This window comes from Mesorhizobium sp. B3-1-9 (assembly GCF_006439595.1).
Classification (GTDB): Bacteria; Pseudomonadota; Alphaproteobacteria; order Rhizobiales; family Rhizobiaceae; genus Mesorhizobium.
On sequence record NZ_VFTJ01000003.1, the window covers coordinates 272,239 to 329,909 of the forward strand.

General features: G+C 64.6%; 47 protein-coding genes and 1 pseudogene (1 of these 48 running past the window's edge). 28 read left to right on the forward strand and 20 right to left on the reverse strand.

What is annotated here, in order from left to right:
• Positions 1-34: 34 nt before the first annotated feature.
• The gene (locus FJW07_RS07585) at positions 35-793 is read left to right on the forward strand and encodes a hypothetical protein (protein ID WP_140855519.1); all 759 of its coding nucleotides are present in this window, start codon (positions 35-37) and stop codon (positions 791-793) included.
• Between the two features lie 46 nt (positions 794-839).
• Here FJW07_RS07585 and mutL read toward each other — a convergent pair whose 3' ends face one another.
• Together mutL and FJW07_RS07595 are read right to left on the reverse strand one after the other, a co-directional pair.
• The gene (gene mutL / locus FJW07_RS07590) at positions 840-2,714 is read right to left on the reverse strand and encodes a DNA mismatch repair endonuclease MutL (protein WP_140855521.1); all 1,875 of its coding nucleotides are present in this window, start codon (positions 2,712-2,714) and stop codon (positions 840-842) included.
• Between the two features lie 61 nt (positions 2,715-2,775).
• Positions 2,776-3,738: a helix-turn-helix domain-containing protein gene (locus FJW07_RS07595; protein ID WP_140855523.1), complete on the reverse strand. Its 963-nt coding sequence runs from the start codon at positions 3,736-3,738 to the stop codon at positions 2,776-2,778.
• Positions 3,739-3,846: 108 nt separating this feature from the next.
• Here FJW07_RS07595 and FJW07_RS07600 point away from each other — a divergent pair, with 108 nt between their 5' ends.
• Complete coding sequence (locus FJW07_RS07600) at positions 3,847-4,155, forward strand: antibiotic biosynthesis monooxygenase (protein ID WP_140641219.1); 309 nt, start codon at positions 3,847-3,849, stop codon at positions 4,153-4,155.
• 52 nt (positions 4,156-4,207) lie between these two features.
• Here the strand turns inward: FJW07_RS07600 and FJW07_RS07605 are convergent, their stop codons facing one another.
• Positions 4,208-5,110 carry a LysR substrate-binding domain-containing protein gene (locus FJW07_RS07605; RefSeq protein WP_140641221.1) on the reverse strand — a complete coding sequence of 301 codons (903 nt, stop codon included), beginning with the start codon at positions 5,108-5,110 and terminating at the stop codon, positions 4,208-4,210.
• 89 nt (positions 5,111-5,199) lie between these two features.
• On the opposite strand from FJW07_RS07605, the gene FJW07_RS07610 reads away from it, so the two are divergent.
• The 4 genes from FJW07_RS07610 (at position 5,200) to FJW07_RS07625 (ending at position 9,672) form a co-directional block, all read left to right on the forward strand.
• A complete protein-coding gene (locus FJW07_RS07610; RefSeq protein ID WP_140855525.1) occupies positions 5,200-6,750 on the forward strand; it encodes a trimethylamine methyltransferase family protein in 1,551 nt (516 codons plus the stop codon).
• A 64-nt stretch (positions 6,751-6,814) separates the two neighbouring features.
• Positions 6,815-8,464, forward strand: a complete 1,650-nt coding sequence (locus tag FJW07_RS07615) for an ABC transporter substrate-binding protein (RefSeq protein WP_140783488.1) — start codon at positions 6,815-6,817, stop codon at positions 8,462-8,464.
• A gap of 94 nt (positions 8,465-8,558) precedes the next feature.
• Positions 8,559-9,032, forward strand: coding sequence for a DUF3828 domain-containing protein (locus FJW07_RS07620; protein ID WP_140855527.1), 474 nt, complete (start codon positions 8,559-8,561; stop codon positions 9,030-9,032).
• A gap of 4 nt (positions 9,033-9,036) precedes the next feature.
• A complete protein-coding gene (locus tag FJW07_RS07625) occupies positions 9,037-9,672 on the forward strand; it encodes a hypothetical protein (RefSeq protein WP_140855529.1) in 636 nt (211 codons plus the stop codon).
• 92 nt (positions 9,673-9,764) lie between these two features.
• Here FJW07_RS07625 and queF read toward each other — a convergent pair whose 3' ends face one another.
• Entirely contained in the window at positions 9,765-10,226 is a 462-nt protein-coding gene (queF, locus tag FJW07_RS07630; RefSeq protein ID WP_127303474.1) for a preQ(1) synthase, read from the reverse strand.
• A gap of 119 nt (positions 10,227-10,345) precedes the next feature.
• Here queF and FJW07_RS07635 point away from each other — a divergent pair, with 119 nt between their 5' ends.
• Positions 10,346-12,391, forward strand: coding sequence for an NADH:flavin oxidoreductase (locus FJW07_RS07635; protein ID WP_140855531.1), 2,046 nt, complete (start codon positions 10,346-10,348; stop codon positions 12,389-12,391).
• A 127-nt stretch (positions 12,392-12,518) separates the two neighbouring features.
• Here the strand turns inward: FJW07_RS07635 and FJW07_RS07640 are convergent, their stop codons facing one another.
• Entirely contained in the window at positions 12,519-12,926 is a 408-nt protein-coding gene (locus FJW07_RS07640; protein ID WP_140855533.1) for a hypothetical protein, read from the reverse strand.
• 139 nt (positions 12,927-13,065) lie between these two features.
• Between FJW07_RS07640 and FJW07_RS07645 the strand changes: the two genes are divergently transcribed.
• On the forward strand, positions 13,066-13,503 hold the full coding sequence (locus FJW07_RS07645) for a MarR family winged helix-turn-helix transcriptional regulator (protein WP_140641236.1): 438 nt from the start codon (positions 13,066-13,068) through the stop codon (positions 13,501-13,503).
• Here the strand turns inward: FJW07_RS07645 and FJW07_RS07650 are convergent.
• Together FJW07_RS07650 and FJW07_RS07655 are read right to left on the reverse strand one after the other, a co-directional pair.
• A complete protein-coding gene (locus FJW07_RS07650) occupies positions 13,494-14,228 on the reverse strand; it encodes a polysaccharide deacetylase family protein (RefSeq protein ID WP_140855535.1) in 735 nt (244 codons plus the stop codon). The genes FJW07_RS07645 and FJW07_RS07650 overlap by 10 nt on opposite strands.
• 249 nt (positions 14,229-14,477) lie before the next feature.
• Positions 14,478-16,547 (reverse strand): EAL domain-containing protein, encoded by a 2,070-nt coding sequence (locus tag FJW07_RS07655; RefSeq protein ID WP_140855537.1) that lies wholly within the window; start codon positions 16,545-16,547, stop codon positions 14,478-14,480.
• Positions 16,548-16,846: 299 nt separating this feature from the next.
• On the opposite strand from FJW07_RS07655, the gene FJW07_RS07660 reads away from it, so the two are divergent.
• The 3 genes from FJW07_RS07660 to tdh are packed head-to-tail and all read left to right on the forward strand — an operon-like array spanning position 16,847 to position 19,586.
• Entirely contained in the window at positions 16,847-18,034 is a 1,188-nt protein-coding gene (locus FJW07_RS07660) for a glycine C-acetyltransferase (RefSeq protein WP_140855539.1), read from the forward strand.
• 28 nt (positions 18,035-18,062) lie between these two features.
• Positions 18,063-18,506: an SRPBCC family protein gene (locus tag FJW07_RS07665; protein ID WP_140855541.1), complete on the forward strand. Its 444-nt coding sequence runs from the start codon at positions 18,063-18,065 to the stop codon at positions 18,504-18,506.
• A 45-nt stretch (positions 18,507-18,551) separates the two neighbouring features.
• A complete protein-coding gene (gene tdh, locus FJW07_RS07670) occupies positions 18,552-19,586 on the forward strand; it encodes an L-threonine 3-dehydrogenase (RefSeq protein WP_140704136.1) in 1,035 nt (344 codons plus the stop codon).
• A 202-nt stretch (positions 19,587-19,788) separates the two neighbouring features.
• Here the strand turns inward: tdh and FJW07_RS07680 are convergent, their stop codons facing one another.
• On the reverse strand, positions 19,789-20,238 hold the full coding sequence (locus FJW07_RS07680) for a MarR family transcriptional regulator (RefSeq protein ID WP_140855542.1): 450 nt from the start codon (positions 20,236-20,238) through the stop codon (positions 19,789-19,791).
• A 131-nt stretch (positions 20,239-20,369) separates the two neighbouring features.
• On the opposite strand from FJW07_RS07680, the gene hmgA reads away from it, so the two are divergent.
• The 4 genes and pseudogenes from hmgA to FJW07_RS07700 all read left to right on the forward strand — a co-directional run.
• Positions 20,370-21,683 carry a homogentisate 1,2-dioxygenase gene (gene hmgA, locus FJW07_RS07685; RefSeq protein WP_140855544.1) on the forward strand — a complete coding sequence of 438 codons (1,314 nt, stop codon included), beginning with the start codon at positions 20,370-20,372 and terminating at the stop codon, positions 21,681-21,683.
• Positions 21,680-22,579, forward strand: coding sequence for an MBL fold metallo-hydrolase (locus FJW07_RS07690; protein ID WP_140656397.1), 900 nt, complete (start codon positions 21,680-21,682; stop codon positions 22,577-22,579). Before hmgA ends, FJW07_RS07690 begins: the two co-directional genes overlap by 4 nt.
• Positions 22,576-23,589, forward strand: coding sequence for a fumarylacetoacetate hydrolase family protein (locus FJW07_RS07695; RefSeq protein ID WP_140855546.1), 1,014 nt, complete (start codon positions 22,576-22,578; stop codon positions 23,587-23,589). Before FJW07_RS07690 ends, FJW07_RS07695 begins: the two co-directional genes overlap by 4 nt.
• Before the next feature lie 108 nt (positions 23,590-23,697).
• Positions 23,698-23,793: pseudogene (locus FJW07_RS07700) on the forward strand (BrnA antitoxin family protein); the annotation flags it as partial.
• Positions 23,794-23,821: 28 nt separating this feature from the next.
• Here the strand turns inward: FJW07_RS07700 and hppD are convergent.
• Complete coding sequence (gene hppD / locus FJW07_RS07705; protein WP_140855548.1) at positions 23,822-24,937, reverse strand: 4-hydroxyphenylpyruvate dioxygenase; 1,116 nt, start codon at positions 24,935-24,937, stop codon at positions 23,822-23,824.
• Positions 24,938-25,075: 138 nt separating this feature from the next.
• On the opposite strand from hppD, the gene FJW07_RS07710 reads away from it, so the two are divergent.
• Positions 25,076-25,543 carry an Lrp/AsnC family transcriptional regulator gene (locus FJW07_RS07710; protein WP_140656389.1) on the forward strand — a complete coding sequence of 156 codons (468 nt, stop codon included), beginning with the start codon at positions 25,076-25,078 and terminating at the stop codon, positions 25,541-25,543.
• Positions 25,544-25,587: 44 nt separating this feature from the next.
• Here the strand turns inward: FJW07_RS07710 and FJW07_RS07715 are convergent, their stop codons facing one another.
• A complete protein-coding gene (locus tag FJW07_RS07715) occupies positions 25,588-25,926 on the reverse strand; it encodes a TIGR01244 family sulfur transferase (protein ID WP_140704126.1) in 339 nt (112 codons plus the stop codon).
• A gap of 286 nt (positions 25,927-26,212) precedes the next feature.
• Between FJW07_RS07715 and FJW07_RS07720 the strand changes: the two genes are divergently transcribed.
• A complete protein-coding gene (locus FJW07_RS07720) occupies positions 26,213-26,557 on the forward strand; it encodes a RidA family protein (RefSeq protein ID WP_112098006.1) in 345 nt (114 codons plus the stop codon).
• A gap of 264 nt (positions 26,558-26,821) precedes the next feature.
• On the opposite strand, the gene hutC is transcribed toward FJW07_RS07720, so the two are convergent.
• Positions 26,822-27,568, reverse strand: a complete 747-nt coding sequence (gene hutC / locus FJW07_RS07725; protein ID WP_140641260.1) for a histidine utilization repressor — start codon at positions 27,566-27,568, stop codon at positions 26,822-26,824.
• A 14-nt stretch (positions 27,569-27,582) separates the two neighbouring features.
• Complete coding sequence (locus FJW07_RS07730; RefSeq protein ID WP_140855550.1) at positions 27,583-28,938, reverse strand: formimidoylglutamate deiminase; 1,356 nt, start codon at positions 28,936-28,938, stop codon at positions 27,583-27,585.
• A 97-nt stretch (positions 28,939-29,035) separates the two neighbouring features.
• Here FJW07_RS07730 and hutI point away from each other — a divergent pair, with 97 nt between their 5' ends.
• The 8 genes from hutI (at position 29,036) to FJW07_RS07770 (ending at position 46,885) form a co-directional block, all read left to right on the forward strand.
• Positions 29,036-30,265 carry an imidazolonepropionase gene (gene hutI, locus FJW07_RS07735; protein WP_181182589.1) on the forward strand — a complete coding sequence of 410 codons (1,230 nt, stop codon included), beginning with the start codon at positions 29,036-29,038 and terminating at the stop codon, positions 30,263-30,265.
• Complete coding sequence (gene hutH, locus FJW07_RS07740; protein ID WP_140855554.1) at positions 30,262-31,803, forward strand: histidine ammonia-lyase; 1,542 nt, start codon at positions 30,262-30,264, stop codon at positions 31,801-31,803. Before hutI ends, hutH begins: the two co-directional genes overlap by 4 nt.
• Positions 31,803-32,621: an N-formylglutamate deformylase gene (hutG, locus tag FJW07_RS07745; protein ID WP_140855556.1), complete on the forward strand. Its 819-nt coding sequence runs from the start codon at positions 31,803-31,805 to the stop codon at positions 32,619-32,621. The genes hutH and hutG overlap by 1 nt, the downstream gene beginning before the upstream one ends.
• 25 nt (positions 32,622-32,646) lie before the next feature.
• Positions 32,647-34,320 carry a urocanate hydratase gene (gene hutU / locus FJW07_RS07750; RefSeq protein ID WP_181182591.1) on the forward strand — a complete coding sequence of 558 codons (1,674 nt, stop codon included), beginning with the start codon at positions 32,647-32,649 and terminating at the stop codon, positions 34,318-34,320.
• 115 nt (positions 34,321-34,435) lie between these two features.
• Positions 34,436-35,023: a HutD family protein gene (locus tag FJW07_RS07755; protein ID WP_140855558.1), complete on the forward strand. Its 588-nt coding sequence runs from the start codon at positions 34,436-34,438 to the stop codon at positions 35,021-35,023.
• Positions 35,024-35,292: 269 nt separating this feature from the next.
• Positions 35,293-43,875 (forward strand): glucoamylase family protein, encoded by an 8,583-nt coding sequence (locus FJW07_RS07760; protein ID WP_140855560.1) that lies wholly within the window; start codon positions 35,293-35,295, stop codon positions 43,873-43,875.
• Positions 43,876-44,250: 375 nt separating this feature from the next.
• Positions 44,251-46,020, forward strand: a complete 1,770-nt coding sequence (locus tag FJW07_RS07765) for a glucan ABC transporter ATP-binding protein/ permease (protein ID WP_140641275.1) — start codon at positions 44,251-44,253, stop codon at positions 46,018-46,020.
• Between the two features lie 106 nt (positions 46,021-46,126).
• The gene (locus tag FJW07_RS07770; protein WP_140656364.1) at positions 46,127-46,885 is read left to right on the forward strand and encodes a heme ABC transporter permease; all 759 of its coding nucleotides are present in this window, start codon (positions 46,127-46,129) and stop codon (positions 46,883-46,885) included.
• 27 nt (positions 46,886-46,912) lie between these two features.
• On the opposite strand, the gene FJW07_RS07775 is transcribed toward FJW07_RS07770, so the two are convergent.
• The gene (locus tag FJW07_RS07775; protein ID WP_140855562.1) at positions 46,913-47,971 is read right to left on the reverse strand and encodes a D-TA family PLP-dependent enzyme; all 1,059 of its coding nucleotides are present in this window, start codon (positions 47,969-47,971) and stop codon (positions 46,913-46,915) included.
• Between the two features lie 202 nt (positions 47,972-48,173).
• Between FJW07_RS07775 and FJW07_RS07780 the strand changes: the two genes are divergently transcribed.
• Positions 48,174-48,860: a D-lyxose/D-mannose family sugar isomerase gene (locus FJW07_RS07780; RefSeq protein ID WP_140656358.1), complete on the forward strand. Its 687-nt coding sequence runs from the start codon at positions 48,174-48,176 to the stop codon at positions 48,858-48,860.
• A 15-nt stretch (positions 48,861-48,875) separates the two neighbouring features.
• On the opposite strand, the gene FJW07_RS07785 is transcribed toward FJW07_RS07780, so the two are convergent.
• The 6 genes from FJW07_RS07785 to FJW07_RS07810 are packed head-to-tail and all read right to left on the reverse strand — an operon-like array spanning position 48,876 to position 54,835.
• Positions 48,876-49,754 carry an RDD family protein gene (locus tag FJW07_RS07785; RefSeq protein WP_140855564.1) on the reverse strand — a complete coding sequence of 293 codons (879 nt, stop codon included), beginning with the start codon at positions 49,752-49,754 and terminating at the stop codon, positions 48,876-48,878.
• Positions 49,741-50,757 (reverse strand): stage II sporulation protein M, encoded by a 1,017-nt coding sequence (locus tag FJW07_RS07790; protein WP_140855566.1) that lies wholly within the window; start codon positions 50,755-50,757, stop codon positions 49,741-49,743. The genes FJW07_RS07785 and FJW07_RS07790 overlap by 14 nt, the downstream gene beginning before the upstream one ends.
• A complete protein-coding gene (locus tag FJW07_RS07795; RefSeq protein WP_140855568.1) occupies positions 50,754-52,058 on the reverse strand; it encodes a DUF58 domain-containing protein in 1,305 nt (434 codons plus the stop codon). Before FJW07_RS07795 ends, FJW07_RS07790 begins: the two co-directional genes overlap by 4 nt.
• A complete protein-coding gene (locus FJW07_RS07800; RefSeq protein WP_140855570.1) occupies positions 52,055-53,011 on the reverse strand; it encodes a MoxR family ATPase in 957 nt (318 codons plus the stop codon). Before FJW07_RS07800 ends, FJW07_RS07795 begins: the two co-directional genes overlap by 4 nt.
• Complete coding sequence (locus FJW07_RS07805; protein ID WP_140855572.1) at positions 52,998-54,212, reverse strand: DUF4350 domain-containing protein; 1,215 nt, start codon at positions 54,210-54,212, stop codon at positions 52,998-53,000. The genes FJW07_RS07800 and FJW07_RS07805 overlap by 14 nt, the downstream gene beginning before the upstream one ends.
• Positions 54,209-54,835, reverse strand: coding sequence for a DUF4129 domain-containing protein (locus tag FJW07_RS07810; protein ID WP_246680703.1), 627 nt, complete (start codon positions 54,833-54,835; stop codon positions 54,209-54,211). Before FJW07_RS07810 ends, FJW07_RS07805 begins: the two co-directional genes overlap by 4 nt.
• Positions 54,836-54,984: 149 nt before the next feature.
• On the opposite strand from FJW07_RS07810, the gene FJW07_RS07815 reads away from it, so the two are divergent.
• Both FJW07_RS07815 and FJW07_RS07820 read left to right on the forward strand, forming a co-directional pair.
• Positions 54,985-55,767: a hypothetical protein gene (locus FJW07_RS07815; protein ID WP_140641295.1), complete on the forward strand. Its 783-nt coding sequence runs from the start codon at positions 54,985-54,987 to the stop codon at positions 55,765-55,767.
• A gap of 35 nt (positions 55,768-55,802) precedes the next feature.
• Positions 55,803-56,699 (forward strand): hypothetical protein, encoded by an 897-nt coding sequence (locus tag FJW07_RS07820; RefSeq protein ID WP_140855576.1) that lies wholly within the window; start codon positions 55,803-55,805, stop codon positions 56,697-56,699.
• 24 nt (positions 56,700-56,723) lie between these two features.
• Here FJW07_RS07820 and FJW07_RS07825 read toward each other — a convergent pair whose 3' ends face one another.
• A protein-coding gene (locus FJW07_RS07825) for a tetratricopeptide repeat protein (protein WP_140855577.1) crosses the window boundary here: on the reverse strand, positions 56,724-57,671 show its 3' portion. It continues 750 nt past the right edge of the window; only the last 948 of its 1,698 coding nucleotides appear in the window; its start codon lies beyond the right edge, outside the window; its stop codon occupies positions 56,724-56,726.

Consider the following 57,671-nt stretch of genomic DNA (forward strand, 5'->3'; position numbering starts at 1 on the left):
GCTATCCTGATCCGACTTGATGAGGGGGACCGGGATGGGAAGAGGGCTTGTAGCCGCGTTTTTCTGTTTGCTCATGCTGAACGGGAAAGCCGACGCGGGCTGGTACCAGGTGGAAAACTACGAAGGCTCCATCGGGCCGAACCCGGTCCATTTCTCCCTGCAGCGCTATGCCAGCTTCGGCAGCGGCATCACCGTCGAGGGAAGCTATTTCTACGACGCCAGGCAAAGTCCCATTGCAATCTACGGCAAGGCGGACGGCCAAAGGCTCACGCTGTGCGAAATCGCGGACGACAAGGAATTCGAGCGCGTGTTGGTGATGGGGTCGAAGACACCTGTCGACACCACGGAATGTCCTTTCTCTCTCGAGATCGGTGACAGCGGCGCGGCGGGAAGCTGGAGCAAAGGCGTGGACAAGTTTCCCGTTACGCTCAGAAAGGTCGCGAGTCTCGACGATACAGGCGACCTGAAGATCGACGGGACCGTCGAAATTCCCTTTTGGGCTGAAACGAACCGCGACAGATTTGCGGGGATTTACACGAAGTCCGACGCCGGCATCTGCATGACGAAAATGCTGGTGATCGATAAGAAGAAAAAGAAGGCCGTTCAGGAGATCGGCTTCGACGACGAGGACTGCAACGCCGGTATGTCGACGACGCCCATTTACATGAACGTGCAAAAATGGGTGGAGGGCGGCAAGGTCATCATTTCAGTGGATTTTGGAGGCGGGAAATTCGCAAGCGCGAACGACTATGTCCTCAACCTCAAGACAAGAAAATACCATCTGAAGAAATGATGCTCAGGCACATCTCACCAACCTTGGCAATGCGCAACAGCCAAGATCACCGCCGCCCGAACAGCCTTTCTATGTCGGCCAGCTTGAGCTCGATATAGGTCGGGCGGCCATGGTTGCAGGTGCCAGACCCGGGCGTCGCCTCCATCTGGCGCAGCAGCGCATTCATCTCCTCGGCCTTGAGCAGCCGGCCCGAGCGCACCGAGCCGTGGCAGGCCATGGTCGCGGCGATCTTGTCCAGCCGTTCCTTCAGCGTCTCGACGGTGTCGTTGTCGGCGATCTCGTCGGCAAGGTCGCGCACCAGCTGCTGCACATTGGTCTCGCCCAGCATCGACGGCGTCTCGCGCACCGCCACCGCGCCGGGGCCGAAGCGCTCGAGACCGAGGCCGAATTTGGCGAGCGTGTCGGAATGCATCGCCAGCCGCTCGGCGTCTTCTTCCGGCAGGTCGACGATTTCGGGCAAAAGCAACATCTGCGACGGCACCGCGCGCGCATGCAGCGCATTCTTCAGCGCCTCGTAGACCAGCCGCTCATGCGCGGCATGCTGGTCGACGATGACGAGCGAATCCCGCGTCTGGGCGACGATGTAGTTCTCATGCACCTGCGCGCGCGCCGCGCCCAATACCATGCCGAGCAGCGCCTCGGTCGGCTCAGCGACGCCGGCCCGAGCGTCGGCACTGGCGAGCGGGCCGGTGTCGAAGGCGGCCTGCTCGTTCTCGGCAAAGCCATTGGACCGCGGCCTTGGTTCAGCGTAGCCCATGTCGAGTGGCCGCTGCGCCGAGCGCAACGGATCGAAGCCTCCGGAGCCGGAAGCGTGATAAGCGGCCTCGTAGCTGCGATGGCCGTTGGCCGGGCCGGCATGCGAGTAGGGCGCCGCCCCCGGCCGGAATGCCGCCATCATGCCGGCGGCACCCGTCGTCGCCGCGCGGATGCCAGCGCCGGCCAGCGCCTCGCGGATGGCGCCGACGATCAGCCCGCGCACCAGCCCGGGATCGCGGAACCGCACATCGGCCTTGGCCGGATGCACGTTGACGTCCACGGTCGATGGATCAAGCGACAGGAAGAGCACCGTCACCGCATGCCGGTCGCGCGGCAGAACGTCGGCGAAGGCACCCCGGATCGCGCCGGCGATCAGCTTGTCGCGCACCGGCCGTCCGTTGACATAGGCATATTGCTGCAGCGCGTTCGCTCGCGTGTAGGACGGGATCGAGACGTGGCCGGCGAGGTGGACACCCTCCCGCGCGGCATCGATGGCAATGGCATTGTCTGGAAAATCCTTGCCCATCACCTGCGCGACGCGGGCAAGGCGGCCTTCCGGCGTGTCGTCCGTAGCCGGCAGTTCCAGCGTCGAGCGGTCGGGACCGGCAAGCGTGAAGCGCACGGCCGGGAAAGCGATCGCGATGCGCTTCACCACGTCGCCGGTGGCCGAGCTTTCGGCGCGCTCGCCCTTCATGAATTTGAGCCTGGCCGGCGTGGCGAAGAAGAGGTCGCGCACCTCGACCGTGGTGCCGCGATTGGCCGCCGCCGGCTTCACCGGTAAGACGCGCCCGCCGTCGATGCCGATCTCGGCCGCGCTGTCGCCGCTTGCCGTGCGCGAGCGGATCGACAGCCGCGCGACGGAACCGATCGAGGGCAGCGCCTCGCCGCGGAAGCCGAGCGAGCGGATGTCGTGGATGTCGTCGGAGAGCTTCGAGGTGCAGTGCCGCGCGATCGCCAGCGCCAGCTCCTTTTCGGGAATGCCCGAGCCGTCATCGGTGACGCGGATGAGGTTCAGACCGCCGCCCGCCGTGACGATCTCCACGCGCGAGGCGCCGGCATCGAGGGCATTCTCGACCAGCTCCTTCACCACGCTCGCCGGACGCTCGATGACCTCGCCGGCGGCGATCTGGTTGATCATCGTTTCGGAAAGCTGGCGGATGGGCATGCGATCATTATAGGCGGATTCGCGGCCGGTGGGGGAGGGACAGAATGACGGCGGCGGTGGATCAGCTGGCGGCGCGGATCTCGCGCACCCCCTTGCGCAGCCGTCGCCGCAACAAGTTGCGCAACGTCACCCCATCGCCGTAGCCGACCTTGGCCGCGATCTCCTCTACGCTGTCCGATGTGGTTTTCAAGAGATGCACCGCCTGTTCGACGCGCAGGTCCTGGAAGAAGGACAGCGGCGTCTTGCCCAGCACATCGTTGACGCGCCGTGACAGTGTGCGCTTGCTGGCGCCGAGCGCCGCGGCCGCCTCATCGAGGTTGAAACCGTCGGCAAGCCGTCCACGCGCCCAGCGTTCGAAGCGCTCGACCAGCGGATTCGAATGGGCAAGGTGATCTGAAATTGCGTAGGCAGATTGGAGCGGCCGGCTGTCGACGATCAGATATTTCGCGGTCAGCGCAGCGAGTTCCGGACTTGCTTGCCGGATCACCAGCAAAGCGAGATCGATATGGCCGAGCGCTGCGCCCGCGGTGACGAATTGGCCGTCATTGACCAGCATGCGCGAAGCGTCGAGCCGTACTCCGGGATAACGCTGCCTGAACATCGGCGCCAACCACCATGTCGTCGTCGATGGCCGTCCGTCGAGCAGGCCGCTTTCGGCGAGAACGAAGGTGCCGATGCACGCCGCGCCGATGCGTGTGCCGTCGCCGGCACGAGCCTGCATCGCTTCGACCGCCGCGCCGACATCGCTCCGCTTCAGGGCAGCGCCCAGTGGCTCGGGCATTTTCTGGCCGAGCGCAGGGATCAAAAGCCAGTCGGGGGCTGGTTCGCTGCCAATCGGCACGGCTGGCACTTGCATTCCCTGTGCGGTGCGCACGCTGTCGCTAACCCCCACGATGGTGGTGACGAAGCGGTTGGGCGGCGCCGGCAGCATGGCGGCGAGTTCGTTGGCCGTGCCGAAGACGTCCAGAACGCAGGCCAGCCCGGTGTCGAATGCGCCGTCGAGAACAAGTACGGAAATGTTCATGGCAAGAATGATATCAAAGAAGTCATTTCTGCCAATACTGTTTTCGCTTTAGTGCTGCGACCCTGCTCCGCGACGGTCGATCTGGCCGTGCACCGAAGGAGAGAAGAAATGATCAAGCTTGCACTGTTCGCCCGTTTCGAAGCCAAGCCCGGCAAGGAAAAGGACGTCGCCGCCTTCCTGCAGGCCGGGCTGCAGCTTGCCAACCGGGAGGCCGGGACGCCGATCTGGTTTGCCCTGCAGCTTTCGCCAAGCGTCTTCGGCGTTTTCGACGCCTTTCACGACGAAGCCGGGCGCGAGGCGCATCTCACCGGCGAGATCGCCAAGGCCTTGATGGCCAATGCCGAGACGCTGTTTGCCGGACCGCCGACCATCGACAGGATCGATGTGCTCGGGTTGAAGAACGACGGCTCGGTGTGAGCCTGTCGGCCGCACCGTGAACTGGCTATACGCCGGCTTGCGGTGCGCAGTTTCACGCCTGCGCCACCAGCCAGTCCCTGACCCTGCGCGCATTGTCGCTGAGGTCGCGGTTCTTCGGCCAGATCACGTGGAAGCCGATGCCGGTCCGCATCACATGGTCCGTCACCGGCACCAGCAGCCCCGATGCCACCAGACGCTCGACCAGATGGCGCCATCCGAGCGAGATGCCTTGCCCCTCCATCACCGCCTGGATCACCAGGGCATAATCGTTGATGCGCAAGCCGCGCTCTGCGTTGCGCAGGCTGGTTCCGGCCGAAGCAAACCATTCGTCCCAGTTCGGCGCCTCGCGATAGGGCTCCTCGAGATGGATCAGCCGGTGCGTGGCCAGTTCCTCGACCGTCCTCGGCTTGCCGAATTTGGCGAGATAGCTCGGTCCCGCGACCGGGAAGATCTCCTCGTCGGAGAGCGACAGCGAGTGATAGTCCGGCCAGTCGCGCGGCACGCCGCCGCGCACCCCGAGCGGAATGCCCTCGGCGATGATGTCGAGATCGCGGTCGGCGGTCTGGATGCGCAGGTCGACGCCCGGCAGTTCGTCGCGGAACTGCTGCAGGCGCGGCATCATCCAGAACGAGCCGAAGGCTGTCGAGGCGGCAAGCGTCACGTGCCCGCCCGTCGCCTGCAGGCGCAGGTCCTCCGCCGATTTGCGGATATGCGACAGGCCGAGCGAAACGTCGGCATGGAAGCGCTCGCCGGCCTCCGTCAGAATCACCTGGCGGTGGCGCCGTTGGAAGAGCTTGGCGCCGAGCTGCTCCTCCAGGCCGCGCACGGCATAGGAGACGGCCGCCTGGGTCATGCCGAGCTCGCGTCCGGCGGCGGTGAAGCTCGACAGCCGGCCCGCGGCTTCGAAGACGATGAGGCTGCCGGCTGAGGGCAGGAGGTGGCGCAGGCTTCGCATAAGGTGAGCTTATACAGAAGATCAGGATTTTCCAGCGTCACAGCCATATTTTGCCTCGCTAACGTGAGTGGCGGGAAGAAGGAGGCTCCATGAACGCACCGGCCGTTGAATTGACCGAACAGACCCACCGCCGCGGCGGTGGCCGTCTTGGCCGCAAGGCGCTGAGAAGCGCGCCGATCGCGTCCTTCCCGACCCTTGTCCGCAAGATCCCCGCCTATGAGATCGTGCCTGACGAGGCGGTGGAGCTGATCCACGAGGAATCGCTCAAGATCCTCGAGGAGGTGGGGTGCGAATTCCGCGACGACGGGGCGATCGAGCTCTGGAAAGCGGCCGGCGCGGACGTGCAGGAGACGCGCGTCCGCATCGACCGCGCTTTGCTGATGGAACTCGTCTCGAAGGTTCCGGCGGAATTCACGCTCAACGCGCGCAACCCCGAGCGCACCGTGCGCGTCGGCGGCAAGAACTCGATCTTCGTGCCGATGTATGGCGCGCCCTATATCCGCGACCTCGACAACAAGCGCCGTTACGGCACGCTCGCCGACCTCAACAATTTCCACAAGATGGCCTACATGGCGCCGGCGCTGCATTCGTCGAGCTCGGTCATCTGCGAGCCGATGGAAATCGCCGTGCCGAAGCGGCATCTGCACATCATCCATTCGGCCCTGAAACATTCCGACAAGCCGTTCATGGGCATCGTGACGTCGAAGGAACGCGCCGAGGACACGATGGCGATGGCTGGCATCGTCTTCGGCGAGGACTTCGTGCGCGACAACCCTGTGCTGGTGGCGATCACCAACTGCAATTCGCCGCTGGTGTGGGACGCCACCATGATCGACGCCATGCGGGTCTATGCCAGCCACAATCAGCCGCTGATCCTGGCGCCCTTCGCGCTGTGCGGCGCGTCGACCTCGGCCTCCGCCGTCGGGGCTGTGGCGCAAGTCAACGCCGAGGCGCTTGCCGGCGTGGCCCTGACCCAGCTCATCCGCCCGGGCTCGCCGCAGATCTACGGCCAGTTCATGGTCACGGTCGACATGAAGACCGGCGCTCCGATGGGCGGCACGCCGGAGGCGGCCCAGATGATGTATCTGATGGGCGCGCTGGCCAGGAAATACAAATTGCCCTGGCGCACATCCGGCTTCCATGTCGGCTCCAAGCTCAACGACGCGCAGGCCGGCTATGAGGCGAACATGCTGATGCATGCCGCGATCCTGTCCGGCGCCAATTACATCTGGCATTCCGCCGGCTGGCTGGAAGCGGGCCTCACCTGCGGCTATTCGAAATTCGCCACCGACTGCGAGCAGCTCGTCGGCTGGTATAAATATGCCGGCGGCGTGCCTTTCGACGATTTCAAGGAAGCGATGGCGGCGATCCGCGAGGTCGGTCCACAAGGGCATTTCCTCGGCACGCAGCACACGCTCGAGCATTTCGAGAGCGCCTTCTTCATGCCGAACATCATGGACTTCAATTCCTTCGAGCAATGGAACGCCGAAGGCGCGAAGGACCATGACACGCGCGGTCGCGAAAAGGCGCGCGCCATGCTCGCCGACTACCAGGAACCGAAGCTCGACGAGGGCATTGCCGAGGGTCTCGCGGATTTGATCGCGCGGCGTGAGGAAAAGCTGCCGGACAGCGTTAGTTGATGGATAGCAGCGTTAGTTGAAACCAACCGGGCGAAGACCTGAAGAAATCAATGGGAGAACGAGAATGACACTTTTCAGAAGCAATGGTGACCGGGTCCCGGCCGCTATCGAAGCGATGGCAGAGGAAGCGCGGGCGGGTCGTGTCGACCGGCGCGAATTCCTGGCTCTGGCGAGCGCCTTCGGCGCGTCGACGGCTTTCGCCTATGGCATGCTCGGCCTTGCCGCGCCGACCAAGGCACTCGCCGATGAGCCCAAGAAGGGCGGAACGTTGCATGTCGCGATGTCGGTCAAGGCGCAGAAGGACCCGCGCACCTATGACTGGACGGAGATGGCGAACATCACCCGCACCTGGCTGGAGCCGCTGGTACGCTACACGCACCAGTTCACCTTCGAGCCGGTGCTGCTCGAAAGCTGGGACGTCAATGACGACGCCACCGAATACACGCTGCATCTGCGCAAGGGCGTCACCTGGAACAATGGCGATGCCTTCAACGCCGACGATGTGGTCGCCAATCTGAACCGCTGGTGCGAGAAGGGGGCGTCCGGCAATTCCATGGCCGCCCGTGTCGGCGCGCTGATCGACGCCAAGACCGGCAAGGCCAAGGATGGCGCGATCACCAAGGTCGACGACCACACGGTCAAGCTGAAGCTCAACGAAGCCGATATCGCCATCATCCCGGGCCTCACCGACTATCCGGCCCTGGTCGTCCACCGCGACTTCGACAAGGATGGCGCCGATCCGATCAAGAAGCCGATCGGCACCGGAGCCTTCGAGCTGGTGTCTTATTCGGTGGGGTCGAAGGCGGTCGTCAAGCGCCGCGAGAACGGCAAGTGGTGGGGCGGCGAAGCACCGCTCGACGGGGTCGAGTTCATCGACTACGGCACTGACTTCAACGCCACGCTGAATGCCTTCGATTCCGGCGAGATCGATCTCGATTTCGAGACGCCGGCCGACTTCATCGACCCGCTCGACAAGATGGATCTGGTGAAATCGGAGGTGGCGACGGCAACCACGCTCGTTGCCCGCACCAACGTCACGCACAAGCCCTATGACGACAAGCGGGTGCGCAACGCGCTGCAAATGGCGGTCGACAACAACCAGGTGATGCAGCTCGGCTACAATGGGCGCGGCACGGTCGGCGAGAACCACCACGTCAGCCCGATCCATCCCGAATACTACCCGCTGCCCAAGAAGGAGCGCGACGCCGCCGGCGCCAAGAAGCTGATGGCCGACGCTGGCCAGGCCGACTTCGAGCATGAGCTGATCACGGTCGAGGACGAATGGCAGAAGAATACCGGCGACGCGATCGCCGGCCAGTTGCGCGACGCCGGCATCAAGGTGAAGCGCACGGTGCTGCCGGGCTCGACCTTCTGGAACGACTGGACGAAATATCCTTATTCCATGACCATCTGGTACATGCGCCCGCTGGGCGTCCAGGTGCTGGCGCTCGGCTACCGCACCGGCGAGGCTTGGAACGAAACGGCTTATTCCAACCCGGATTTCGACGCCAAGCTCAAGGAGGCGCTGTCGCTCATCGACGTCGCCAAGCGCAAGGAGGTGATGAAGGATGTCGAGACGATCCTGCAGGACTCCGGCGTCATCGTCCAGCCCTTCTGGCAGAAGCTCTACTGCCATATGAACAAGAAGGTGAAGAACTACACGATGCACCAGACCTACGAAATGGACTTCCAGAACGTCTGGCTGGATGCCTGAGCGCGCCTGGACTTCATGAGCCGCAAAAAAGCCGATATGCAGGATGCGTGGTGGCGATCTTGCCACCACGCCGCCGAACCTCCGGAGATCCTGCATGAAGCCGATAGTGCTTGCCGCTGCCATGTCGATTGCGTTGCCCGGCGCCACGCTTGCCGGGCCGGCATCCAACGCCGTGAAGTTCTTCTACGTGCCGGAAGTGAAGTTCGAGGCGGACGCCAAATATCGCGACCGCTTCACCGAGCCGGTCACCAGGCTGTTCGAAGCCAACGACAAGGCGCAGAAGGAGAAGCCCGACGAGGTGTCCTGCATCGATTTCGACCCGGGCCTCGACGCCCAGGATTTCGATCAGAAGACCCTGTCGAAGACGCTGAAGCTCGCCGAGACCGTCAATGGCGACACCGCCGAGGTGACGGCGAACTTCAATCTTTTCCCGGAAGGCGATGACTCCAAACGCGAAATGGTGTGGTCGCTGAAGAAAGTGGACGGCAAGTGGAAGATCGCCGACATCACCTCCAAGACCAGCGGCTGGAAGCTCAGTGCGCTGGAATGCGGCGCCTCGACGGAGTGATGCCGTGCTTCGTCGTCTCGTCCTTTCGTTGTCGAGCTTGTCGATGCTGGCCGCGGGGCTGAACGGCGGCGCCTCGGCGCAGGGGCTCTTCGGCGCGCCGCCGCCGAGCGCGTCCTCGGGCGACAATGCGCCGGCGGACGACAAGTCGCCGCCTGCGGTCGGCAAGTCGCCGCCGGCGGTCGATACCTCGCCGCCCGCCGCAACCCAGGCGCCGGAAAGCAAGCCGGTCGAACTGCCGCCGCCCGCGCCTGTCCTGCCTGGATCGCCGACGGCGGTGGTCAAGCCCTTCTACGAACATCTCGGGCTCGAGCTCGATCCGGCCCAGCGCAAGAACTTCGTCGATCCGGCGAAAACCGTGCTCGACAAGAGCGATGCGCTGCGCGCCTCGGGGCAGGGCGAATGCCTGGATCCCAACATGGCGCTCGACAATGCCGACTATGACAAGCTCGCCATCGACAAGAGCCTGCGCACCATCGAGGCCGTCAATGGCGATCAGGCCAAGGTGGTCGTCGCCTTCGTCGTCGAAGGCCACCAGCATCGCCTTGAATGGAAGCTGAAGAAGGTCGGCGGCGGCTGGAAGATCTCCGATCTTCTGTCGGTGACCGGCGAATGGGCGCTCAGCCAGTACCAGTGCGAGTGATGGCGATTAAAGATCAGCGCCGGCGATCCTTCGCGCACCCTTCTGTCCTGCACAGAGGGGGGCGCTGTCCCGCCGGCTTCTCGCAACAAATTTCAACCCCTTCCGCGATAAGGCGCGACGCCGGTATCCGGCAGCCATACGTCCTTGGGCGGCGCGCCGGTCTGCCAGAAGACGTCGATGGGGATGCCGCCGCGCGGGAACCAGTAGCCGCCGACGCGCAGCCAGAGCGGTTTCGTCGCCTCGACGATGCGGCGGCCGATCATGACCGTGCATTCCTCATGGAAGGCGCCGTGGTTGCGGAACGAGGTCATGAACAACTTCAGCGACTTCGATTCCACCAGCGTCCGGTCGGGCGCGTAGTCGACAACGATGTGGGCGAAGTCCGGCTGGCCGGTGACCGGACAGAGCGAGGTGAATTCCGGGCAAGTGAAACGCACGATCGCCGGCGGGCCGTCGCCGCGCTGGAACGGCACGGTCTCCAGGACCGCCTGTTCGGGGCTCTGTGGCGTCTCGACGTGCTTGCCGAGCTGGGTGAGGTTCTTGGCGTCGGTCATGGGCAACTCCTTGCTGCCGCCGACGGTTCGACGGGCGGCAGCGCGATCATCTGGCGCCGCGTTCAATCGGGCGCGGCGCGCTCATTAGCACAATTTGATTTTGAAACGGCAGGAAGAAGATGACCAGCAGCGACCCGCTTCTCCAACCTTACCAACTCAAGCACCTGACGCTGAAGAACCGGGTGATGTCGACCAGCCATGAACCGGCCTATTCCGAGGACGGCATGCCGAAGGAGCGCTACCGGCTCTACCACGCCGAAAAGGCCAAGGGCGGCATGGCGCTGACCATGACGGCGGGCTCGGCGATCGTCTCGCGCGACAGCCCGGCCGCCTTCGGCAATCTGCATGTCTATGACGACAGGATCGTGCCGTGGCTGGCTGAGCTCGCGGATGCCTGCCATGAGCATGACTGCAAGGTGATGATCCAAATCACCCATCTCGGCCGCCGCACGGGCTGGAACAAGGCCGATTGGTTGCCGGTGCTGTCGGCCTCGCCGGTGCGCGAGCCGGCGCATCGCGCCTTCCCGAAGACCATCGAGGAGTGGGACATCGAGCGCATCGTCGCCGACTATGCTTCGGCCGCGCAGCGCTGCCAGGCGGCCGGCCTCGACGGCATCGAGTTCGAATCCTACGGCCATCTGATGGATGGCTTCTGGTCGCCGCTGACCAACCATCGTGACGACGAGTTCGGCGGCTCGCTCGACAACCGGCTGCGCTTCACCGACATGGTGCTCGACGCGGTGCGTGCCGCCGTCGGTAAAGAATTCATCGTCGGTATTCGCATGGTCGCCGACGAGGATTTCGAAAAGGGCATCTCGAAGGAGGTGGGCGTCGAGATCGCCAAGCGGCTCGCCAATTCCGGCAAGGTCGATTTCCTCAACATCATTCGCGGCACGATCGAAACCGATGCGTCGCTGACCAAGGTCATTCCGGTGACCGGCATGCGCTCATCGCCGCATCTCGATTTCGCCGGTGAGGTGAGGGCGGCGACGAAGTTCCCGACCTTCCACGCGGCGCGCATTTCCGACGTCGCCACCGCCCGCCACGCCATCGCCACCGGCAAGCTCGACATGGTCGGCATGACGCGCGCCCATATCGCCGATCCGCATATCATCCGCAAAGTGATGGAAGGCCGCGAGCACGAGATCCGCCCCTGCGTCGGCGCCACCTATTGTCTCGACCGCATCTATGAGGGCGGCGAGGCGCTGTGCGTCCACAACGCCGCGACCGGCCGCGAGGCGACCATTCCGCACGTCATCGCCAAGAGCGAGGGACCGAAGAAGAAAGTCGTGGTGGTGGGCGCTGGCGCCGGCGGCCTGGAGGCCGCCCGCGTGGCGGCCGAACGCGGTCATCAGGTGACGGTGCTGGAAGCCTCAAGCCAGGCCGGCGGCCAGGTGAGGCTCGCAACCCAGAACCCGCGTCGCAAGGAACTGATCGGCATCATCGACTGGCGGCTCGCCGAATTGGATAGGCTCGGCGTCGAGATCCGCTACGATACCTGGGCCGAGAGGGACGATGTGCTGGCGCTGGCGCCGGATGTGGTGATCGTCGCCACCGGCGGCCTGCCGCAGAACCCGCCGCTGACGGCCGGCGACAATCTCGTCACCTCGAGCTGGGACATCATGGCCGGCAGCGTCAAGCCGGCCGACAACGTGCTGCTTTACGACGACAATGGCGGCCATCAGGGCATGGGCGCCGCCGAGCTCATCGCCAAGAGCGGCTCCAGGCTGGAGCTTGTGTCGCCCGAGCGCTTCTTCGCGCCGGAGATGGGTGGCCTGAACCACGTGCCCTACATGCGCGTCTTCCATGAAAAGGGCGTCACCGTCACCATCAACACCCGCCTGCGCTCGGTGCGGCGCGAGGGCAACCAGCTCATCGCCGAGCTGGCATCGGACTTCGCCGATGGCTGGCGTGGCGAGCGGCGCGTCGACCAGGTGGTGGTCGAGCATGGCACCGCACCGCTCGACGATCTTTATCTGTCGCTCAAGCCCCTGTCGAAGAATGGCGGTGCGGTCGACTATGAGCGGCTGGTGAGCGGCGGCGACATCTTCCCCGCGCGCAATGCCGAAGGCGGCTTCGTGATGTTTCGCATCGGCGACGCGGTCGCCTCGCGCAACATCCACGCCGCCATCTATGACGGCATCCGCTTCGGGATCCGGATCTGATTGGCCGGGGCATGATCCCCGAGATCATGCTCAAAAACAGGCGCGCAACGGACCTTTGCAAGGAGAGCCACCTGCCGCTTCGGTCCGTTGCGCGCCGCGCCCGGTCGGTTTCGCCGGCCGTGCGATTTCAAAATAGCTTGGCAGTCGCCATGCAAAACACGGTGATGACCAGCAGCCCGCCGGCGATGCGTTCGCCTCTGGTCATTTTCGCCCGCAACTGGGTCTGCGTGGCTTGATCGGCCCCAGCCAGCTGCCTGCTGGCGGAGGCAACAAGCGCGCCCTGCACGCCGGCGGCGATCAGCGCCGTCAAAATGCCGAGCGCCAGCACCTTCTCCATCGAGCCGAACGCGCCCTCGTGGAAGAAATACCAGAGCAGTATGCCGGTCAGGAAAACTATGCCGGAGGCGCCGAACTGCGGCCGGATGAAACGCTCCGCCTTGATCTCCGGATCGCGGGCGACAGCGATGGTCGTGCCGGCCCAGAACACGCCGGCCATCACATGCAGGCCGATGGTGACGATATAGACATATTGCATGACCGCATTCCTCTCTGCCGCCCGCCGCGCGTCGCAGCATGTCGACGCCATCAATAAGACAAAGTTAGATATCTAACGGTTAGATGTCAATCATGAAGCCAGGTTTCATGTTCCAATCGCTTTGCTCTACTGTCAGGTCATGACACCGTTTGACCGTCCGCCCGTCGGCATGAATCTCGCCCGCACCTCGAAAGTGGTGGCGCAGGCTTTCGATGCCGCGATGGTCGAGGCCGGCGGCACGCTGCCGGTCTGGGTGACCCTGCTCTCGGTCAAGTCCAAGGAACTGGCGAACCAGCGCGAGCTTGCCGGGATGATCGGCATCCAGGGCGCGACGCTTACCCATCACCTCAACGGCATGGAGGCGCAAGGGTTGCTGACACGCCGCCGCGATCCGGAAAACCGCAGGGTCCACCAGGTGGCGTTGACGGAAGCCGGCGAAGCGCTGTTCGAAAAGTTGCGCCTCGCGGCGGTCGCCTTCGACAAGCGTCTGCGGGCTGGTATCCCCGATGACAAGCTCGCCGAATTCACGGAGGTGCTTGCCGCACTTAGGCGCAACGCTGAGCCGCCTCAGTCGTAACCCGTTATCGCGCCGAAGGCGTAGTGGCGCAGCTTGAGCGCCGCGATCAACGCCGTCAGCTTCGCCTTGCCGTCGAAGGTGTCCTGGAACATCTCGTCATGCATGAGCAGGATCAGCTTGTTCGGCTTGGCGAAACGACCGTAGCCGAACAGATGATCGATCTCGCTGACCAGGTGGTCGACGCTCTGCACCGGCTTGCCGCTGTCCTCATGTACCCATTCGTGGTCCCAGCCATAGAGCCAGAAGCCCGACGCCGCGACGAACTCGTAGTCCGGATCCTCGCGCCCCGCCTCCGCCAGCCCGAGCGAATTGTCGTCCTTCGAGTAATTGGGCAGCCGGAACACGTCGCGTCCTGGCAGCCGCGCATGCACGGCCGGCTTCAAGCCCAGCACGGCGTTCGCCCTGAGCATGTCGGCGGCCACGCCTTCGGTGTCGCCGTAGAAATGCCGGTAGTGATTGTAGGCATGGCTGTAGCTGTGGTTGCCGATCGTCACCAGCGGCATCGATTTCGCCCGCTGCAGCAGTGCCCGGTTGATGGCGTTCGCCTCGGCATGCATGCCGACCATGAACAGCGTCGCCGGCACCTGCTCGGCCTGCAGCACGTCGAGGATGTTGCTGGTGCCGTTCAGCGGCCCGTCGTCGAAGGTGAGATATACAGTGCGGTCGGCGGCCAAAGCCGGCGACGCGACAAGCAGCAGAAGCGACAGGATAAAACGAAGCGGCATCCGCAAGAACTGCTTGCGATCATGGCAAGACGCTATGGCAGCGTGGATCTTATCGAGCATGGCTGGATGCCGAGATGCGTTGAGATTCAGGTCAGGCCGAGTCGAAAATGGTGGTTTCCGAGAACCGGCCTAGTCCGGCCGTAGCCCTGATTTAACTGCCACATCACTCATGAGTGCTTCGGCCGGCGAAGGCCGGAAGCGCAGGAAGCCGCCATTTGCAGGCCGGCCTCACCTGAATATCGGCGCATCTCAAGCCAAGCTGCCTTGCAGCACTTTCAGCTTCGCCTTTTTCGGGCTGCGCGCCAAAAGCCATTCGCGCGCCTTGTCCTGCGGCATCGGGAAGGCGATTGAATAGCCCTGCACCTGATCGCAGCCGATCGCCATCAGCGAGTCGAGCTCGGCTTCAGTCTCCGCACCCTCGGCGACGATCGAGATGCCGAGCCCGCGGGCAAGCTCGGTGATGGCGCGCACGATCTTGGAATTGTCGCCGTTCTCGTTGATGTTCTGGACGAAGCGGCGGTCGATCTTCAGCCGGTCGATCTCGTTCGGGTTGACGTGGCTGAGCGAGGCATAGCCGGTGCCGAAATCGTCGAGCTCGAGATGCACGCCGGCGGCGCGGATGTGGCGGAGCTTCGCGGCGATGCCGGTCTTCTCGTCGTCGAGGATGACGGATTCGACAATTTCCAGCGCCAGCTTCTGCGGCCGCAGCCCGGCACGCTCCAGCGTGTCGAACAGGAAGGTGTCGAAATCGGACTCGCGCAGCTCCGTGCCCGAGACATTGACGGCGATGCGCCCGAAATCGATGCCGGCGCGGTCCCATTCGGCGGCTTCCTCGATCGCCTTGCCGATGACGATGCGGCCGATATCCGGCATGAAGCCGCATTTCTCGGCGACCGGAATGAACTCGCCGGGCGAGATCATGCCGCGCGTCTCGTGCTTCCAGCGCACCAACGCCTCGATGCCGCTGATCTTGCCGCTGGTCAGCGACACCTGCGGCTGGAAATAGACCTCGAAGCTCCTGTTGGCGATCGCCGTACGGATGTCCTGTTCGAGCTGCTTGCGATAGTCGAGCTCGCGGCGCAGCTCCTCGGAGAAGAAGGAGAAATTGCCGCCGCCGAGTTTTTTGGCCGAATAGAGCGCGAGATCGGCATGGACGAGCAGGTCCTGCGCGTTGTCGGCGTCGACCGGATAGACCGCTATGCCGGCGCTGGCTCCGGGCATGATGGTCGTGCCCTGGAACGTGATGGGCTCGTTGATCTCATCGAGGATGCGTTTGGCCAGCGCATGGATGTCCTCGGTGGTGCCGGCGCCGTTGAGGATCATGACGAACTCGTCGCCGCCAAGCCTGGCGCAGAGATCCGACGCGCGGCAGGAATCGCGCATACGCTGCGCCGTCACCACCAGCACATAGTCGCCGGCGGCATGGCCAAGCGTGTCGTTGATCTGCTTGAAGCGGTCGAGATCGAGCTGGATCACCGCAAGGCGCTCGCGGCGGCGGTGCGCTCCCTTGATCAGCGTTTCGAAATGGTCGGTGAGGAAGGTGCGGTTGTGCAGCCCTGTCAGGCCGTCATGCACGGCGATGAAGGCCATCGAGTTGCGGGCATCGACCAGCTCGCGCGTCTTGCGCAGGATAGCGTTGGACATCGGCCGGAAGATGAACAGCGCCACCAGCACGATGACGCCGAGCGTGGCGAAGAACAGCGTGCGATGCAGGTCGAGGATGTTGCTGGATTTTTCGTCGGCGAAGGCGCTGATGCGCTGGCCGAGCGCGGCATAGCCGGACATCGTCGCGTTGGCGACGGAGGCGTCGAGGCCGACGCGTTCGCCGCTGCCTTTATAGCCGTCGTTCTGCATGCCAAGCTGCGAGGCGAAGGAGGAGACCAGCCTGTCGCCATTGGCGACGAGGCCGATCGAGAAGTAATCGAGGTGGAAAGGCTTGCTGAACAGGACGTATTCGATCGACTTTGGGTCGTTGCGCGCCGGCGAGAGCGGGTCGGCGCCGGTCTCCTTGAGCAGCCGGTCGTAGTTGGTCTCGAACTCGCCCGTCGCCTGCTTGAGCGCGGTGACCAGTGCCGGCTGCTTGTCGCGCGAGGCGGCGCCGGTGGCGCTGGCCAGGAAGACGATGCGCTGCGACAGCGCCTTCTGCGTCGAGACGATGTCGAGCAGCGCATGATTATGCTGCTGCTGCGCCATCAATTGCTGCAGAAGAATGAAGGAGGCCACCACCATGGCGGCGATGATCGCCAGCGCCAGCCAGTAGCCGGTCTTGATGAGCAGGATCAGCTTGCGCGAAACGCTATGCACTGGCTGCTGCGACATAACTGGGTGACCCCTCCGGTCGACGGGTTTCTGCCTGGATCCGTGGCGGGAAAACGCTTGCCTTGAAAGGGTTAACAGGTCGGCAAGGGACGCTGGCGGCATGCGCGGCGGCGCGGCAAAGCTCGCAAGATGGTTATCATGTCCTTTCCCGCTCACCCCATTTTTGATCGTATCGCGGCCGCGCCTTCGCAAAGAATTGCGACCGGGCTTTCGCGGCGCCACCGAAGCGGTCGCTTTTGCGATGGATTTTTTGCAGCCATGGCGCGACAGTCCGGCCTCGAACCGAACAGGGCCGGACCATGAGCAAAGCATTCCTTTCCCACATCGACAGCGAGCTCCAGGGCCTCAAATCGGCCGGGCTCTACAAGTCCGAGCGGGTGATTTCCTCGATGCAGTCCGCCGAGATCGAGGTCGGCGGCGAAAGGGTGCTGAACTTCTGCGCCAACAACTATCTCGGCCTCGCCGATAGCCCGGATTTGCGCGACGCGGCAAAGCACGCGCTCGACCGCTACGGCTATGGCATGGCCTCGGTGCGCTTCATCTGCGGAACGCAGGAGGAGCACAAGCAGCTCGAGGCGACGATCTCGTCTTTCCTCGGCACGGACGACACCATCCTCTACTCCTCCTGCTTCGACGCCAATGGCGGCCTGTTCGAGACGCTGCTCGGCGAGGAGGACGCCATCATTTCGGACGCGCTGAACCACGCCTCGATCATCGATGGTGTCAGGCTTTCCAAGGCCAAGCGCTTCCGCTACGCCAACAACGACATGGCCGATCTCGAAGCGCGGCTGAAGGAGGCGAAGGACTGCCGCTTCCGGCTGATCGCCACCGACGGCGTGTTCTCAATGGACGGCATCATCGCGAATTTGCACGGCGTCTGCGACCTCGCCGAGAAATACGACGCCATGGTCATGGTCGACGACAGCCATGCGGTCGGCTTCGTCGGCAAGAACGGCCGCGGCTCGGCCGAGCATTGCGGGGTCGAGGGCAGGGTGGACATCATCACCGGCACGCTCGGCAAGGCGCTGGGCGGCGCCTCCGGCGGCTACACGTCGGGCAAGAGCCAGGTGGTCGACTGGCTGCGCCAGCGTTCACGGCCCTATCTCTTCTCCAACACGCTGATGCCGGCGATCGCCGGCGCCTCGATCAGGGTGTTCGACCTGATCCGTCATGGCGACGCCCTGCGCGAGCGCCTATATGCCAATGCGGACCGGTTCCGCTCCAAGATGGGCAAGCTCGGCTTCACGCTGGCGGGCGCCGATCATCCGATCATCCCGGTGATGCTGGGCGACGCCGCACTGGCGCAGGAGATGGCCGCGCGCATGCTGAAGCGCGGCATCTACGTCATCGGCTTCTCCTTCCCGGTGGTGCCGAAGGGCCAGGCGCGCATCCGCACGCAGATGTCGGCCGCCCATTCCAGCGCCGATATCGACAGGGCGGTCGCGGCCTTCGGCGACGTGGGAAAAGAACTGGGTGTAATGGCTTGACCCACGCCGAGGAAAACAGAAGTCGGCCATGACGATCGATGTCACGAGCAGGATCGAGATCGCCAGGCCACGCGCGGTCGTCGCCGCCTTTTCCGCCGATCCGGACAACGTGCCCCGCTGGTACGTCAATATCAAATCGGTCGAATGGAAGACGCCCCGACCCGCGCAGGTAGGATCGAGAATTGCATTCGTGGCGCAGTTCCTCGGACGGCGGCTTGTTTACACCTACGAAATTGTAGATCTCGTGCAGGGCGAGCGGCTGGTGATGCGAACTGCCGAAGGACCGTTTCCCATGGAAACGAGTTATGCATGGCGCGATACCCGAGAAGGCGCTACCCATATGGCGCTCCGGAACCGCGGCACCCCGACAGGCTTTTCCCGTCTCGTGGCACCGTTTATCGCCCTGGCCGTTCGGCGTTCGACCGATCGAGACTTGCTGCGGCTGAAGAACATTCTGGAGGCGGCGCACTGATGAAACCGATCCATCGAGACAGGCAAGATTTTTGAGGAGCGCCTAATGTCCAACATGATGAAGGCGCTGGTGAAAGCCAAGGCCGAGCCGGGCATCTGGATGGAAGAGGTGCCGGTGCCGGAGATCGGCCCCAACGATGTGCTGATCAAGGTCAAGAAGACCGCGATCTGCGGCACCGACGTCCATATCTACAATTGGGACCAGTGGGCGCAGAAGACGGTGCCGGTGCCGATGGTGACGGGCCACGAATTCGTCGGCACCGTTGCCGACTACGGCGCCGCGGTCACCGAATATAAGGTCGGCCAGCGCGTCTCGGGCGAAGGCCATATCGTCTGCGGCCATTGCCGCAACTGCCGCGCGGGTAGGGGGCATCTCTGCCGCAACACGCTGGGCGTCGGCGTCAACCGCCCCGGCGCCTTCGGCGAGTATCTGGCCATCCCGCAGCACAATGTCGTGCCGATCCCCGACGACGTGCCGGACGAGATCGCGGCGATCTTCGATCCGCTCGGCAATGCGGTACACACCGCATTGTCCTTCGATCTCGTCGGCGAGGACGTGCTGGTCACCGGCGCCGGGCCGATCGGCATCATGGGCGCGCTGGTCGCGCAATGCGTCGGCGCGCGCAAGGTCGTCATCACCGATATCAACCCGGTGCGGTTGGATCTGGCGCGAAAACTCGGCGTCCAGCACGTCGTCGACGCCTCGAAGGAAAAGCTACGCGACATCATGCCGTCGATCGGCATGACCGAAGGTTTCGACGTCGGGTTGGAGATGTCGGGCGCCGCCCCCGCCTTCCGCGACATGATCGACACCATGAACAATGGCGGCAAGATCGCCATCCTCGGCATCGCGCCCACCGGCTTCGAGATCGACTGGAACAAGGTCATCTTCAAGATGCTGCATCTGAAAGGCATCTACGGCCGCGAGATGTTCGAGACCTGGTACAAGATGATCGCCCTGGTGCAAGGCCCGCTGGATGTCTCGGGGCTTATCACGCATCGGATCGGGATCGACGATTTCCAGGTCGGATTCGACGCGATGCGCAGCGGCAGTTCGGGCAAGGTGGTGATGGATTGGTAGGGGCCTCTGGAGAGATGTCGAGTTCCTTCGCCCCCCTCTCTGTCCTGCCGGACATCTCCCCCTCAAGGGGGGAGATCAGCCGTCACGCCGGCCTTCGCCAATCGCAGACGCTGCAAGATGAGCGCCGTCGCCAAAGCTGCCGATCTCCCCCCTTGAGGGGGAGATGTCCGGCAGGACAGAGAGGGGGGCCTCGCGCTAGCGTCTATTTCCATTCAGATGCCAGACTGGTCTCCAGCGCAGCCACGCCCTTCGCTATCGCCGTCCGTTCCTCCGCACTCAACCTCCCCAGCAACGCCTGCTCAAACGCCTTCGCCAGCGGCACCATCTCGCGATAGGCGGCGAGCCCCGCCTTGGTCAGCGCCAGATGCTCGACACGCCGGTCGCTCTCATCCGGCGTGCGCGTCAACCACCGCCGCCGTTCCAACTCCGCCACCGCCCTCGACACCTTGGTCTTGTGCATGGCCGATTGTTCGCCGAGTTCCGTTGCCGTCATCGTGCCGCGCTGCCCGAGCCCTGAAAGCGTGCGCCATTCCGGTCGGGTCAGGCCGTGGCGCTCCTTGTAGACGCGCGAGAACTCGCGGCTGACGGTGTCGGCAAGCCGGTAGAGCCGGTAGGGCAGGAAGCTTTCCAGCTCGAGGATATCCGGTTCCATGGAGTGCTCCCGGGGTGCAACACAGCCGTTGATAGTTACATTTTCAATGGTTACAAATGAAACCAGTTTGGTCAACATCGCCGGCAAGCCTCGCTTAGCGAGGCCGACGAGCCGGAATCAGGGAGGATCGGATGGCCTTTTCCTACATGCCGGGTTTCGGCAACGACTTCGAGACCGAGACGCTGCCTGGCTCGCTTCCGCAGGGGCGAAACTCGCCGCAGCGGCCGGCCTACGGCCTCTATGCCGAGCAGCTTTCCGGCTCGCCCTTCACCGCGCCGCGCGGCACCAATGAGCGGTCCTGGCTCTACCGCATCCGTCCGAGTGTGAAACACACCGGCCGCTTCAAGGGGGCGAGCTATCCCTTATGGAAGACCGGGCCGAATATCGGCGACCACGAGCTGGCGCTCGGCCAATATAGATGGAATCCGACGCCGATGCCCGGCGAACCGACGGACTTCATCTCCGGCATGCGCACCTTCACCACGGCCGGCGACGCGGTCGGCCAGTCTGGCATGGCCGCGCATGTCTATGTCGCCAACCGCTCGATGGTGAACGACCATTTCTTCAACGCCGACGGCGAATTGCTGGTCGTGCCGCAGGTCGGCGCGCTGCGCTTCGTCACCGAGATGGGAGTGATCGAGCTTCGGCCCGGCGAGATCGCAGTGCTGCCGCGTGGCCTCGTCTTCAAGGTCGAGCTCGCCGACAAGGAAGCGCGTGGTTATGTCTGCGAGAACTACGGCGCCAAATTCACCATGCCCGACCGCGGCCCGATCGGCGCCAATTGCCTTGCCAATCCGCGCGACTTCAAGACGCCCTGCGCCTGGTTCGAGGACAAGGAGACGCCCTGCCGGCTGATCGTCAAATGGTGCGGCTCTTTCCATGTCACCGAGCTCGGCCATTCGCCGCTCGACGTCGTCGCCTGGCACGGCAACTATGCGCCCTACAAATATGATCTGGCGACGTTTTCGCCGGTCGGCGCCATCCTGTTCGACCATCCCGACCCGTCGATCTTCACCGTTCTGACGGCGCCGAGCGGAGAAGAGGGCACGGCCAATGTCGATTTCGTCATCTTCCCGCCGCGCTGGCTGGTGGCGGAAAACACGTTCCGGCCGCCCTGGTACCACCGCAACATCATGAGCGAGTTCATGGGCCTGATCCACGGCCAGTACGACGCCAAGGAGGAAGGGTTTGTCCCCGGCGGCATCAGCCTGCACAACCAGATGCTGGCGCACGGGCCGGACGCCTCCGGCTTCGAGAAAGCGACGCGAGCGGACTTGAAACCGGTCAAGCTCGACAACACCCTGGCCTTCATGTTCGAGACGCGCTTTCCGCAGATGTTGACGCGCTACGCTGCGGAACTCGGCACCTTGCAGGAGAACTACATCGACTGCTGGGCCGACCTGAAGAAGCGTTTCAACGGCACGCCCGAGGGCGACTGGTCTTGAGTACCGAAAAGCTGGATCGGCTGGTCGTGCTTGGCTCCAAGGGCGGCCCAGCGGTCCGGCCGGGCGGACCTTGGCCGAGTTCGTCGCTGGTGGAGATCGGCGGGCGCAATATCGTCGTCGATTGCGGGCTGGGCGTCACGCGCGGCCTGGTCGATGCCGGCATGAGCCTCAAGGCGCTCGACCTGATCTTTATCACGCATCTCCATTCCGACCATCTTCTCGAGCTCGGGCCGCTGATCCACACCGCATGGACGGCGGGTTTGGCGACACCGGTGACGGTCTACGGGCCGTCAGGCACCCACGACCATTGGCTGCATTTCTGCCGGGCGATGGAGTTCGACATCGAGATCCGCATCGTCGACGAGGGGCGGCCAGATATTCGCGAACTGGTCTCCGTCAAGGAACTTGGCGAGGGGACCATCCTGGCGGAGGGTGGCCTGACGGTGACGGCGCTGCGCGTCGACCACCCGCCGGTGATCGACTGTTTCGCGCTGCGTTTCGAGCATGGCGGCAGAAGCGTGGTGTTTTCCTCCGACACGGCGTTCTTTCCGCCGCTGGCCGACTTTGCCAAAGGGGCCGATGTCCTCGTCCACGAGGCCATGCTGGAGGAAGGTGTGGAAAGGCTGGTCGCTAGGACCGGCAATGGCGCTCGGCTGAAAGAGCACCTTTTCGCCAGCCACAGCCTCGCCGAGGAGGCGGGTCACATCGCCAGCGATGCCGGCGTGAAGCGACTGGTGCTCAACCACCTCATTCCAGCCGACGATCCCGCGATCGGCGAGGCCGACTGGGTCGCCGCTGCTAGGAAATCGTGGGCCGGTGACTTGACGATTGCCCGAGACGGCCTTGTTGTGGAGTTAAGCGGTCAGAAGGCCGCGTCAGGAGAGGAAACCGCATGAAGCTTGCCACATTGAAGAACGGGACCCGCGACGGAAAACTGGTCGTCGTCTCGCGCGATCTGACCCGGTTCACCGACGCTTCGTTCCTGGTGCCGACGCTGCAGGCCGCGCTCGACGATTGGCGCCGCATCGCCCCGCATCTGGCGGCGATGGCGGAATCGCTCGAGACCAACGCGGTGCCTTCGGCGCGCTTCCACGAGCATGACGCCCATTCGCCGCTGCCGCGCGCCTATCAATGGGCGGACGGCTCGGCCTATGTGAACCATGTCGAACTGGTGCGCAAAGCGCGCGGCGCCGAGATGCCGGCAAGCTTCTGGACCGATCCGCTGATCTACCAGGGTGGCTCCGACTCCTTTATCGCGCCGCGCGACCCGATCCGTATGGCCGAGGAAGCCTTCGGCATCGATATGGAGGCAGAGATCGCCGTCATCGTCGACGACGTGCCGATGGGCGCCGGGCTGGACGCGGCAAGAGAGGCGATCCGGCTGGTGATGCTGGTCAACGATGTCACGCTGCGCGCCATCACCGGACCGGAACTGGCCAAAGGCTTCGGCTTCTTCCAGTCGAAGCCATCTTCGGCCTTCTCGCCGGTCGCGGTCACGCCGGACGAATTGGGCGACGCCTGGGACGGCGGCAAGGTCAGCCTGCCGCTGCTCGCCGATCTCAACGGCAAGCCGTTCGGCCGCGCCAATGCCGGCATCGACATGACTTTCGACTTCCCGGCGCTGATCGTGCATGCCGCCAAGACGCGGCCGCTCGCCGCCGGCACCATCATCGGCTCGGGCACCGTCTCCAACAAGCTCGATGGCGGCCCGGGCAAACCGGTTTCGGCGGGCGGCGCCGGCTATTCCTGCATCGCCGAGCTGCGCATGATCGAGACCATTGACAGCGGCGAGCCCAAGACGCCTTTCCTGCATTTCGGCGACACGGTGCGCATCGAGATGAAGGACAAAGCCGGACATTCGATCTTCGGCGCCATCGAGCAGAAGGTCGAAAAATACGAGGGCTAGGCGATGCCTGGCGAAGCGCTCTATGTGCTGTTCGGGCTCTGGACGCCGGCCATGCTGGTGGTCTTCGTCCAGGCGACGCGGCTGAGCTACCGCATCGAGGCGCGTTCGCGCCTCGACAGCGATGTGGTCGCCCGCTTCCGTGCCGGCGGACCGGGCTGGCAGAGCTGGATAAACGAGATTCTGCGGAAGGCCGCCGGCCTTTAGGATAGCCGGCGGTTGGTCCTTCGGCTGGCTACGCCGCCTTGCCGTCCAGCTTGATCACGCCGCGCTTGATCTGGTCCTGCTCGATCGACTCGAACAGCGCGCGGAAGTTGCCTTCGCCAAAGCCTTCGTCGCCCTTCCTCTGGATGAACTCGAAGAAGATCGGTCCGATGACGGTCTTGGAGAAGATCTGCAGCAGGATCTTGGTCGTGCCGCCGTCGACGACGCCTTCGCCGTCGATGAGGATGCCGTGCTTCTTCATGCGCTCGATCGGCTCGTCATGGCCGTTCACACGGGTCTGCGACATCTCGTAATAGGTGTCGGGTGGGCCGGGCATGAACTTCAGCCCGTTGGCGGCGAGCTTGTCGGTGGCCTCGTAGATGGCGTCGGTGCCCACCGCGATGTGCTGGATGCCCTCGCCATTGTACTTCTTGAGATACTCGGCGATCTGGCTGGTCTCGTCCTTGGACTCGTTCAGCGGAATGCGGATCTTGCCGCAGGGCGAGGTGATGGCGCGGCTGACCAGGCCGGTGATCTTGCCGTCGATGTCGAAGAAATGGATCTGCTTGAAGCCGAACAGGTCGCGGTAGAAATCCCACCACTTGTCCATGTTGCCGCGATAGACATTGTGGGTGAGGTGGTCGAGGAAATAGAAGCCGACGCCTTCGGGCTTCGGGTCGCGCGCGCCCAGCCACTCGAACTCGGCATCATAGGCCGAGCCCTTCTCGCCATAGGCCTCGATGAAATAGAGCAGCGAGCCGCCGATGCCGACGATTGCCGGCACGTCCAACGCCTTGTCGGCGCCTTCATAGGGCGTGGCGCCCTTCGATACGGCGTGGTCGAAAGCATGTTTGGCATCGACCACGCGCCAAGCCATCGAGGCGGCGCAGGGGCCGTGCTTTTCGACGAACTTCATCGCATGCGAGCCGGGCTCGGCATTGACGACGTAGTTGATGTCGCCCTGGCGCCAGACGGTGATGTCCTTGCTGCGATGCTTGGCCACCGCGACATAGCCCATGCGGGTGAAAAGCTCGGCGAGTTTTTCGGGCTCCGAATGCGCGAACTCGACGAATTCGAAACCGTCGGTGCCAGCGGGGTTCTGCTTGCTGATCCTGGCGGGTGGGGCGTCGTGCGGGAAGGGGCCCATGGCAGTCCTCCGAAAGCTGTTGCGGCCGTGCTTGGCCAACTTTCATGATAATAGCGCGGAGCGTCCGCACGGTGCTTGCATTCAACCGCTTGAAATGCTCATCATGCGCGCAAATTGTGCATGATTGGAGAAAAATCCATGGATGATGCGCGCCTGGACCAATTTGACCGCAAGATATTGGCGCTTTTGCAGGATGATGCGCGATTCACCAACAACGATCTGGCAGAGCGGGTGAACCTCTCGCCATCGCAATGCTCGCGCCGCCGCCTGCGGCTGGAGGACGATGGCTATATCAAGGGCTACCGCGCCGTGCTCGACCGCGATCGCCTGGGCTTTTCGCTGGTCAACGTCATCTCGGTGACTTTAGCCACCCACAACCGCGACAACGCGCGCCGCTTCGGCGAACTGGTGGCGCGCCTGCCCGAAGTGCAGGAGGCGCACGCGCTGACCGGCGAGATGGATTACATCCTGAAGGTGGTGACGCCCGACCTCAAATCATTGTCCGAGTTCGTCAACGGCGTGCTCTTGCCGCATGAATCCGTACAGCACGTGAAGACGGCGATCGTGCTGGAGACGCTGAAGGAAACCGGCGCGCTGCCGATATAGAGAAGCGGATTTCGCGGATTGGCATCGTGCCAACGCGCTAAGCCTCAGTCTCTCTGCTGCTGGATCAGCCCGTAAAGATTGGTGCAGCGCGCCCCTGAACGGCAATAGGCGAACACCGGGCCTTCGAGTTCGTCGAGCGCCTGGGCCTGGTCCTCGACATTGTCCATGGTGATCTGGCCGCTGATCACCGGGATATAGCGGAAGCCGAGCCCGGCTGCCTCGGCCGCCGCCTGGACGCTCCCGGCGGAAGGCTGGCCGGGCTGCTCGTCGTCCGGCCGATTGCAGATCACGCTCTTGAAGCCGGCGTCCTTGATGGCGGCAATGTCCTGCGGCTGGATCTGGCCGGAGACCGAATAGTCGTCGCTGATCTGGCGGTATTCCATGGTGTCGTCCTCGCAATCTCTTTGGCCGCAGTCTTGCCACTCGGGGTGAGGGGCGGCAATCCATGCCGCCGCAATTCCCTGCCAAATAGACATAGCCGGCTGGAAAATCCAACTAGGCCAATTTTGACCCGGTTGGGAACGCGCCTGGATCCGCAGCAGAGGGTGGCATGCCGGGCTATTGGCACAACTCAATCTTCTTGCGCGCCGCATGGATTTGGCGACCCGGCCTTGCCCGGAGTTGGAAGCGACTTTAAACAGGCGCGACCCTCAAACGAAGGAACCTCCAATGAGCATTCGTCGTATCGATGTCGGCCCGCGCATGAGCCAGATCGTCATTCATGGCAACACCGTCTATCTGGCCGGCCAGGTCGGCGAACCCGGCGGCAACGTCGCATCGCAGACCCGCGACATCCTGAAGACCATCGACGAATTGCTGGCCAAGGCCGGCACCGACAAGACCAAGATCGTGCAGGCGATCATTTGGCTGGACGACATGAAGACCTTCGCCGAGATGAACGCGGAATGGGACAAGTGGGTGCCGCAGGGCCACACGCCCGCCCGCGCCACCGGCGAAGCCAAGCTCGCCACCCCGGAGTATCTGGTCGAGATCATTGTCACGGCGGCGCTGTAAGGGCGCGGCGCCGGAACTGCCAATCTCCCCCTTGTGGGGAGATGCCCGGCAGGGCAGAGGGGCGCTGTCCCGGCACGCCACCGCGATCGTCATCCTCGGGCTTGACCCGAGGATCCATGCCGTGACCTCTGACGTAGGGCGCAACGGTGCAGAATTCTGTAAACGTTGCAAAGCCTTAGCGTCACGGCATGGATCTAGGGTCTGCGCGCGTCGCTTCGCTCCTTGCTTCGCCCTAGAATGAAGACAGCGATGGGCGGGGATCACTCATCCCTGCGATGGCGTGAACCGCGCCACCAGCGTGTGGCTCTCGGCCGGATAGACGAACCGAACATGCGTCACCGGGTGCTCGGCGCTCCAGGTCCGGCGTTCGACCACCAGGCAGGGCGCGCCCGGGTCGATGTCGAGCGCGTCGGCGATTGTCTCGTCGGCGGCCATGGCGCGGATTCGGTGCTCGGCCTCGCTCCACGGCACGCGGCCGATCAGCCAGGGGCCCGGCGCGATCTCGAGAAATTCCTCCTCGCTGGCTTCGGCCACGGCTGAGAGATTGATCAGCCGCTGCTCGAGCGCGAATGGTCGCTCGCCGGCGAAATGCAGGCCCTCCAGCGCCAGCACCGGACCCGGAGCGGAAAGCCCGAGCAGCGCGCGGTCCTCGGCGCTGCTGCGCCGCTTCAGGCGTTCCAGCCGTTCATAGCGATAGGGCAGGCCGAGCGCCTCGACTTCGATCCGGATGTCGTGCAGTTCCAGCACCGCTGCCTGCGACTGCGGCTGGCGCACGAAGCTGCCGGAGCGGCGGCGGCGCTCGATCAGCCCGGCCTTGGCGAGTTGAGACAGCGCCTTGTTCACCGTCATGCGCGAGCAATTATAGTGAGCCGTCAGCTCATGCTCGAAGGGGATGCGATGGCCCGGCGCCCAGGCGCCCGAGAGGATCTTTTCGCGGATGTCGGACAGGATGCGCTGATGCAGCGAGAGGATCTCGCCGCCCTCGACATCATCCGTTTCGACAAGGCTCATCGGATGTTTCCTGTTCAGCTCTGCGAGAGCGCGGTCATGACATCGCGGAACCGCTTGGCAACCGCCTCGCGCCTCGCATGCTTGCCGCCGCTGACCTGCTTTTCGCCATGCACCCAGACGCAATCGACATTGCTGCCATTGGCAAAGATCCAGGCGTCGAGGATCGCGTCGCCCGCCTTGCCGGCCAGCGATGGATGGTTTTGGTCAAGCGAAACGAGATCGGAAGGGCCGCCGGCGGCAATTCGCGACGGGCCGGCGCCGAGTGCCTGGCTGCCACCGTCGAGCGAAGCGTCGAACAGCGCGCGTCCCGTGGATCCGCCGGCGCGGGCCAGCACATTGCGGGCACGGTGGACGAGGCGCTGCGAATATTCGAGCTGCCTCAACTCGTCCGGCAGACCGATCAGCACATTGGAATCGGAGCCGACGCCGAAGCGGCCGCCATGCTCGATGAACAGCGGCGCGGCAAACGTGCCATCACCGAGATTGGCCTCGGTGATAGGGCAGAGCCCGGCGATGGCGCCGCTTTTGGCCATGGCGATCGTTTCGGCCTCGGTCATATGCGTGGCGTGGATCAGGCACCAGCGCTCGTCCACCGTGGCATTGGCAAGCAGGAATTCGACCGGACGCTTGCCCGACCAGGCGATGCAGTCCTCGACTTCCTTCACCTGCTCGGCGACATGGATATGGGTCGGCCCGTTCGGCGCCATCGCCGCGACGGCATTGAGCTCGTCCGGCGTTGCGGCGCGCAGGCTGTGCGGCGCGACACCGACGACAGCCTGCTCCAATGGGCGAACGCCCTCGCGAGCTTTCTCAAGCAATCGCCCAAAGCGCTCGACATCATTGATGAATCGCCGCTGGCTTTCGTTGGGTGCGGCGCCGCCGAAGGCTGAATGAGCATAGAAGACCGGCAGCAGCGTCAGTCCGATGCCGGTGTCGGCAGCCGCGGCGGCGACCCGCTCCGCCATCTCCGCGATATTGGCGTAAGGCTGTCCGTCGCGGTCGTGATGCAGGTAATGAAATTCGCCGACGCGCGAGAAGCCGGCCTCCAGCATTTCGACATAAAGCTGTGACGCGACCGCCTCCACCTGGTCGGGCGTCATCGACAGCGCGAAGCGGTACATCACCTCGCGCCAGCTCCAGAAACTGTCGGCCGAAGGGCCGCGCAGTTCGGCAAGACCCGCCATGCCGCGCTGGAAGGCGTGGCTGTGCAGGTTGGGCATGCCGGGCAGGACGATGGCATGACACTCGTCGCCGGCTTGCGCAAAAGCGCCGGCCTCGACCGTGGAGATGCGGCCGCCGTTGAAAGCGATCCTCACATTGCCCTGCCAACCACCGGGCAGCAGCGCCTGTTCCGCAAAGATCACCGTCACCTTTATCTCCGAATCTCGATGCGAGAGCGACATTACCACTTGCGTCGCTTTTCAATATGTATATACATAATCGTCATCCAAGCAAACGGAAAAGATGATGGGTGGAGCAAACAACAAGAGCGGCCATCGGGTCTGGCGCAATGCGCGCCTGGCGACCATGGCTGAGGGGGCGGCCGGGCTCGGCATCGTCGAGAAAGGCGCGGTCGCCGCGCGTGATGGGCTTATTGTCTATGCCGGTCCCGAGGCCGATATGCCGGCCGCTGCCGGGCAGGGCGCCGAGGCCGTCGATTGCGAAGGCCGCTGGATCACGCCCGGCCTGATCGACTGTCATACACATCTTGTCTATGCCGGAAACCGCGCCAACGAGTTCGAGATGCGGCTGGCCGGCGCCACGTATGAAGAAGTGGCGCGCGCTGGGGGCGGCATCGTTTCCTCGGTCAAGTCGCTGCGTGCCGCCAGCGAGGACGAACTCGTCGCTGAGACGCTGCCGCGCCTCGACGCGCTGATGGCCGAAGGCGTTACCACCGTCGAGGTGAAATCGGGCTACGGCCTCGACCTCGAGAACGAGAAGAAGTCGCTGCACGCCGCCCGCCGGCTGGGCAATGAGCGTCCTGTCACGGTCCGCACGACTTGTCTTGCTGCCCACGCGCTGCCGCCCGAAGCCCAAGGCGACAAGGACGCGTTCATCGATCTCGTCTCCGGCACGATCCTGCCGGAAGTCGCCGCCGAAAACCTCGCCGACGCTGTCGACGGTTTTTGCGAGGGCATAGCTTTCGCGCCGGAGCAGATGGCGCGCGTCTTCGACAAGGCCAAGGCGCTTGGCCTGCCTGTAAAACTGCACGCCGACCAGCTTTCCAACTTGCATGGCGCGGCCCTTGCCGCCCGCTATGGCGCGTTGTCGGCCGACCATCTCGAATATACGGACGAGGAGGGCGCCACGGCGATGGCCAAGGCCGGCACCGTGGCGACGATCCTGCCTGGCGCCTACTACTTCATCCGTGAGACGAAGAAGCCGCCGGTCGATCTCTTCCGCCGCCACGGCGTGAAGATGGCTGTCGCCACCGATTCCAATCCCGGCACCTCGCCGCTCACCTCGCTGCTGCTCACCATGAACATGGCCGCGACGCTGTTCGGCATGACTGTCGACGAATGCCTTGCCGGCGTCACCCGCGAGGCCGCGCGTGCGCTGGGGCTTCTCGACAAGACCGGCACTTTGGAAACCGGCAAATCGGCCGATCTCGCCATCTGGGACATCGAGCGCCCGGCCGAACTCGTCTACCGCATGGGCTTCAATCCGCTCCATGCCCGTATCTGGAGAGGACAATGACCGAACTGACCCTGACGCCCGGCAACGCGACGCTTGCCGACTGGCGCGCCATCTATCGCGGCGCCGTGCCGAAGCTTGACGCCGCTTGCCGGCCGAAGATCAAGGCCAGCGCCGAGGCGGTCGCCCGCATCGTCGCCAAGGGCGAGCCGGTCTATGGCATCAACACCGGCTTCGGCAAGCTCGCCAGCGTCCGCATCCCGGCCGACGATCTCGAAACCCTCCAGCGCAACATCGTGCTTTCGCATGCCGCCGGCGTCGGCGAGCCGATGCCCGTCGCCGTTGTGCGGCTGATGATGGCGCTGAAACTCGCCAGCCTGGCCCAGGGCGCCTCCGGCGTGCGCCCTCAGACCATCGAATTGCTGGAAGCCATGCTCGCCAACGACGTTATCCCCGTCGTGCCGGCGCAAGGCTCGGTCGGCGCGTCCGGCGACCTTGCGCCGCTCTCGCATATGACCGCGGTGATGATCGGCGTCGGCGAATGCTTTACCCCACATGGCCGTTTCCCGGCCAAGGTCGCCTTCGTCTCGCATGGGCTGGAGCCGGTGACATTAGGCGCCAAGGAGGGCCTTGCGCTGCTCAACGGCACCCAGTTCTCGACCGCCTATGCTCTGGCCAGCCTGTTCGAGGCCGAGGTGCTCTACCAGTCGGCGCTGGTCGCCGGTGCGCTGTCGACCGACGCGGCACGAGGCTCCGATGCGCCTTTCGATCCGCGCATCCATCTTTTGAGAAAGCATCGCGGCCAGATCGAAACGGCGGATGCGCTCCGCAATCTCATGGCCGGCAGCGCCATTCGTGAATCGCACCGTGTCGGCGACGAGCGCGTGCAGGACCCGTACTGCCTGCGCTGCCAGCCGCAGGTGATGGGCGCCGCGCTTGACGTGCTGCGCAAGGCGGCCGACACGCTTGAGACCGAAGCCAATGGCGTCACCGACAATCCACTGATCTTCGCCGAGGACGACACGGCGCTTTCGGGCGGCAATTTCCATGCCGAGCCGGTGGCCTTCGCCGCGGACATGATCGCGCTTGCCGTCTGCGAGATCGGCTCGCTGTCGGAACGGCGCATCGCCATGCTGGTCGATCCAGCGCTGTCCGGCATGCCGGCCTTCCTGACGCCGAAGCCCGGCCTGAACTCGGGTTTCATGATCCCGCAGGTGACGGCGGCGGCGCTTGTCTCGGAAAACAAGCAGAAGGCCTATCCGGCAAGCGTCGATTCGATCCCGACCTCGGCCAACCAGGAAGACCATGTTTCCATGGCTGCCCACGGCGCGCGTCGGCTGCTCGGCATGATCGAGAACGCCACCGCCGTCATCGGCATCGAGCTCCTGGCAGCCGCGCAAGGCTGCGATTTCCACGCGCCGCTTGCCTCGAGCGAAGCACTGGAAGCGGTGCGCAAGCTGGTCCGGGCCGAAGTGCCGCATCTCGACAATGACCGCCATTTCCATCCCGACATGGAAAAGGCGATCGCCATGGTGCGCAGCGGCGCCACCGTGAAGGCGGCGAGCATTGTCGCGCTGCCGTCGATTGCGGGAGCGGCATGATGGCAACGCCGTCCTGGCTCACCGTCACCCAAGGCACCGCGCCGCTGTTGGTCTCGATCCCGCACACCGGCATCGATCTTGCCGGCCTCGATAACCGGCTGGTCTCGACGTGGCTCGGCCAACGCGACTGCGATTGGTGGATCGACAAGCTCTATGATTTTGCGACCGATCTCGGCGCGACTGTCGTACATACCGCGATCTCGCGCACCGTCATCGACGTCAACCGCGATCCGTCGGGCGTTTCGCTCTATCCCGGGCAGGCGACGACCACCCTTTGCCCGACGGACACTTTTGACGGCGATCCGCTCTACCGCATGGGTGATGAGCCGACGCCGGCCGAGATCGACCAGCGCCGCGAGACTTATTTCAAGCCTTATCACGCCGCCCTGCAGGCCGAGATCGATCGGCTGCGCGGCATGCACGACAAGATCGTGCTCTACGACTGCCATTCGATCCGCTCGGTGCTGCCGCGGCTGTTCGAAGGCACGCTGCCGGTCTTCAACCTCGGCACCAATGACGGCAAGAGCACCGATCCTGTGCTGCAGCAGAAGGTTGCCGCCATCCTCGCCGCGACCGGCGAGACCTGGGTGGTCAATGGCCGCTTCAAGGGCGGCTGGATCACCAGAAGCTTCGGCCGGCCTGAAAATGGCGTGCACGCGCTGCAGATGGAGCTCTCCAACCGCGGTTACATGCGTGAGCCGTCGGAAAGGGGTTCGCCGGAAAATTGGCCGGTGCCTTACGACGCCACCTACGCAGCGCCGATCCGCGCCACGCTGAAAACCATCCTCGAAACCGCCATTGAATGGGCCGGGCGCTGAGGCGCCGCCTTACTCGAAAGGGACAATGATGAACGATCCCCGTCACAACATCCGCGAAGTGCGCAGCCCCCGCGGCGACAAGCTCAACGCGCGCTACTGGACGACCGAGGCGCCGCTGCGCATGCTGATGAACAACCTCGACCCGGAGGTCGCCGAGAATCCGAACGAATTAGTCGTCTATGGCGGCATCGGCCGGGCCGCGCGCACCTGGAACGATTTTGACCGCATCGTCGCGTCGCTGAAGACGCTGGGCGAGGACGAGACGCTGCTGGTGCAGTCCGGCAAGCCGGTCGGCGTCTTCAAGACCCATTCCAATGCGCCGCGCGTGCTCATCGCCAACTCCAACATCGTGCCGCATTGGGCAACCTGGGAGAAGTTCAACGAGCTCGATAGGAAGGGCCTGATGATGTACGGCCAGATGACGGCCGGCTCCTGGATCTATATCGGCACGCAAGGCATCGTTCAGGGCACCTACGAAACCTTCGTCGAGGCCGGCCGCCAGCACTACAACGGCAACCTCAAGGGCAAGTGGATCCTGACCGGCGGCCTCGGCGGCATGGGCGGCGCCCAGCCTCTGGCCGCCGTCATGGCCGGCACCTCCTGCCTAGCCATCGAATGCAACCCCGACTCGATCGATTTCCGCCTGCGCACCCGCTATCTCGACGAGAAGGCCGAGACGCTCGACGAGGCGATGGAAATGATCGACCGCTGGACCAAGGCCGGCGAGGCGAAGTCGGTCGGGCTGCTCGGCAACGCCGCCGAGATCGTGCCGGAGATGTTCAGGCGCGGCATCCGTCCCGATATGGTCACCGACCAGACCTCGGCGCACGACCCCATCAACGGCTATCTGCCCAAGGGCTGGACCATGGCCGAATGGCGCGAGAAGCGCGTCTCCGACCCCAAGGCCGTCGAGAAGGCCGCCCGCGCTTCGATGCGCGAGCATGTCGAGGCGATGGTGGCGTTCTGGAACGCCGGCGTGCCGACGCTCGACTACGGCAACAACATCCGCCAGGTCGCCAAGGACGAGGGTTTCGAGAACGCCTTCGCTTTCCCGGGCTTCGTGCCGGCCTATATCCGCCCACTGTTCTGCCGCGGCATCGGTCCGTTCCGCTGGGCGGCACTCTCCGGCGATCCGGAAGACATCTACAAGACCGACGCCAAGGTGCGTGAGCTCACCCCCGGCAACACCCATCTGCACAACTGGCTGGACATGGCGCGCGAGCGCATCTCCTTCCAGGGCCTGCCGGCGCGCATCTGCTGGGTCGGCCTTGGCGATCGCCACCGGCTCGGCCTCGCCTTCAACGAGATGGTGGCCAAGGGCGAGCTCAAGGCGCCGGTCGTCATCGGCCGCGACCACCTCGATTCCGGCTCGGTCGCCTCGCCGAACCGCGAGACCGAAGCGATGAAGGACGGCTCCGACGCCGTTTCCGACTGGCCGCTGCTCAACGCGCTGCTCAACACCGCGTCGGGCGCCACATGGGTGTCGCTGCACCATGGCGGCGGCGTCGGCATGGGCTTCTCGCAGCATGCCGGCATGGTGATTGTCGCCGACGGCACGGCGGATGCCGCCAAGCGCCTGGAGCGCGTGCTGTGGAACGACCCGGCGACCGGCGTCATGCGTCATGCCGATGCCGGCTACGACATCGCCATTGAGTGCGCCAAGGAGCACCAGCTCAACCTGCCGGGCATCCTGGGCTAGAGCATGATGCCGAAAAGTGTGAAGCGGTTTTCGGACAACATCATGCTCCCAACCAAAAAGACAGAGCCGGATGATTTCAGGTCGAATCGACTTGAAATCGTCCGGGGCTAGGCCGATGCGAATCCTTCGTGCCGCCGATTACCGCGTCATGCCGTGGAAGAATGGCGGCGGCACGACGACCGAAATCGCCGTTTCCCCGGCCGGCGCCGGGCTCGAGGATTTCGACTGGCGCGTCTCGATGGCCCGCGTCGAGACCAGCGGGCCGTTCTCCAGCTTCGCCGGCATCGACCGCACATTGTCGGTGCTGGAGGGCGAGGGGATTATCCTCGACATCGCCGGCCAGCCGCCGGCGCCGCTGACCATGGCTTCAGTGCCGCTCGCCTTTCCGGGCGACGTGCCGACCGGGGCGGCGCTGATTGGCGGTCCGATTACCGATCTCAACGTCATGACCCGCCGTGGCCGCATGGCCCACAAGGTCGAGTGTCGGCCGCTTGCCAGTGAGATTCGCATCGCGCCGCGCGCCGACACGACGCTGGTTCTGGCGGTCGGCGGAGGCTTCACGCTCTTCACGGGCGATGCGCCGAGCCTGGGACCGCTCGACACGCTGATCCTCGACCGCGACAGCCTGGAATTGCGGCTTCAACCCAAGGGGCAGGGCCGGCTTTTCGTGATCGAACTCCATCGCCTCGCCGCCAACCATTAACGGCTGTTGCCAAACATGATCGCGGCTTGGGTGAATTATCGCCCGGCCCCTTGCATGTATCACGAAAAAGCCTGAATTCTTGCCCTGATCCAACCGGGGCGGAGAGCGAGGGGCGTTCGCCTACGAGCTGTCGAAAGGGCACGCCCCTGTTGTGGTGCGCAAGACAAACTTTCGGCCAACCAGTCATGCAACCAATTGCAATTGAACCGGTTTTAGGGGCATTGCCGTGGCGGTGACGCCGCATTGCGCCCCCGCTTACGGAATTTTCAATGAACATTCAGACGAACCCGAACAAGATCGAACAGACAAGCGCCGGCTTCCCGGTGGTGACGGAAGCGCCGATACGCTCCAATTTCCTGCCCGAGGACCGGCTGCGCGCCTTGGGCGTTGCGCTCGCCAAGGGCGAAGTCAAGGAATTGTTCGGGCTCGCTCCATTCGAGTTCCAGGCCCGCATCCGCGACAGCGCCAAGAAAATCCTCGAAGTCTACCGTTCGACCAACGCCGCCCAGGCCAAGGGCGAGACCATCACGCCGGCCGCGCAATGGCTGCTCGACAACAACTACCTGGTCGAGGAGACCATCTTCCAGGTCAAGCGCGACCTGCCGCGCCGCTTCTATCGCCAACTGCCGACGCTGACACTCGGCGACGGCACGGTGCTGCCGCGCGCCTTCGTCGTTGCCTGGGGCTATGTCGAGCATTCCGACAGCTCCGTCTCGGCCAATATGTTCAAGGCGATCGTCGAGGGCTTCCAGTCGGTCGAGCCGATGAAGATCGGCGAGCTCTGGGCGCTGCCCTCGCTGCTGCGCTTCGTGCTGATCGAGAACCTGCGTCGCATCGCCGTGCGCGTCGATCGCACCAGGCAGATGCGCCACATCGCCAACGAGGTCGCCGACCGCGTTCTGGCGACCGACGACAATGCCGACCGCACGAGGATCCTGTCCAACTACGGCACGCATGCGCAGGACACCACCTTCGCCACCCAACTGCTCTATCGCTTGCGCGACGGGTCGCAGAACGCCGGGCGCGCCCTGGAATGGCTGGAAGGCGAGCTCGAAAAAACCGGCTCCGACGCCGAGGAGATCATCATCTCCGAGCATCAGACGCTCTCCAGCGGCAACGTCACGACCGGCAACATCATCCGCGGCCTGCGCCTCATCAACGACGTCGACTGGACGGTCTGGTTCGAGGGCGTCAGCCGCATCGACACGCTGCTGCGCCAGAAGACCGATTTCGCCGACCTCGACTTCTTCTCGCGCGACCAGTACCGCACCGCGATCGAGCAGCTGGCGCGCCGCTCGGATCTGTCCGAATACCGGGTGGCCGAAAAGGCGATCGAGCTTGCCGGCCATACGCCCGGCGTCACCGACGCGTCCGGCGTGCCCGAAACCGCCGACCCCGACGTGCATACCGATGTCGGCTTCTTCCTGGTTGGCCCGCGCCGCCAGGAACTGGAAAATGCGATCGGCTACCGGCCGCCTTTCTATGTGACCTTCAAGCGCGGCTTTGCCAGCGCCGGCTGGTTGGGCATCGTCGTGCCGGTCTTCCTTTTGACGGCGCTGCTGCTCGTGCTGTCGGGCAGGGCGCTTGCCAATCTCGGCCTGTCGGTGGAATCGATCACGCTGATGCTGGCGCTGTTCGCGGTGCCGGCAAGCGAAGGCGCTCTAGCCTTCTTCAACACCGTGGTGGCGCTGTTCCTGAAACCGACCAGGCTTGTCGGCTACGATTACAACAAGCACGGCATCCCGGCTGAATCGCGCACTCTGGTCGTGGTGCCTTCGCTGATCGGCTCGCGCGACGACGTCGAGGAAAATATCCGCAACATCGAGGTGCATCACCTCGCCAACACGGCCGAGGAGATCCACTTCGCGCTGTTGTCCGACTGGCCGGACTCCAAGACCGAGATCGACGCCGCCGATATCGAGATCCTGCAATATGCCCGCGACGAGATCGCCAGGCTGAACGCCCGCTATCCGTCGGAGGGCTCGCCGCGCTTCTATCTCCTGCATCGCCGCCGGCTCTACAATCAGGCGCAGGGCTGCTGGATGGGATGGGAGCGCAAGCGCGGCAAGCTGCATGAGCTGAACCTCCTGCTGCGCGGCGACAGCGACACCACCTTCCTGCCGCTCAACGTGCCGCTGCCGGAAAAGGTCGTCTATGTGATGACGCTCGACGCCGACACGCGCACCACGCGCGATGCGGTTTCGGACCTGGTCGGCAAGCTTGCTCACCCGCTCAACCGCCCTCATTTCGATCCGGTCAAGCACGTCGTCACCGCCGGCTACACCATCCTGCAGCCGCGCATCACCGCCTCGCTCACCAGCGGCGACGACGCCTCCTTCTTCCAGCGCGTCTTCTCGGCCAATCGCGGCCTCGACCCTTATGTGTTCGCCGTTTCCGACGTCTATCAGGACGTCTTCGGCGACGGTTCCTTCACCGGCAAGGGCCTCTACCATGTCGACGCCTTCGAGGCGGCGCTGAAGAACCGCATCGACGAAAACACCATCCTCAGCCACGATCTGCTCGAAGGCGCGCTCGCGCGGGCCGCGCTGGTGACGGATGTCGAACTGGTCGAGGACTATCCGACACGCTACTCGGTCGACGCCTCGCGCCACCATCGCTGGGCGCGCGGCGACTGGCAACTGCTCGGCTACATCTTCGACCCGCGCTCCGGCGTGCCTGCGCTGTCGCGCTGGAAGATGGTCGATAATCTGCGCCGCTCGGTCACCCCGATCTTCTGGGTGATGGCCTGTATCGCCGGCTGGACGCTGCTGCCCTTCACCCAGGCGGCGCAGTGGCAGGCCCTTCTGATCCTCAGCCTGTTCATGGCGCCGACCTTCGACATCGTGAACGGCATCCTGCCGAAGAGCGGCGACCAGACGCCGCGCGGCCATTTCTCCGCTTTGGCGCGCGACACCGTGTTCGGCACCGCGCTTGTGGCGCTCAAAGTGCTGTTGATGGCGCATCTCGCCTGGATGATGGGCGATGCCATCGTCCGCACCATCTACCGGCTCTTCGTCAGCCGTCAGAACCTGCTCGAATGGCGCACCGCCTCGCAGGCCGCCAAGAACAGCGGCAGCGATCTCGGCGCCTATTACGGCATGATGTATGGCGCGGTGATCATCGGCGTCGTCGGCCTCGCGATTCCGGTGCTGGCCGATTCCACCGGCGCCTTCGTCGCTTTCTTCTTCGCCATCTTCTGGATCGCTTCGCCGGCCGTCGCCTGCTGGATCAGCCGCTCGGCCGAAACCGAGGACAGGCTGCGCATCTCGAGCGCCGACATCCACGCGCTGCGCACCTTCGCGCGCCGCACCTGGCACTATTTCGAGACCTTCGTGACGGCCGAGCAGCATCACCTGCCGCCGGACAATTTCCAGGAAAGCCCGGCGCCGGTGGTGGCGCCGCGCACCTCGCCGACCAATATCGGCGTCTATCTGCTTTCGGTGGTTTCGGCGCGCGATTTCGGCTGGATCAGCCTGTCGGACGCCATCACCCGCATCGACGCCACGATGACGACCATCGAGAACATGCCGCGCGATCGCGGCCATCTCTACAACTGGTACGACACGACGACGCTGAAGCCGCTCTATCCGCTCTACATCTCCGCTGTCGACAGCGGCAATCTCGCTGGACATCTGGTTGCGGTGGCCGCCTCCTGCGCCGAATGGGCCGAGGCGCCGTCGGTGCACCTGCAGGGCGATTTCGAAGGCATCATCGACACCGTCACCATTCTCGACGAAAGCCTGGACGAGCTGCCGGACGACCGTCGGCAGCTGCGGCCGCTGCGCCAGCGCCTGGCCGATCGTCTCGACGGCATGCGCCGCGCGGTGGCGACCATCAAGGCACAGCCTGAGATGGCGTCGATCCGCACCATCAACCTTGCCGTGCTGGCTGGCGAGATCCGCAAGCTCGCCACCGCCATCCACACCGAGGCGGCCTCGCCGAAGAGCGATGTCATCGCCGACTGGGCGGAGCGGCTGGAAGCGACCTGCGAGGCGCATGTGCACGACTCGCACAATGACGAGAGCGCGGTCGCCGCTCTGCGCGCCAAGCTGCTCGCCTTGCGCGAGCGCTGCCGCCGCTATGCCTTCGAGATGGATTTCTCCTTCCTGATGCGCCAGGAGCGCAAGCTGCTGTCGATCGGCTACCGCGTCGAGGACCGCCAGCTCGACGAGAGCTGCTACGACCTGCTTGCCTCGGAAGCGCGGCTCACCAGCCTGTTCGCCATCGCCAAGGGCGACCTGCCGACCGAGCATTGGTTCCGTCTCGGACGGCCGATCGTCGAGATCGGCTTCCAGGGCGCGTTGATGTCCTGGTCGGGCTCGATGTTCGAGTATCTGATGCCGCCGCTGGTGATGAAGGAGCCGCAGGGCTCGATCCTCAACCAGACCAGCAAGCTCATCATCAAGCGCCAGATCCAGTATGCGCGTTCCAAGAACGTGCCCTGGGGCATTTCGGAAGCGGCCTACAATGCCCGCGACCGCGAGCTCACCTACCAGTACACCAATTTCGGCGTGCCCGGGCTCGGCCTGAAGCGCGGCCTTGGCCAGAACACCGTGATCGCGCCCTATGCGACGATCCTCGCCGCGCAGTTCAGTCCGCGCGAGGCGGTGCAGAACCTGCAGCGGCTGCGCTCGATCGGCGCGCTTGGCCGCCACGGCTTCTACGACGCTGTCGATTTCACGCCGCAGCGCGTGCCCGAAGGCACCGACCACGCGGTGGTGCAGAACTACATGGCGCACCATTCCGGCATGTCGATCGCCGCCGTCGCGGACGCCATTTTCGAGGGCCGGCTGCGCGAGCGTTTCCATAGCGATCCGGTGATCGAATCGGCCGAGCTTCTGTTGCAGGAGAAGGCGCCGCGCGACATTCCGACCGCAACCGTCAGGACGGAAGCGGACGAGCGATCCAAGGACGAAACCGAGACCGAGAGCCCCGATAGCCGCGTCATCCTCGATCCGATCAAGGCGCTGCGCGCGACCAACGTCATGTCCAACGGCCGCTATTCGGTCATGGTCACCGCGACGGGCTCCGGCTACAGCCGCTTCGGCGAGCTTGCCGTCACCCGCTGGCAGCCGGATCCGAGCGAGGACCGCCTCGGCTCCTACATCTTCCTGCGCGACACCGCGACGGGTGACTGGTGGTCGGCCACGGCGGAACCGAAGCGCGCCGAGGGCGAACGCGTCCAGACGCTGTTCGGCGACGACAAGGCGAGCTTCACCAAGACATTGGGCTCGCTGCGTTCCGAAGTCGAATGCATCGTCATTTCCGAAGGCAATGGCGAAGGCCGCCGCATCACCCTCTACAATGACGGCGCTGCCGACCGGCATATCGAGGTGACCTCCTTCACCGAACTGGTGCTCGGCAACGAAGCCTCTGACAACGCGCATCCGGCATTCTCCAAGATGTTCGTCGAGACCGAGATCGCGCCGAACAACGGCGCGATCTTCGCCACGCGGCGCAAGCGCGACAAGAACGACCCCGACCTCACCATGGTGCATTTCGTCACCGACCCGTCGGGCCCGTCGCGCGATGCCGAGGCCGAGACCGACCGGCGCGCCTTCATCGGCCGTGGCCGCACCATTGCCGATGCCGTCGCTTTCGATCCCGGCGTCAGGCTTTCGGGCAGCCAGGGCTTCACGCTCGACCCGGTGGCAGCACTTCGCCGCCAGGTGCGCGTGCCGGCCAACAAGAAGATCTCGCTGACCTTCTGGACCGCCGTCGGCGCCAATCGCGCCGAGCTCGACGAGGCGATCGCCCGCCTCGACCACCAGGAGAGCTTCGCCCGCCAGGCCATGCTGGCCTGGACGCGGAGCCAGGTGCAGACGCGCCATCTGGGCCTCAGCCTCACCGACGCCGCCAATGTGCAGAAGCTGGCGCGCTACCTGATCTATCCCGATCCGTTCCTGCGCCTGCCGGCGGAATCCATCGCGTCGGGCCTCGGCCGCCAGTCGAGCCTGTGGCCGACCAGCATCTCCGGCGATTTCCCGATCTTCCTGGTGCGCATCGGCGACGTCGCCGATCTCGAGATCGTCGCCCAGGCGCTCCGTTTCCAGGAATATATGCGGGCGCGGGGCATGATGATCGACTTCGTCGTCGTCAACGAGCAGGCCTCGTCCTATGTGCAGGACCTGCAGCGCGCGGTGGAGACGCTGTGCGAGAACAGCCGCCTGCGCGGCCGCGAGCTCGGGCCGCGCCAGCACATCTTCGCGGTGCGCCGCGACCTGATGGATGAGCCGACCTACAAGACCTTGCTGTCGGTGGCGCGCGTCGTGCTGCACACGCGCAACGGCACGATCTTCGACCAGCTCGAACGCGCCGAGACCGCGGCCCTCCAGGCCCGCGATGCCTTGCTGCAGGCCGAGGGCGGCTCGCCGCGCGAACCGGTTCCGCCGCTGCCTTTGCCGGTGCCGGCAAGCCATGGTGGAAGCGATGTCGCCGCCGACGGCAGCGGTCTCAGCCTGTGGAACGGCTTTGGCGGCTTTGACGGTGACGGCCGCCACTATGTGACGCGGCTGACGGGCCGGCGCTCGACGCCGCAGCCCTGGATCAACGTCATCTCCAATGCTGCCTTCGGCTTCCACGTCTCGGCGGAAGGCGCCGGCTTCACCTGGAGCCGCAACAGCCGCGACTACCAGCTGACGCCGTGGTCGAACGACCCGGTGTCGAACCGGCCGGGCGAGGGCTTCTATGTCTTCGACCACGCCAGCGGCAAGGCGTTCTCGCCGATGGCCGCGACGGTCCGCGATCCGTCGATGACCTATGAGACCTGGCACGGCCAGGGCTTTTCCACCTTCCGCTCGAAGCGCGGGCCTCTGTCGATGGACCTGACGCAGGTGGTCGATCCCGTCGATCCGGTGAAGATCACCCGGCTGCGCATCCAGAATTCGGGCTCCGTGCCGGCGCGCCTGCGTGTCTATGCCTATGCCGAATGGGTGCTGGGCGGCCACCGCTCGCGCACCGCGGCGACCATAGTGCCGACGCGCGACGCGGCGACAGGCGCGCTTCTGGCGCAGAACCCCTATGGCCTCGATTTCGGCGAGCGTGTCGCCTTCCTGGGGGCCAGCCATCCAATCCATTCGGTGACCGCCGACCGCTCCGAATTCGTCGGCAGGCACGGCACGACGGAGTATCCGCAAGCCGTGCTCGGCGGGCTTGCGCTTTCCGGGCGCATCGAGGCGGGCGACGACCCTTGCGCGGTTGTCGCCAGCGACATCGACATTCCGGCCGGTGGCGACGTGACGCTGCTCTGGCTGCTTGGCGACGCGGCCACGCCCGCCGAGGCAAGCGCCCTGGTGCAGACCCATCGCGGCAAGGATTTCGACCAGCGCCTGGCCGACAATGAAAAGGCCTGGCGCGGCTTCCTCGACACCATCCAGGTCGAGACGCCCGACGAGGCGATGAACGCCATGGTCAACCATTGGTTGCCCTATCAGGCCGTTGCCTGCCGCATCCGCGCGCGCTCGGCCTTCTACCAGGCGAGCGGCGCTTTCGGCTTCCGTGACCAGCTGCAGGACACGCTCGCCCTTCTGGCGCACGACCCGAAGCTGGCGCGTGACCAGATCCTCAATGCCGCGCGCCGGCAGTTCCCGGAAGGCGACGTGCAGCACTGGTGGTTGCCGCGCACCGATGCCGGCGTGCGCACCATGATCTCGGACGACGTCGTCTGGCTGGCGCATGCGACGGCCCGCTACATCGAGGTGACCGGCGACGCCGCGATCCTCAAGGAGCAGTTGCCCTTCATCGACGGGCAGCAGCTCGGCGAGGATGAGCATGACGCCTTCTTCACGCCCGAGATCACCAAGAACACCGCGCCGCTCTATGACCATTGCGCGCGGGCGCTCGATCTGGCGATCAAGCGCAGCAGTCCTGCCGGCCTGCCGCTCATCCTCGGCGGCGACTGGAACGACGGCATGAACCGTGTCGGCGAGGGCGGCAAGGGCGAGAGCGTGTGGCTGGGCTGGTTCCTGCTGAAGACGCTCACCGACTTCGCGCCTGTCGCCAAGGGACAGGGCGACGCCAAGCGGGCGCAGGCGTGGGTGAAGCACGCGGACGCGCTGAAGCGGGCCCTGGAAAGCACCGCCTGGGACGGCCAGTGGTATCGGCGCGGCAGCTTCGACGACGGCACGCCGCTCGGCTCGCACAATTCGCACGAGTGCAAGATCGATTCCATCGCCCAGTCCTGGAGCGTGCTGTCGGGCGAGGGCGATCCCGCGCGCTCGACGACGGCCATGGAACAGGCGACCGAGATGCTGGTCGACGATGATCTCAAGATCGTCAAGCTGTTCACGCCGCCCTTCTCGAAAAGCGAGAAAGACCCCGGCTACATCAAGAGCTACCCGCCGGGCGTGCGCGAGAATGGCGGCCAGTACACCCATGCCGCCACCTGGTTCGTGATCGCGCTGGCCGAAATGGGGCGCACCGACGAGGCCTACCGCTGCTTCTCGATGCTGAACCCGGTCAATCATGCTGCGGACGAGGCAGCGGCCGAACACTACCGCGTCGAGCCCTATGTCGTGGCCGCCGACATCTATGCCGGCGAAGGCAAGGGCGGCCGTGGCGGCTGGACCTGGTATACGGGGTCAGCCGGCTGGCTTTACCGCGCCGCGGTGGAAGGCATCCTCGGCATCGAGCGGCGCGGCAAGGAGATCACGTTTAGGCCGAAGCTGCCCGCGCACTGGGACGGCTACGCCGCGACGCTCAAGATGTTCGACGGCGAAATCAAGCTTCGCGTCATCCGCGACAAAAAGACCAAGTCGATCTCGCTAGAAGTCGACGGTTCGAAGAAAAAATCGGCCTCTTTTGAGCCGAAGGCCGGCGGCAAGGCCGAGGTCGTCGTCAGGATACCAGCGTAAAATCAAAGGCTTGGCCTATCGGCCGCGCATCTATCGGGATGCGCGGCCGATCGCCGTTTTTTACTTGGCGAGGCTCCCGCGCCTGAGCGCGTGCCTTACTTTACGGCAGGCTAAGCAAGAGGCTTGTGATTAAAAATGTGGCAGCGCGGGGCAAGTGCCATTATTTTGCCGCAAGGCTGACATTTCACCTTTTATCTCAAACCGTTAGGCGATCACGTCAGATTTCGTACCGTCGTCATCTTTTGTTCGCTAAATGGGAACGGAAGGGATAGACGACGCATTGTTTCGCGACACATTTACCGATACGTGTCAAAAAATGGTGCGGTGCACAATACGGGCATTGAGCACGGACAAGAGTTTGGCGGAGTAGCTGAAGTGTCACTTCTGCAGATCTACTTTAGAGCGCTGGGTTATTTGGCGGCCGACAAGAAGCGCGTCGCGCTGATTTGCTGCGCCAATGTCGCGCTCGCGGCGATTGCAATCCTCGAGCCGATCCTGCTCGGCCGGGTGATTGGTGCCATCTCGGAAAAAGGCCCGGTGTTTTCGACGCTCGCCGTCTGGGCCGCTCTCGGCATCTTCAACGTCGTCGCTTTCGTGCTGGTGGCGCGCGGCGCCGATCGCTTCGCCCATGCCCGCCGCTCCGAAGTGCTGTGCCAGTCCTTCGAGCGCGTGATCACCATGCCGCTCGCCTGGCATCACCAGCGCGGCACGTCCAATTCGCTGCACACGCTGCTGCGCGCCGTCGAGACCCTGTTCAGCCTGTGGCTCGAATTCATGCGCGTGCATCTCTCGACCGCCATCGCGCTGGTGCTGCTGGTGCCCACCGCGCTCGCCATGGATATCCGCATGTCCATCGTGTTGCTCGGCCTCGGCGTGCTCTACGTTGGCATCGGCCGCATCGTCATGCGTCGCACCAAGTCGGGGCAGACCGCCGTCGAGCGCCACTACCACACCGTCTTTGCCCATGTCTCCGACAGCGTCAGCAATGTCGCCGTGCTGCAGAGCTACAACCGCATCGGTCATGAGACCGCGACGTTGAAGCGTTACGTCAAGGACCTGCTCGACGCGCAGAACCCTGTGCTCGACTGGTGGGCGATCGCCAACGCGCTGAACCGCCTGTCGTCGACCATCTCGATGATGATCGTGCTGTCGATCGGCGCCTATCTCGTTACCCGGGGCCAGCTCCGCGTCGGCGACGTCGTCGCCTTCACTGGCTTTGCCGGAATGCTGATCGCCCGTCTCGACCAGATGTCGGCCTTCACCACCCAGATTTCCGAGGCGCGCGCCAAGCTCGAGGACTTCTATCGCCTCGAGGACTCGGCCGCCGAAACCGTCGAGCCCGATGGCCTGCGCGAGCTCGCCAACGTCACCGGCCATGTGCGCTTCGAGGACGTCAGCTTCGAGTTCGCCAATTCCGGTCACGGCATCGAGGACGTCTCGTTCGAGGTCCAGGCCGGCCAGACGGTCGCCATCGTCGGTCCCACCGGCGCCGGCAAGACGACGCTCATCAATCTGTTGCAGCGCGTCTTCACGCCGTCCAGCGGCCGCATCCTGATCGACGGCGTAGACACCCGCACGGTGACCCGCAAGTCGCTGCGCCATTCGATCGCCACCGTCTTCCAGGACGCCGGCCTGCTCAACCGCTCGATCGAGGACAACATCCGCGTCGGCCGCGCCGATGCGAGCAATGACGAGGTGCACGCTGCCGCCAATGCCGCCGCCGCGCAGGACTTCATCCTCTCCAAGAGCTGCGGCTACGACACCGTCGTCGGCGAGCGCGGCGGCCAGCTTTCCGGCGGCGAGCGCCAGCGTATCGCCATTGCCCGCGCCGTGCTGAAGGACGCGCCGATCCTGGTGCTCGACGAGGCGACCAGCGCGCTGGACGTGGAAACCGAGGACCGCGTCAAGGAAGCGATCGACGAGCTTCGCCGCAACCGCACGACCTTCATCATCGCTCACCGCCTGACCACGGTGCGCGACGCCGACCTCGTCGTCTTCATGGACAAGGGCAAGGTGGTCGAGTCCGGTGGCTTCACCGAACTGTCGCTGCGCAACGGCCGCTTCGCCTCCCTGCTGCGCGCCGGCGGCCTGCTCAACGACGAAGAGGTCCGCCGCCTCAGCCGTCCGGTTACGGAAGCGGCGTAATCCTAGAGCTCCCCCTTCTCCCGCAAGGGGAGAAGGCAAGGGCGCGCTCCCGCCTGCGACATCCGTCCAATTGCCCCAAACCTCATGCCGGTCTATTTAGGTCGGCATGAGCGACACCACCTCACGGCTAGCCGCCTGGACCGATCTCGCCAACCCGACGCGCTTCGTCGGGCTGGCGGACAAGATCATTCCGTGGCTGGCGGCGGTCGCGGCGATCCTGCTCGCCATCGGCCTCTATATGAGCTTCACCGCGCCGGAGGATTTCCAGCAGGGCATCACCGTGCGCATCATGTACATCCACGTGCCTTTCGCCTGGCTGGCCATGATGTGCTACACGATCATGGCGATCGCGGCGCTGGGCACCCTTGTCTGGCGTCATCCGCTGGCCGATGTGGCGCTGAAATCGGCGGCCCCGATCGGCGCCACCTTTACGGCACTGGCCCTGATCACCGGCTCCATCTGGGGCAAGCCGATGTGGGGCACCTGGTGGGTGTGGGATGCGCGGCTGACCTCGGTCTTCGTGCTTTTCCTGATGTATCTCGGCATCATCGCGCTGACCCGCGCGCTGGATGATGCAGGCCGCGCCGCCTGGGCCGCCGCCATCATCACCCTGGTCGGCTTCATCAACATCCCGATCATCAAATTCTCGGTCGACTGGTGGAACACGCTGCACCAGCCTGCCTCGGTCTTCCGCCTCGGCGGTCCGACCATCGATCCCTCGATGCTGTGGCCGCTCGCCGTGATGGCGCTCGGCTTCACCGTGCTTTTCTTCGCGCTGCACCTGATGGTGATGCGCACCGAGATTTTCCGCCGCCGCGTGACCGCGATGCGCAGGGTCGCAGCGCGACAGGCGGAGCGGGCTTAACCTTCTCCCACAAGGGGAGAAGGGGAGCTACCCCATCCGTCCCCTTGCCGCCACCGGCAGCGTTTCCAGCACCTTGTCGCCGTCGATCAGATGCACCTGGTCGAACAAATTCGTCACCACGCAGCAATGATCGGGCACGACGCGCACGCGCTGGCCGATGCCAAGGCCCGCGCCGTCCGAGAGTGTCACGGTGCCATGCTCTTCGCTCAATCCGGTGACCCGCGCGCCCGGCACCCCGAGCAGCTCGCCGAACTCGGGCAGCCCGAGCGTATCTGAAGACAGCGCCTTGCTGCCGCTGTCGAGGATGGCGCGGGTCGCAGTCGGATGGCTGACCACCGTGGCAAGCACCGTCAGCGCGCAGTCGTCCAGCGTGCCGACGCCTTTGGCGACCTGGTAGCGGTCGAGATAGATATAGGTGCCGGGCCGGTATTCGGTGACGACGCTGTCTTCGCCGGAGCGCCACATGTCAGGCGTGCCGCCGCTGGAGATGCGTTCGCATTCGAGTCCCGCCGCGGCAAGCGCGTCGCGCGCGGTCTTCAGCCAGGCTTCCGCCTCGCCGGCGCGCCCCGCGGCCGGATAGGTCATCAGCCCGCCGAAGCTTAGGCCCTTGGCCTTGTCGATCACCTTTGCCAACGCAAGCGCGTCGTTGGCGCTCTGCACGCCGCAACGGCCCATGCCGGTATCGCACTCGACCAGCACGGACAGCGGATGACCGGCATCGATAAAGGTCGCGGCAAGCCCTTCCAGCGTATCGTGGCTGTCCGCCGTCACCGACAGTGTGACACGGCCATGCAGCGCCTTCAGCCGCTCCAGCTTGGCGCGGCCGAGGATGTTGTAGGGCAGGAAAATGTCGGTCAGCCCGGCATCGGCCATCACCTCCGCCTCGCCGATCTTCTGGCAGGTGATGCCGATGGCGCCCGCCGCCACCTGCTTCTTTGCCCAGTAAGGCAGCTTGTGCGTCTTGATATGCGGCCTGAGCTTCAATCCATGCGCGTCGGCATGCGCCTGCGCCTTTTTGATGTTGGCTTCGGCGCGGGCCGCATCGATGAGGATCGCCGGGGTGTCGAGGTCGTCTATGCTTGGCATGGGATCACCGTCCAAAGCATGTCTTCCGAGCGGCAACCGCTGCGGGATAAGACATTGCGTTAAAACAAATCAGTTGGGTTTATGGCCCCGAAAGCCGCCCATGTCACGGGGCCAACCCGTCAGTTTGCGTCGACAGCGGGCGGGCATTGGGCTATTCGGATGGGCAGATTTCAGCAGGCAACGGCCGGGAGGAAACACGACCATGAAGCGCTCCAAGATCAACGACATCATCCGCGAAGCCGACGCCTTCATCCGCTCCTTCGGCTATATCATGCCACCCTTCGCCTATTGGTCGCCGGAAGAGATGAAGACGCATAAAGCGGACTCCTCGGCCATCTTCACCTCGCGCCTCGGCTGGGACATCACCGATTACGGCCAGGAGAAGTTCGACGAGCTAGGCCTGTTCCTGTTCACCGTACGCAACGGCCGCTACGAGGACATGAAGCTCGGCATGGGCATGCTCTATGCCGAAAAGATCATGATCTCGCGCAAGGACCAGCTGTCGCCGATGCATCGACACAACATCAAGGCCGAGGACATCATCAACCGCGGCGGCGGCAAGCTGGTGCTGGAACTCTTCATGCACGATCGCGACGGCGGCATCGACCCGAAGGCGGAGGTGTCTGTGCCGGTCGACGGCACCATCCACCGGATGCCGGCCGGCGGCCTGCTGAAGCTTGATCCCGGCCAGAGCGTGACGCTCCTGCCCGGCGTCTGGCACGCCTTCTGGGCCGAGGGCAAGGACGTGCTGATCGGCGAGGTCTCGACCGTCAATGACGACCTCACCGACAACGTCTTCCGCGAGCCAATCGGCCGCTTCTCCAACATCGACGAGGACGTCGCGCCGCTGCATCTCTTGGTGTCGGACTACGAGAAGTGGGTGGGGTAGGCGAGGGACGCTTCACTACCGAGCGTACTTATCCGCCTTGCGGTTCCCGAGCAGCAGCTTGCGTTCCAGATGCGCGCGCAGTTCGCCGTAATAGGCGGTGAGAAAAGCCTTTGAATCGATCGGCTCGACTCTGGCGCCGATCTTGCGGCCGATGGTCTCCGCGACCGCTTTGAGCGCCGAATAGTCGTCGCGGCGCAGCACTTCCTCCAGCTTCTGCAACTCGGCGATGCCGTAGGCGTCGAGCTGCGCGGGGCTGAACTGGAAGCGCGCCGCGATCGGATCCTTGCGCCGCGAAAGATCCTCGAGCAGCGCCACTTTCGGCGCCTCGACCACCCAGGTGCCGGCGAGCAGGTCGCCGATCCTCAGCCGATCGCGGTTGAACAGCGGGAACAGCGAGAACAGCAGCGCCCAGACCAGGCCGAAGATGGTCGTCAGCGTGTCGGCGACATCGGCGCTGGCGCGCGCGGCGAGGATCGACAGCGGCAGGAACACTTCGATCTCGCGGATCAGATTGCGCGCGATGACCTGGTCGAGCGTGAGGCCGGCGCCGCTGCGCGACGCGACCCTTACGCCAACCATGCGCTTGCCCGGTGTGGCTGCCCGCCGTCCCGCTTCGAAGGCGATGAAATAGACGTTGCGCAGGAAGAAGATGAAGATGATCCAGACGATGAAAAGTGGCTGCGCGTCCTGGAAGCCGAGGCCCGCCAGGCCAAAGATTATCACCAGAGAGACGACCACGGCCGCGGTGAGGATGATCACCACGTCGAGCAGGAAGCCCGAAGCGCGCGTGCCGGCGTCGGCCAGCTTGACCCTGAGATCGACGCCTTCCGGCGTCACAAGCGGACGGATCAGCGCTGCCGGGTTCTTGACCTTCGCTGTCCTAGCGCTCGCCATGCCGCACCATCCGGAACAGGTAGAAATAACTGAGCCATAAGGCCAGCATGCCGCCGCCGATCGAATAGCGGACAATGTCGCTGGTGATCGTCTGGCGGCCGATGCCTTCGAGCAGTCCGGCAAAAAGCAGCATCACCGTGACGCCGATCATGGCGGTCGCCGCCACGCGACCGGCCCGGGCGGCGGCCGCCATGCGGGTCAGTTCGCCGGGAAAGGCGATGCTGGTGCCGATGCGCATGCCAGCCGCGCCCGCGATGGCGATGGCGAACAGTTCGGTCGTGCCGTGGATCGACAGCCAGCCGCCGAGCTCGAAGCCGAGGCCCTTGGCGGCATAGATCTGGAAAATGGCGCCGAGCATGCAGCCATTCATCAGGATGATCAGCACGCTCGGCACCGCGAAGGCAAAACCAAGTGCGAAGGCCAGGATCGACACCTGCGTGTTGTGGGTGAAGAGATAGGCGGCAAAGCCCGACAGGAAATGGTCGCCGCCGCCGTAAAGCACGCTGCGCAGCGTTTCGGCCGACGAATCCGGGTTGCGCCCGCCGGCCAGGCTCGGCGCGATGATGGCGTCGTACCAGCGCTTGTCGGAAGCGACCAGCCAATAGCCGGCAATGGCGCCGATCACCGTCAGCCCGACCGATGTCCACACCTCGCACCACAGATCGCGGATCGCAGCCGGCCAATCGTGCAGGAAGAAGTCGCCGATGCGGGTCCTCAAAGATCGCCGCGCGCCGTAGAGATAGAAATAGCCGCGCAGGCAGAGCGCCTCGAGATAGGCGATCAGCGCGCTGTCGAGCGAGGTCGCGCGCGCCACCGAAAGCGAGGACAGCGCCGAGCGGTAGAGGAGCGGCAGCGACAGCAATTCGTCTTCCGAGAGCGCGCGCGGCGCACGCTTCTCGACGCGCGCCAGCAGCGCCTCGAAGGCTTTCCAGTCGGCTTCGCGCTCCTGGCGGAAGCTTGCCAGCGACTGGCGCACGGCATCGGTGCCGGCCGGCAGCGTCATAAGAGGTTCTCCTCCTTGAGCTGGATATAGCGCTCGACCAGCGCCGGGCCGAGCCGCTGATGGTCGGCCTCGATGACATGCGCACCGAGCAGGCGCAGGCGGCCGATCACCACCTGCCGCTGCCGCAGGAGGTCGCCGGCGGTGACGGAGCGGGCGACGTCCTCCGGCGCCGCCGGCGCCATGTCGGCCAGAGTCTCCAGCTCCACGTCTTTCATCAGCATGAACAGCACCAGATGCCGCTCTGTCAGCCGGCCGACGGTGCGCAGCATCAATTCGGCGCTGATCGGATCGACGAAATCCGTGAAGACGATGACCAGCGAGCGCCGGTCCAGCTTGGCCGAAAGCGTGGTCAGCGCCAGGGTGAAGTTGGTCTCCTCGGCCGAATAGTCGATCTCGGCGGCGCGCTTCTGGATCATGGTGAAGCTCGGCGAGCCGCGCACCGCGCCGCTGGAGACGCGCGGCCTGGCATCGAAGGAAAACAGGCTCACGAGATCGCCGCCCTTGAGCGCGATGAAGGCCGACAGGAGCGCCGCCGTCACTGCCCGGTCGACCTTCGGCACGCCATCGACCGGCTCGCACATCAGCCGGCCGCTGTCGATGGCCAGAACGATGTTGTTGTTCTCCTCGATCCGGAACTCGCGCGCCAAAAGCTTGCCATGGCGGGCGCTGCGCTTCCAGTCGATCATGCGCCGGCCCATGCCGGGCTGGTAATCCTTCAGCGCTTCGAACTCGCGGCCCTGGCCGGCGCGCTTCTGCGCATGACCATCGGCAAGAGCGGAGCGCTGCAAGAGCGTTATCGCCTCGTCGCGCGCGCTGCTGACATCGGGCAGCACCGCAACCTTGCGGTCGACGGGCAGCACGACCTGGTTCCAGATCAACCCGAATGGGCCCTGCCAGCGCAGCCACAGCCGGTCGAAACTGGCGATGCCGCGGCGGATGGCCTCGAATTCGAGATCGAGCGTGCCGCCATTGGCCGGCAGCGCGCCACCGGTGCCGGCCAATGGCTGGACCCGTTGGTCGTGCCCGACACGCGCCTGCAGGCGGCGCAGTCTTGCCCCGGCACCGGCCGCGATGTGCAAGATGAAGCGCCCGCCGATACCCACCTGCGGCGGCGCCGTCAGCGTTGCGTTGAGCGAGGCGCGGCCTCTGCCCGCGGCCGCGTCCACCGCCAGGAAGGCGAGCAGCACGCAGATCCACAACAGGCCGAGATACCAGACATGTGGCAAAGCGAGCGCGATCAGGAAGGCGGGGATCGCCCCCGCCGCCGCTGCCCAGACCGCTCGCCCGCTCGGATAGATCAACGCGGCGCTTCCGTATGGTCGACGAGGTCGGAGACGATCTGCTCGACCAGCCGCCCGTCGATCTGCGCCGCCGGCGAGAGAACCACACGGTGGCGCAGCGCCGGCACGGCCAGCGCCTTGACGTCGTCCGGGATGACATAGTTGCGGCCGTCGAGCGCCGCCCTGGCGCGCGCGGCTCTCGCCAGCATGGCGCCCGCGCGCGGGCTGGCGCCGACCTCGAGATCGGGGCTTTCGCGCGTGCCGCGCACAAGCGCCGCGATATAGCCGACGACATCGTCGACCAGCGTGACGTCGCCGATCGTGGCAAGCGCAGCTTCCAGCGTCTTGCGGTCGGTCCGCGCCTTGATGCCGTATTGCTCGATATCGTGCGAGGCCGAGCCGCCGCCGTGATGAACAATGATGGCGCGCTCTTCCGTGAGATCCGGATAGCTCACCCTGTGCTTGAACAGGAAGCGGTCGAGCTGCGCTTCGGGCAGCGGATAGACGCCCTGATGCTCGATCGGATTCTGCGTCGCCACCACCATGAAATTACCGCCGAGCGAATGCGTGGTGCCGTCGAAGGTGACGGCGTGCTCCTGCATGGCTTCGAGCAGCGCCGCTTGCGTCTTCGGCGGCGTGCGGTTGATTTCGTCGGCAAGCAGAAGATCGCAGAAGATCGGGCCGCGCGTCAGCGTGAACTGCCCGGTCTGGAAATTGTAGATGTTGGAGCCGACGATATCGCCGGGCATCAGGTCGGGCGTGAACTGGATACGGCCATAGGCGACGCCGAGCGCCTGCGCGAAGCAGCGCGCCGTCATGGTTTTGGCGGTGCCCGGCGGGCCTTCGAGCAGGATATGCCCGCCGGCAAACAAAGCCGTCAGCATCAGGTCGACGGTATCGCGCTGTCCGGTGATCGCTTTCGCGACTTCTTCCCTGATCGCGCCCGCCAGGGCTTTCACTTCATCGACGTTCACCGAGCCTCCTTGCCGTCCAGTCATGCAGCTGTTCGGCTGCTTCATGCATTGCGGCCAAATTGTTGGATTCATTCGCGGCCTTGAAGCGCCGGCTGAAGCCATGCGTCTCGCCCTTGTCGCGGGAATCGAGCCAGTGGTCGAGCGCTTCGCCCTGCAGCCCGTGCGGCGCGCCGAGCAAGGCGCCGGCGCGCTGCCGCACCAGCGCTGCGTAACGGTCGCCAAGCTCCTGCAGCCGCCCGGCGCGCTTCAAAAGCGTCGCCGTGGTGTCGACCAGCGCCCGCTTGCCGAAGGCGATGGCGCGTCCCTCCGCGCGCGGTGGGCCGAAGCGGCCGAGCCCGTGCAGGAAGGCGAGCGCGGCCGCTACAAGCACCGACAGCGTCAGCGCCAGGAAAGGCGGTTCGACCAAGAGCTTGGCGAGATCGTAGTTACCGCCGATGCCGTGCAGCGTCAGGTCGAACATGACGGCTCCCTTGGCGGGCTCCAGCATGGCGATGATGTCGAGCGCGGCGGCCGCCTTCTGCTCGTCCTTCAGCGCGGCATTGTTGAGGAAATCGGGATCGGTGAGGATGTAGAAGGGTTCGTTGTCGAGCTCGGTCAGGATAGCCCTGCCGTCGCCCGCCGCGATCAGCGGATGGTCGTCCGCCACCCATTGCAGTTCCTCCGGCGCGGGCACCGTTCGGCCGGCGATATTGATCTGCGAGAGCGTGTTCTTCGCCTCGCCGAGCTTGGCTTTGGCGATGCGGCCGAGCCAGTCGTTGACAACAGTATTGGGCAGCCGCTCGACCTTGGTCTCCCAGCCGTCATGGCTGAACAAGGGAAAGGTCTGCCATTTCGGCAGGACGAAAAGCGTGTCCTTGCCGGAGCGCAGCTTGATGATGCGGTCGAGCGCGGCCGGGTCGCTGCCCGGCGCGATGGTGACGATGAGCAGGAAAGTCGAGGCCAGCGGCGACCCCAGGTCCTTCTCGCCGCGCTCCATCGGCGGCGCCTGTCCGTTGGCGAGCTTCAGCCATTCGACAAGCCCTGCATAGCCGGTGCCACCCTTCGAAAACGGCGTGGCGCCGCCCTCGGGCTGGCGGAAATCGGGCGCATAAGTGGACAAAAGGAAAAACCCGGCCGCCGCCAGCAGGCTGGCGAAGATGCCCCAGAACAGGGTTCTGCGGCTGAACGGCGCCTCGGTCGTCTCGGCGGGCTGCGCGCTCATGCCCAGGCATCCCGGAAGGCGAAACGCTCATAGGCGCCGCGCGCCTGCCGCCAGCCCTCGGCGCCGACGGGACGGCGGGCAAACAAGGCCGCCTCGACGATGCGGGCGATCTCGCTGAACGCGGCGCGGGGCCGGGTGGGGATAGAGCCCGCGGCGGCGATATCGCGCGCGGTGAGCGACGGGCGCAGGAAGTTGGGCAGCCGGGTGGCTATGTCGGCGACGCTGCGGCGCAACAGAAGATGCACCGCCTCGTCAAACTCGCCGCGCGCTGCGAGCGCATCGGCCTCGGAGAGCAGAATCTGGGCGGCCCCCGCGTCAGGGCGCCATTCTTCCCTCGCTTCGGTTTCTTCGCGTTTCCGCCGCCATGGCAGGCGCCAGGCAACGCCTTTGGCCTCGAGAAAAAGCAGGAAAGCAATGATCGCGACGCCGATGATTACCGCGCCCCAGAACAGATAGATCATGTAAGGGCCGAGCTTAGTTAGGCCCTCCAGCACAGGCTTCAGCCATTCGGGAGGCTCGGGCCGCACATAGGTCGGCAGCCCGAACTGGATCGAATCGTCGGCCAGCAGTTGCTTGTGCAACTGCGCCAGCCGTCCGGCCTCATCCGTCGCTGCGGCTGTCACCCGCTCATTCCCCCTGCAACCTGCGGTTCGGGGCCGACACTGGCAATACGCCATGACAATTGCAAGCGCACTGGACTTAGCCCTTCAACCTTGGCAAATTTACTTTGAAGTCATCGGTCGGATACGGTGGTGACTCGGGGGAAATTATCATGACTACTGCGACATTGGGACAACCCGGCAGATTCGAGATCGGCAGGGTATTCAGCAACACCTTCGGCGTGATTGGCCGAAACATCGGACTTTGCGTGGGCTTGGCGGCTTTGTTTGCGGGCCTGCCGGCATTGCTCGTCAGGCTGTGGACCCAGCCGCAGATCGACGCAATGATGCAGCGCGACCCCGCCACCATGGCCGACCCGGGCGCCATGTTTCGCAATTCCTACATCACCATCATCGCCGGGCTGATCTCCTTTGTGTGCGCGCTGCTGCTGCAGTCGGCGCTGGTGCGGGCGACCATCGAGGACCTCAACGGCAAGCGCCCGTCCTTCGGCGACTGCATCCAGATTGCGATCCGCTTTCTGCTGCCGACGCTTGGCATCGGCCTTCTCGTCGGTCTCGGCGCGGGTATCGGCCTGATGCTGTTGATCGTGCCGGGCATCATCCTCTGGCTCGGCTGGTCGATGTCGGTGCCGGTTCTCATCCAGGAGCGGCGGGGCGTGTTCGGCTCGATGTCGCGCAGCCGGGTTCTGACCAAGGGCAGCCGCTGGGCGCTGTTCGGCCTGTTCCTCATTCTCATCATCATCGCGATGATCATCCAGTGGGGAATATTGCTCGTTCTTGTGCTGTTCGGCGGCATCATAGCCGAGATCGGAGCCGCGCTGGTGCAGACCGTGGTGTCGATGGTGCTGTCGATCGCCACGGCGGTGAGCTACGTCGAACTGCGCCAGGCGAAGGAAGGTGCAAGCATCGACGAACTGGCGGAGATATTCTCGTAAGTCTGCGCTCCGCGCAGCAAACAGGGATCGCCGACTTGTTAACGCAGCTCAGCCTATCGGACGGGACAAGAGTGGTTTCGGGGACGCTGGCTCGCCCTGAAACACTTCGGATCGGCCGGATTTTAAGTGAGAGCTTCGCGGTTATCGGCCGCAATCTGCCTCTTTGCAGTTTCCTGGTGTTGATTCTCAGCATTTTTCCGACGGCCGTTTTTTCGCTCTGGTCGTGGGGCTTGGCCGAACATGGTATTCCGGCAGCTTCAAACCAAGCGCGGACTCTTGAGGTCGTCCGCGCCGTCAGCCGCATAGGTCTTGCCGGCATGCTTCAGCTTGCGGTCGCCTTTGTGGTGATGGAAGATTCGCGGGGCCGTGAAGCGACACTGCAAGATTGCATGGGGGCAGCAGGAAGACGGGCGCTTTCCGCCGCTCTCGTCTGGCTGATTGCCAATGCGGTTTTGAATTTCAGCGCAGCAACTTATTGGCATGCTATAGGCGATTATGTCCGGTTTCCGAAACACACTCCCTTGCCGCTGACTGATGGGATCATGATCGCCGGCGCGGCTGTCGTTTCCATTCCCGGCATTGTGTTGTGGGTGCGCTGGTTCGTTGCCGTTCCTGCGCTTGAGCGCGAGAGGCCAGGCATACTGAAACCAAATATACTAAAAAGCCTTCGCCGCAGTCGCGACCTCACCAAGGGAAGTCGATGGTTGCTGGCCGTGCTTTGGCTCATCATGTTCGGCATGTCGTTTCTGATGATCGAGATATCAAGATATTGGGTGCGCCCCCTCGGCGTCGCCTTTCTCGTTTCGTTCGACACGCTGACGACCGCCGCCGACTCCCTATTGACGGCTGTAATAATGGCTGCAAGCTACATCGAAATTCTGAGAGTCAAGGAAGGGGGCGCGCTCGAAGACGTGTCCCAGATATTTTCATAAATTAAGCGGTTGCCAGGACTCCACTCAATGGCAGCAGTCGTGCTGCGGTAGGCCGGCGGGCTCCCCTCTCGTCCGGCACAGGCATGACGAGGTGATCGCTACGTCCGCCTTGGCCAGCGCCGCAGCAAGCTTCGCCTTTAGCCCCGGCAATTCCTCTTTCTCGCCGCGTCGCTTCAGGCATTCGACCAGCCCGTGCAGCGCCCAGACATTGTCCGGGTGCTGGGCGCAGCGCTGCACGGCGCCGCTCAGGCCCAGATCGTCGCGATAGACCTGCTCGGCCTCCGCGGCGTGACCCTGGTCGAGCAGCAGAGCGGCCAGCGCGTGGCGCGGCGGGTGCATCCAGGCCCATGGTTCGGTGTAGGAGAGATTGTCGTCGAACTCGACCGCGCGGCGCAGATGCTCGTAGGCTTCATCATGCCGCCCCTGGTGATAGGCGAGTTCCCCATCGAGCAACGCCGCGCCCACGGCGAGCGAGGCTTTTGTCGGGTTGCTGAGGAAGCGGCGCTCCGGTGCAATGCTGTCGATTTGCCGGCTAAATAGTTCGCGCTCGCGCTCGGCCGCCGCGAATTCGCGCAGCGTCGCAAGCGCCACGCCCTTGGCGTAATGCTGCAGCGCGGTGGTCACCACATAGAGATCTGGCTCGCCGTACATCGGCTCGTCGATGATCTCGCGCCAGCGCCCGAAGCGCACCTGCACATGCGATTTCATCGCGTGGTAGCCCTCGACCGTCTGCGTCAGTTTCGGCCGCCCGGCAATGCTGACGACGTCGCGTGTCACCAGGCTGCGCACCTTGTCGGCCGCCCACAGGGCAGGGCGGTACTGGCCAAGGAACATGCAGGTGAACATCATCAGATGCAGGTCGTGGCAGCAGCCGAGCAGGTAATAGGTCGGCTCGCCGGCATAAGCGAGGTAGAGATCGTTGGCGCGCACCGCCTTCTCGCTGGCGATCTTCGCCTTCTCATACTCGCCGCA

What these genes read in the sequence shown, in the direction of transcription:
- tdh (WP_140704136.1), top strand. Translation starts at nt 18,552, where the DNA reads ATGTCCAACATGATGAAGGCGCTGGTGAAAGCCAAGGCCGAGCCGGGC.
- FJW07_RS07755 (WP_140855558.1), top strand. Translation starts at nt 34,436, where the DNA reads ATGCGAATCCTTCGTGCCGCCGATTACCGCGTCATGCCGTGGAAGAAT.
- FJW07_RS07610 (WP_140855525.1), top strand. Translation starts at nt 5,200, where the DNA reads ATGAACGCACCGGCCGTTGAATTGACCGAACAGACCCACCGCCGCGGC.
- FJW07_RS07815 (WP_140641295.1), top strand. Translation starts at nt 54,985, where the DNA reads ATGACTACTGCGACATTGGGACAACCCGGCAGATTCGAGATCGGCAGG.
- hppD (WP_140855548.1), bottom strand. Translation starts at nt 24,937, where the DNA reads ATGGGCCCCTTCCCGCACGACGCCCCACCCGCCAGGATCAGCAAGCAG.
- FJW07_RS07760 (WP_140855560.1), top strand. Translation starts at nt 35,293, where the DNA reads ATGAACATTCAGACGAACCCGAACAAGATCGAACAGACAAGCGCCGGC.
- hutG (WP_140855556.1), top strand. Translation starts at nt 31,803, where the DNA reads ATGGCAACGCCGTCCTGGCTCACCGTCACCCAAGGCACCGCGCCGCTG.
- FJW07_RS07805 (WP_140855572.1), bottom strand. Translation starts at nt 54,212, where the DNA reads ATGAGCGCGCAGCCCGCCGAGACGACCGAGGCGCCGTTCAGCCGCAGA.
- FJW07_RS07650 (WP_140855535.1), bottom strand. Translation starts at nt 14,228, where the DNA reads ATGCCGCTTCGTTTTATCCTGTCGCTTCTGCTGCTTGTCGCGTCGCCG.
- FJW07_RS07790 (WP_140855566.1), bottom strand. Translation starts at nt 50,757, where the DNA reads ATGACGCTGCCGGCCGGCACCGATGCCGTGCGCCAGTCGCTGGCAAGC.
- FJW07_RS07785 (WP_140855564.1), bottom strand. Translation starts at nt 49,754, where the DNA reads ATGGCGAGCGCTAGGACAGCGAAGGTCAAGAACCCGGCAGCGCTGATC.
- FJW07_RS07775 (WP_140855562.1), bottom strand. Translation starts at nt 47,971, where the DNA reads ATGCCAAGCATAGACGACCTCGACACCCCGGCGATCCTCATCGATGCG.
- FJW07_RS07605 (WP_140641221.1), bottom strand. Translation starts at nt 5,110, where the DNA reads ATGCGAAGCCTGCGCCACCTCCTGCCCTCAGCCGGCAGCCTCATCGTC.
- FJW07_RS07645 (WP_140641236.1), top strand. Translation starts at nt 13,066, where the DNA reads ATGACACCGTTTGACCGTCCGCCCGTCGGCATGAATCTCGCCCGCACC.
- FJW07_RS07595 (WP_140855523.1), bottom strand. Translation starts at nt 3,738, where the DNA reads ATGAACATTTCCGTACTTGTTCTCGACGGCGCATTCGACACCGGGCTG.
- mutL (WP_140855521.1), bottom strand. Translation starts at nt 2,714, where the DNA reads ATGCCCATCCGCCAGCTTTCCGAAACGATGATCAACCAGATCGCCGCC.
- FJW07_RS07680 (WP_140855542.1), bottom strand. Translation starts at nt 20,238, where the DNA reads ATGGAACCGGATATCCTCGAGCTGGAAAGCTTCCTGCCCTACCGGCTC.
- FJW07_RS07720 (WP_112098006.1), top strand. Translation starts at nt 26,213, where the DNA reads ATGAGCATTCGTCGTATCGATGTCGGCCCGCGCATGAGCCAGATCGTC.
- hutU (WP_181182591.1), top strand. Translation starts at nt 32,647, where the DNA reads ATGATGAACGATCCCCGTCACAACATCCGCGAAGTGCGCAGCCCCCGC.
- FJW07_RS07770 (WP_140656364.1), top strand. Translation starts at nt 46,127, where the DNA reads ATGAGCGACACCACCTCACGGCTAGCCGCCTGGACCGATCTCGCCAAC.
- hmgA (WP_140855544.1), top strand. Translation starts at nt 20,370, where the DNA reads ATGGCCTTTTCCTACATGCCGGGTTTCGGCAACGACTTCGAGACCGAG.
- FJW07_RS07665 (WP_140855541.1), top strand. Translation starts at nt 18,063, where the DNA reads ATGACGATCGATGTCACGAGCAGGATCGAGATCGCCAGGCCACGCGCG.
- FJW07_RS07585 (WP_140855519.1), top strand. Translation starts at nt 35, where the DNA reads ATGGGAAGAGGGCTTGTAGCCGCGTTTTTCTGTTTGCTCATGCTGAAC.
- FJW07_RS07780 (WP_140656358.1), top strand. Translation starts at nt 48,174, where the DNA reads ATGAAGCGCTCCAAGATCAACGACATCATCCGCGAAGCCGACGCCTTC.
- FJW07_RS07620 (WP_140855527.1), top strand. Translation starts at nt 8,559, where the DNA reads ATGAAGCCGATAGTGCTTGCCGCTGCCATGTCGATTGCGTTGCCCGGC.
- FJW07_RS07695 (WP_140855546.1), top strand. Translation starts at nt 22,576, where the DNA reads ATGAAGCTTGCCACATTGAAGAACGGGACCCGCGACGGAAAACTGGTC.
- FJW07_RS07660 (WP_140855539.1), top strand. Translation starts at nt 16,847, where the DNA reads ATGAGCAAAGCATTCCTTTCCCACATCGACAGCGAGCTCCAGGGCCTC.
- FJW07_RS07655 (WP_140855537.1), bottom strand. Translation starts at nt 16,547, where the DNA reads ATGTCGCAGCAGCCAGTGCATAGCGTTTCGCGCAAGCTGATCCTGCTC.
- FJW07_RS07600 (WP_140641219.1), top strand. Translation starts at nt 3,847, where the DNA reads ATGATCAAGCTTGCACTGTTCGCCCGTTTCGAAGCCAAGCCCGGCAAG.
- FJW07_RS07715 (WP_140704126.1), bottom strand. Translation starts at nt 25,926, where the DNA reads ATGGAATACCGCCAGATCAGCGACGACTATTCGGTCTCCGGCCAGATC.
- hutH (WP_140855554.1), top strand. Translation starts at nt 30,262, where the DNA reads ATGACCGAACTGACCCTGACGCCCGGCAACGCGACGCTTGCCGACTGG.
- queF (WP_127303474.1), bottom strand. Translation starts at nt 10,226, where the DNA reads ATGACCGACGCCAAGAACCTCACCCAGCTCGGCAAGCACGTCGAGACG.
- hutI (WP_181182589.1), top strand. Translation starts at nt 29,036, where the DNA reads ATGGGTGGAGCAAACAACAAGAGCGGCCATCGGGTCTGGCGCAATGCG.
- FJW07_RS07615 (WP_140783488.1), top strand. Translation starts at nt 6,815, where the DNA reads ATGACACTTTTCAGAAGCAATGGTGACCGGGTCCCGGCCGCTATCGAA.
- FJW07_RS07710 (WP_140656389.1), top strand. Translation starts at nt 25,076, where the DNA reads ATGGATGATGCGCGCCTGGACCAATTTGACCGCAAGATATTGGCGCTT.
- FJW07_RS07635 (WP_140855531.1), top strand. Translation starts at nt 10,346, where the DNA reads ATGACCAGCAGCGACCCGCTTCTCCAACCTTACCAACTCAAGCACCTG.
- FJW07_RS07640 (WP_140855533.1), bottom strand. Translation starts at nt 12,926, where the DNA reads ATGCAATATGTCTATATCGTCACCATCGGCCTGCATGTGATGGCCGGC.
- hutC (WP_140641260.1), bottom strand. Translation starts at nt 27,568, where the DNA reads ATGAGCCTTGTCGAAACGGATGATGTCGAGGGCGGCGAGATCCTCTCG.